The organism is Amycolatopsis sp. NPDC023774 (assembly GCF_040639695.1).
GTDB lineage: Bacteria > Actinomycetota > Actinomycetes > Mycobacteriales > Pseudonocardiaceae > Amycolatopsis.
This window is the reverse complement of the sequence record NZ_JBFAAJ010000014.1, coordinates 1-55,316: the sequence shown is the minus strand read 5'-3', so window position 1 is coordinate 55,316 and position 55,316 is coordinate 1. Positions and strand designations below refer to the sequence as shown.

58 protein-coding genes and 1 pseudogene are annotated in these 55,316 nt (G+C 71.7%); 40 read left to right on the top strand and 19 right to left on the bottom strand.

Translation table 11 applies throughout. The annotated features are described in order from the left end of the window. Nucleotides 1-19 precede the first annotated feature (19 nt). Nucleotides 20-1,063 (top strand): oxidoreductase, encoded by a 1,044-nt coding sequence (locus AB0F91_RS26445; protein ID WP_360601526.1) that lies wholly within the window; start codon nt 20-22, stop codon nt 1,061-1,063. Here the strand turns inward: AB0F91_RS26445 and AB0F91_RS26440 are convergent. Beyond that, the gene (locus tag AB0F91_RS26440; protein ID WP_360601524.1) at nt 1,060-1,758 is read right to left on the bottom strand and encodes an SDR family oxidoreductase; all 699 of its coding nucleotides are present in this window, start codon (nt 1,756-1,758) and stop codon (nt 1,060-1,062) included. The two genes, AB0F91_RS26445 and AB0F91_RS26440, sit on opposite strands and share 4 nt — an antisense overlap. Before the next feature lie 75 nt (nt 1,759-1,833). Here AB0F91_RS26440 and AB0F91_RS26435 point away from each other — a divergent pair, with 75 nt between their 5' ends. The 11 genes from AB0F91_RS26435 (at nt 1,834) to AB0F91_RS26385 (ending at nt 13,218) form a co-directional block, all read left to right on the top strand. Continuing rightward, the gene (locus tag AB0F91_RS26435; RefSeq protein WP_360601522.1) at nt 1,834-2,826 is read left to right on the top strand and encodes a WYL domain-containing protein; all 993 of its coding nucleotides are present in this window, start codon (nt 1,834-1,836) and stop codon (nt 2,824-2,826) included. Beyond that, nucleotides 2,823-3,803: a WYL domain-containing protein gene (locus AB0F91_RS26430; protein WP_360601520.1), complete on the top strand. Its 981-nt coding sequence runs from the start codon at nt 2,823-2,825 to the stop codon at nt 3,801-3,803. Before AB0F91_RS26435 ends, AB0F91_RS26430 begins: the two co-directional genes overlap by 4 nt. A gap of 10 nt (nt 3,804-3,813) precedes the next feature. Further along, the gene (locus AB0F91_RS26425) at nt 3,814-4,041 is read left to right on the top strand and encodes a bacteriophage holin (RefSeq protein WP_360601518.1); all 228 of its coding nucleotides are present in this window, start codon (nt 3,814-3,816) and stop codon (nt 4,039-4,041) included. Between the two features lie 21 nt (nt 4,042-4,062). Beyond that, the gene (gene tatA / locus AB0F91_RS26420) at nt 4,063-4,365 is read left to right on the top strand and encodes a Sec-independent protein translocase subunit TatA (RefSeq protein ID WP_360601516.1); all 303 of its coding nucleotides are present in this window, start codon (nt 4,063-4,065) and stop codon (nt 4,363-4,365) included. A gap of 89 nt (nt 4,366-4,454) precedes the next feature. Then, nucleotides 4,455-5,420, top strand: a complete 966-nt coding sequence (gene tatC, locus AB0F91_RS26415) for a twin-arginine translocase subunit TatC (RefSeq protein WP_360601514.1) — start codon at nt 4,455-4,457, stop codon at nt 5,418-5,420. 8 nt (nt 5,421-5,428) lie between these two features. After that, nucleotides 5,429-6,337 (top strand): YegS/Rv2252/BmrU family lipid kinase, encoded by a 909-nt coding sequence (locus tag AB0F91_RS26410; protein WP_360601512.1) that lies wholly within the window; start codon nt 5,429-5,431, stop codon nt 6,335-6,337. A gap of 67 nt (nt 6,338-6,404) precedes the next feature. Continuing rightward, a complete protein-coding gene (locus AB0F91_RS26405; protein ID WP_360601508.1) occupies nt 6,405-9,170 on the top strand; it encodes a DEAD/DEAH box helicase in 2,766 nt (921 codons plus the stop codon). 187 nt (nt 9,171-9,357) lie between these two features. Continuing rightward, complete coding sequence (locus AB0F91_RS26400) at nt 9,358-10,215, top strand: DUF4333 domain-containing protein (protein ID WP_360601506.1); 858 nt, start codon at nt 9,358-9,360, stop codon at nt 10,213-10,215. An 80-nt stretch (nt 10,216-10,295) separates the two neighbouring features. Further along, nucleotides 10,296-11,498 carry a GNAT family N-acetyltransferase gene (locus AB0F91_RS26395; protein WP_360601504.1) on the top strand — a complete coding sequence of 401 codons (1,203 nt, stop codon included), beginning with the start codon at nt 10,296-10,298 and terminating at the stop codon, nt 11,496-11,498. Between the two features lie 46 nt (nt 11,499-11,544). Beyond that, the gene (locus AB0F91_RS26390; RefSeq protein WP_360601502.1) at nt 11,545-11,946 is read left to right on the top strand and encodes a DUF4333 domain-containing protein; all 402 of its coding nucleotides are present in this window, start codon (nt 11,545-11,547) and stop codon (nt 11,944-11,946) included. A 54-nt stretch (nt 11,947-12,000) separates the two neighbouring features. Further along, entirely contained in the window at nt 12,001-13,218 is a 1,218-nt protein-coding gene (locus AB0F91_RS26385) for a GNAT family N-acetyltransferase (protein ID WP_360601500.1), read from the top strand. Nucleotides 13,219-13,225: 7 nt separating this feature from the next. On the opposite strand, the gene AB0F91_RS26380 is transcribed toward AB0F91_RS26385, so the two are convergent. Next, the gene (locus AB0F91_RS26380) at nt 13,226-14,176 is read right to left on the bottom strand and encodes a 5'-3' exonuclease (RefSeq protein WP_360601498.1); all 951 of its coding nucleotides are present in this window, start codon (nt 14,174-14,176) and stop codon (nt 13,226-13,228) included. 108 nt (nt 14,177-14,284) lie between these two features. Here AB0F91_RS26380 and AB0F91_RS26375 point away from each other — a divergent pair, with 108 nt between their 5' ends. Genes AB0F91_RS26375 through AB0F91_RS26360 form a run of 4 tightly spaced genes read left to right on the top strand, consistent with a single transcriptional unit; the run spans nt 14,285 to nt 17,411 of the window. Then, a complete protein-coding gene (locus AB0F91_RS26375; protein ID WP_360601496.1) occupies nt 14,285-15,172 on the top strand; it encodes an NAD(P)H-binding protein in 888 nt (295 codons plus the stop codon). After that, nucleotides 15,172-15,783, top strand: coding sequence for a CPBP family intramembrane glutamic endopeptidase (locus AB0F91_RS26370; RefSeq protein ID WP_360601494.1), 612 nt, complete (start codon nt 15,172-15,174; stop codon nt 15,781-15,783). Before AB0F91_RS26375 ends, AB0F91_RS26370 begins: the two co-directional genes overlap by 1 nt. A 36-nt stretch (nt 15,784-15,819) precedes the next feature. After that, nucleotides 15,820-16,962, top strand: a complete 1,143-nt coding sequence (locus tag AB0F91_RS26365; RefSeq protein ID WP_360601492.1) for a Xaa-Pro peptidase family protein — start codon at nt 15,820-15,822, stop codon at nt 16,960-16,962. Further along, nucleotides 16,959-17,411, top strand: coding sequence for an Lrp/AsnC family transcriptional regulator (locus tag AB0F91_RS26360; RefSeq protein WP_009078207.1), 453 nt, complete (start codon nt 16,959-16,961; stop codon nt 17,409-17,411). Before AB0F91_RS26365 ends, AB0F91_RS26360 begins: the two co-directional genes overlap by 4 nt. Before the next feature lie 344 nt (nt 17,412-17,755). Here AB0F91_RS26360 and AB0F91_RS26355 read toward each other — a convergent pair whose 3' ends face one another. Further along, nucleotides 17,756-17,968, bottom strand: a complete 213-nt coding sequence (locus tag AB0F91_RS26355; RefSeq protein WP_360601490.1) for a hypothetical protein — start codon at nt 17,966-17,968, stop codon at nt 17,756-17,758. 1,079 nt (nt 17,969-19,047) lie between these two features. Here AB0F91_RS26355 and AB0F91_RS26350 point away from each other — a divergent pair. From AB0F91_RS26350 to AB0F91_RS26335, 4 genes are read left to right on the top strand one after another with little or no spacing between them, the layout of a single operon-like run. Continuing rightward, nucleotides 19,048-19,416 carry a hypothetical protein gene (locus tag AB0F91_RS26350; RefSeq protein WP_360601488.1) on the top strand — a complete coding sequence of 123 codons (369 nt, stop codon included), beginning with the start codon at nt 19,048-19,050 and terminating at the stop codon, nt 19,414-19,416. Further along, nucleotides 19,400-20,020, top strand: a complete 621-nt coding sequence (locus AB0F91_RS26345) for a hypothetical protein (RefSeq protein ID WP_360601486.1) — start codon at nt 19,400-19,402, stop codon at nt 20,018-20,020. Before AB0F91_RS26350 ends, AB0F91_RS26345 begins: the two co-directional genes overlap by 17 nt. A 5-nt stretch (nt 20,021-20,025) precedes the next feature. Next, nucleotides 20,026-20,253: a hypothetical protein gene (locus tag AB0F91_RS26340; RefSeq protein WP_360601484.1), complete on the top strand. Its 228-nt coding sequence runs from the start codon at nt 20,026-20,028 to the stop codon at nt 20,251-20,253. Further along, nucleotides 20,240-20,539 carry a hypothetical protein gene (locus AB0F91_RS26335; protein WP_360601482.1) on the top strand — a complete coding sequence of 100 codons (300 nt, stop codon included), beginning with the start codon at nt 20,240-20,242 and terminating at the stop codon, nt 20,537-20,539. The genes AB0F91_RS26340 and AB0F91_RS26335 overlap by 14 nt, the downstream gene beginning before the upstream one ends. Before the next feature lie 12 nt (nt 20,540-20,551). Here the strand turns inward: AB0F91_RS26335 and AB0F91_RS26330 are convergent, their stop codons facing one another. Continuing rightward, nucleotides 20,552-21,631, bottom strand: a complete 1,080-nt coding sequence (locus AB0F91_RS26330; RefSeq protein WP_360601480.1) for a GDSL-type esterase/lipase family protein — start codon at nt 21,629-21,631, stop codon at nt 20,552-20,554. Nucleotides 21,632-21,929: 298 nt separating this feature from the next. Here AB0F91_RS26330 and AB0F91_RS26325 point away from each other — a divergent pair, with 298 nt between their 5' ends. Both AB0F91_RS26325 and AB0F91_RS26320 read left to right on the top strand, forming a co-directional pair. Then, nucleotides 21,930-22,490 (top strand): hypothetical protein, encoded by a 561-nt coding sequence (locus AB0F91_RS26325; protein WP_360601478.1) that lies wholly within the window; start codon nt 21,930-21,932, stop codon nt 22,488-22,490. Next, nucleotides 22,487-22,687: a hypothetical protein gene (locus AB0F91_RS26320; protein ID WP_360601476.1), complete on the top strand. Its 201-nt coding sequence runs from the start codon at nt 22,487-22,489 to the stop codon at nt 22,685-22,687. Before AB0F91_RS26325 ends, AB0F91_RS26320 begins: the two co-directional genes overlap by 4 nt. Nucleotides 22,688-22,771: 84 nt before the next feature. On the opposite strand, the gene AB0F91_RS26315 is transcribed toward AB0F91_RS26320, so the two are convergent. The 3 genes and pseudogenes from AB0F91_RS26315 to AB0F91_RS26305 form a co-directional block, all read right to left on the bottom strand. Continuing rightward, nucleotides 22,772-23,995, bottom strand: a complete 1,224-nt coding sequence (locus tag AB0F91_RS26315) for a sigma-70 family RNA polymerase sigma factor (RefSeq protein ID WP_360601474.1) — start codon at nt 23,993-23,995, stop codon at nt 22,772-22,774. A 2-nt stretch (nt 23,996-23,997) separates the two neighbouring features. Beyond that, nucleotides 23,998-24,345, bottom strand: a complete 348-nt coding sequence (locus AB0F91_RS26310; protein WP_360601472.1) for a YciI family protein — start codon at nt 24,343-24,345, stop codon at nt 23,998-24,000. 119 nt (nt 24,346-24,464) lie between these two features. After that, nucleotides 24,465-24,775, bottom strand: a pseudogene (locus tag AB0F91_RS26305) (hypothetical protein); the annotation flags it as partial. A 354-nt stretch (nt 24,776-25,129) separates the two neighbouring features. Here AB0F91_RS26305 and AB0F91_RS26300 point away from each other — a divergent pair. From AB0F91_RS26300 to AB0F91_RS26285, 4 genes are all read left to right on the top strand, one after another. Beyond that, nucleotides 25,130-25,810, top strand: coding sequence for a hypothetical protein (locus AB0F91_RS26300; protein ID WP_360601470.1), 681 nt, complete (start codon nt 25,130-25,132; stop codon nt 25,808-25,810). A 109-nt stretch (nt 25,811-25,919) separates the two neighbouring features. After that, on the top strand, nt 25,920-26,540 hold the full coding sequence (locus AB0F91_RS26295; protein WP_360601468.1) for a hypothetical protein: 621 nt from the start codon (nt 25,920-25,922) through the stop codon (nt 26,538-26,540). Nucleotides 26,541-26,720: 180 nt separating this feature from the next. Further along, on the top strand, nt 26,721-27,137 hold the full coding sequence (locus AB0F91_RS26290) for a serine hydrolase (protein ID WP_360601466.1): 417 nt from the start codon (nt 26,721-26,723) through the stop codon (nt 27,135-27,137). Nucleotides 27,138-28,123: 986 nt separating this feature from the next. Further along, nucleotides 28,124-28,936: a DUF4041 domain-containing protein gene (locus AB0F91_RS26285; RefSeq protein WP_360601464.1), complete on the top strand. Its 813-nt coding sequence runs from the start codon at nt 28,124-28,126 to the stop codon at nt 28,934-28,936. A 163-nt stretch (nt 28,937-29,099) separates the two neighbouring features. Here the strand turns inward: AB0F91_RS26285 and helR are convergent, their stop codons facing one another. The 3 genes from helR to AB0F91_RS26270 form a co-directional block, all read right to left on the bottom strand. Then, entirely contained in the window at nt 29,100-31,304 is a 2,205-nt protein-coding gene (gene helR, locus AB0F91_RS26280) for an RNA polymerase recycling motor ATPase HelR (protein WP_360601462.1), read from the bottom strand. A gap of 699 nt (nt 31,305-32,003) precedes the next feature. Further along, a complete protein-coding gene (locus tag AB0F91_RS26275; protein ID WP_360601460.1) occupies nt 32,004-33,392 on the bottom strand; it encodes a lysine 2,3-aminomutase in 1,389 nt (462 codons plus the stop codon). 135 nt (nt 33,393-33,527) lie between these two features. Then, a complete protein-coding gene (locus tag AB0F91_RS26270; protein ID WP_360601458.1) occupies nt 33,528-34,946 on the bottom strand; it encodes an FAD-binding oxidoreductase in 1,419 nt (472 codons plus the stop codon). A 213-nt stretch (nt 34,947-35,159) separates the two neighbouring features. Here AB0F91_RS26270 and AB0F91_RS26265 point away from each other — a divergent pair, with 213 nt between their 5' ends. The 4 genes from AB0F91_RS26265 to AB0F91_RS26250 all read left to right on the top strand — a co-directional run bounded on the left by AB0F91_RS26265 (nt 35,160) and on the right by AB0F91_RS26250 (nt 39,602). Next, on the top strand, nt 35,160-36,776 hold the full coding sequence (locus AB0F91_RS26265) for an amidohydrolase (protein ID WP_360601456.1): 1,617 nt from the start codon (nt 35,160-35,162) through the stop codon (nt 36,774-36,776). Between the two features lie 10 nt (nt 36,777-36,786). After that, nucleotides 36,787-38,412, top strand: a complete 1,626-nt coding sequence (gene lnt, locus AB0F91_RS26260; RefSeq protein ID WP_360601454.1) for an apolipoprotein N-acyltransferase — start codon at nt 36,787-36,789, stop codon at nt 38,410-38,412. Between the two features lie 23 nt (nt 38,413-38,435). Continuing rightward, nucleotides 38,436-39,203, top strand: a complete 768-nt coding sequence (locus AB0F91_RS26255) for a polyprenol monophosphomannose synthase (RefSeq protein ID WP_360601452.1) — start codon at nt 38,436-38,438, stop codon at nt 39,201-39,203. 66 nt (nt 39,204-39,269) lie between these two features. Further along, nucleotides 39,270-39,602, top strand: a complete 333-nt coding sequence (locus AB0F91_RS26250; protein ID WP_360601450.1) for a hypothetical protein — start codon at nt 39,270-39,272, stop codon at nt 39,600-39,602. An 89-nt stretch (nt 39,603-39,691) separates the two neighbouring features. Here the strand turns inward: AB0F91_RS26250 and AB0F91_RS26245 are convergent, their stop codons facing one another. The 3 genes from AB0F91_RS26245 to AB0F91_RS26235 form a co-directional block, all read right to left on the bottom strand. Continuing rightward, complete coding sequence (locus tag AB0F91_RS26245; protein ID WP_091613651.1) at nt 39,692-40,039, bottom strand: RNA polymerase-binding protein RbpA; 348 nt, start codon at nt 40,037-40,039, stop codon at nt 39,692-39,694. Nucleotides 40,040-40,264: 225 nt separating this feature from the next. After that, the gene (locus AB0F91_RS26240) at nt 40,265-41,011 is read right to left on the bottom strand and encodes a thymidine kinase (protein WP_360601448.1); all 747 of its coding nucleotides are present in this window, start codon (nt 41,009-41,011) and stop codon (nt 40,265-40,267) included. Nucleotides 41,012-41,045: 34 nt separating this feature from the next. Further along, complete coding sequence (locus AB0F91_RS26235; RefSeq protein ID WP_360601446.1) at nt 41,046-42,446, bottom strand: MFS transporter; 1,401 nt, start codon at nt 42,444-42,446, stop codon at nt 41,046-41,048. A gap of 247 nt (nt 42,447-42,693) precedes the next feature. Here AB0F91_RS26235 and AB0F91_RS26230 point away from each other — a divergent pair, with 247 nt between their 5' ends. After that, entirely contained in the window at nt 42,694-43,395 is a 702-nt protein-coding gene (locus AB0F91_RS26230; protein WP_360601444.1) for a transglycosylase family protein, read from the top strand. 16 nt (nt 43,396-43,411) lie between these two features. Here the strand turns inward: AB0F91_RS26230 and AB0F91_RS26225 are convergent, their stop codons facing one another. Beyond that, nucleotides 43,412-44,197, bottom strand: coding sequence for a glycerophosphodiester phosphodiesterase (locus AB0F91_RS26225; RefSeq protein ID WP_360601442.1), 786 nt, complete (start codon nt 44,195-44,197; stop codon nt 43,412-43,414). Nucleotides 44,198-44,287: 90 nt separating this feature from the next. Between AB0F91_RS26225 and AB0F91_RS26220 the strand changes: the two genes are divergently transcribed. Together AB0F91_RS26220 and AB0F91_RS26215 are read left to right on the top strand one after the other, a co-directional pair. After that, on the top strand, nt 44,288-44,644 hold the full coding sequence (locus tag AB0F91_RS26220) for a hypothetical protein (RefSeq protein ID WP_360601763.1): 357 nt from the start codon (nt 44,288-44,290) through the stop codon (nt 44,642-44,644). A 147-nt stretch (nt 44,645-44,791) separates the two neighbouring features. After that, nucleotides 44,792-46,384, top strand: a complete 1,593-nt coding sequence (locus AB0F91_RS26215) for an AMP-binding protein (protein ID WP_360601440.1) — start codon at nt 44,792-44,794, stop codon at nt 46,382-46,384. A 4-nt stretch (nt 46,385-46,388) separates the two neighbouring features. On the opposite strand, the gene AB0F91_RS26210 is transcribed toward AB0F91_RS26215, so the two are convergent. Continuing rightward, nucleotides 46,389-47,384, bottom strand: coding sequence for a tyrosine-type recombinase/integrase (locus AB0F91_RS26210; RefSeq protein WP_360601438.1), 996 nt, complete (start codon nt 47,382-47,384; stop codon nt 46,389-46,391). 748 nt (nt 47,385-48,132) lie between these two features. On the opposite strand from AB0F91_RS26210, the gene AB0F91_RS26205 reads away from it, so the two are divergent. Continuing rightward, entirely contained in the window at nt 48,133-48,546 is a 414-nt protein-coding gene (locus tag AB0F91_RS26205; protein WP_360601436.1) for a hypothetical protein, read from the top strand. On the opposite strand, the gene AB0F91_RS26200 is transcribed toward AB0F91_RS26205, so the two are convergent. Then, the gene (locus tag AB0F91_RS26200) at nt 48,519-48,908 is read right to left on the bottom strand and encodes a VOC family protein (RefSeq protein ID WP_360601434.1); all 390 of its coding nucleotides are present in this window, start codon (nt 48,906-48,908) and stop codon (nt 48,519-48,521) included. The two genes, AB0F91_RS26205 and AB0F91_RS26200, sit on opposite strands and share 28 nt — an antisense overlap. A gap of 527 nt (nt 48,909-49,435) precedes the next feature. On the opposite strand from AB0F91_RS26200, the gene AB0F91_RS26195 reads away from it, so the two are divergent. The 4 genes from AB0F91_RS26195 (at nt 49,436) to AB0F91_RS26180 (ending at nt 52,898) form a co-directional block, all read left to right on the top strand. After that, on the top strand, nt 49,436-49,669 hold the full coding sequence (locus tag AB0F91_RS26195) for a WYL domain-containing protein (protein ID WP_360601432.1): 234 nt from the start codon (nt 49,436-49,438) through the stop codon (nt 49,667-49,669). A gap of 310 nt (nt 49,670-49,979) precedes the next feature. Beyond that, nucleotides 49,980-50,585, top strand: a complete 606-nt coding sequence (locus AB0F91_RS26190; protein ID WP_360601430.1) for a TetR/AcrR family transcriptional regulator — start codon at nt 49,980-49,982, stop codon at nt 50,583-50,585. Beyond that, a complete protein-coding gene (locus AB0F91_RS26185) occupies nt 50,569-52,185 on the top strand; it encodes an acyl-CoA dehydrogenase family protein (RefSeq protein ID WP_360601428.1) in 1,617 nt (538 codons plus the stop codon). Before AB0F91_RS26190 ends, AB0F91_RS26185 begins: the two co-directional genes overlap by 17 nt. Nucleotides 52,186-52,250: 65 nt before the next feature. After that, the gene (locus AB0F91_RS26180) at nt 52,251-52,898 is read left to right on the top strand and encodes a class I SAM-dependent methyltransferase (protein ID WP_360601426.1); all 648 of its coding nucleotides are present in this window, start codon (nt 52,251-52,253) and stop codon (nt 52,896-52,898) included. A gap of 1 nt (nt 52,899) precedes the next feature. Here AB0F91_RS26180 and AB0F91_RS26175 read toward each other — a convergent pair whose 3' ends face one another. Further along, complete coding sequence (locus tag AB0F91_RS26175) at nt 52,900-53,082, bottom strand: hypothetical protein (protein ID WP_360601424.1); 183 nt, start codon at nt 53,080-53,082, stop codon at nt 52,900-52,902. Next, complete coding sequence (locus AB0F91_RS26170; RefSeq protein WP_360601422.1) at nt 53,083-53,643, bottom strand: NAD(P)-binding domain-containing protein; 561 nt, start codon at nt 53,641-53,643, stop codon at nt 53,083-53,085. A 68-nt stretch (nt 53,644-53,711) separates the two neighbouring features. Here AB0F91_RS26170 and AB0F91_RS26165 point away from each other — a divergent pair, with 68 nt between their 5' ends. Together AB0F91_RS26165 and AB0F91_RS26160 are read left to right on the top strand one after the other, a co-directional pair. Then, the gene (locus tag AB0F91_RS26165) at nt 53,712-54,290 is read left to right on the top strand and encodes a DUF4865 family protein (protein WP_360601420.1); all 579 of its coding nucleotides are present in this window, start codon (nt 53,712-53,714) and stop codon (nt 54,288-54,290) included. Between the two features lie 40 nt (nt 54,291-54,330). Continuing rightward, nucleotides 54,331-55,113: an SDR family oxidoreductase gene (locus tag AB0F91_RS26160; protein ID WP_360601418.1), complete on the top strand. Its 783-nt coding sequence runs from the start codon at nt 54,331-54,333 to the stop codon at nt 55,111-55,113. Here the strand turns inward: AB0F91_RS26160 and AB0F91_RS26155 are convergent. Further along, nucleotides 55,104-55,316, bottom strand: a 213-nt coding sequence (locus AB0F91_RS26155) for a recombinase family protein (protein ID WP_360601416.1), incomplete at its 5' end; no start/stop codon positions are given. The two genes, AB0F91_RS26160 and AB0F91_RS26155, sit on opposite strands and share 10 nt — an antisense overlap.

Below are 55,316 nucleotides of genomic sequence, written 5' to 3'. Positions count from 1 at the left end.
GTACGGCAAGATCGGCCGCATGCGGGTGGTGCGTGCGTTGGTGGTTCTGCTGGGCGCGGTGCTGCCGCTGGTCACCGGCGGTGTGGCGGGCGCGGCTCAGCGGCTCCCGTCGTGGCAGCTGACCCCCACCGGGGTGACGGCGCAGTTCCGGGGCCTTTCGGCCGTCAGCGGGCGTGTGGCGTGGGTCAGCGGCACGCAGGGGACCGTGCTGCGCGCCACCGACGGCGGCCGCACCTGGAGCCCAGCCGGGCCGCCCGGCACGGAGGCGCTGGAGTTCCGCGACATCGAGGCCTTCGACGCCGACCACGCCGTGGTGCTCTCCATCGGCCCCGGCGAGGACTCGCGCGTCTACCGCACCGACGACGCCGGCCGGCACTGGCGCCTGACGTTCGCCAACCCCGATCCGGGCGCGTTCTACGACTGCCTCGCCTTCTTCGACCCCTGGCGCGGTCTCGCGATGAGCGACCCCGTCGCCGGGAAGTTCCGCGTGCAGGCCACCGCGGACGGCGGCCGCACCTGGCGCCAGATCCCCGACAGCGCGTTCCCGCCCGCCCTGCCCGGCGAGGCGGGCTTCGCGGCGAGCGGCCAGTGCGTGGCCACCTCCGGGCCGTTCGACGCGTGGCTCGCGACGGGCGGCGGCGCCCGCGCCCGCGTGCTGCACACCGGCGACGCCGGGCACCACTGGACCGTCGCCGGCACCCCGCTGCCCAGCAGCGCGTCCGCCGGAGTGTTCGCGCTCGCGTTCCGCACGCCGTGGCAAGGCGTCGCGATCGGCGGGGACTTCGCGAACCCCACCGCGCCCGGGCCGGCTGTCGCGCTCAGCGGCGACCGCGGCGGCACCTGGCGCACCCCGGAGCAGTATCCCGCGGGCTACCGCTCCGGACTGGCGTGGCTCGGCGGCTCGGTGCTCGCCGTCGGCCCCGGCGGCAGCGACCTCAGCCCCGACGGCGGTCACCACTGGACCCGGTTCGACACCGGCAGCTTCGACACCGTCGACTGCACCACCCTCGGCGCCTGCTGGGCCGCCGGCACCGGCGGCCGCGTCGCCCGGCTGGCGCGTTAGAGAACCTGCCCGGTCGGGCGGACCATGATCTCGTTGACGTCGACCGTCGGCGGCTGCTCCAGCGCGTAGAGCACCGCGCGGGCGACGTCGTCGGCCTCGAGCTTCGGCTTGCGCCGCTGCTCATCGGTCAGGATGTCGGTGTCGGTGATGCCGGGCTGTACCAGCGTCACCCGCACTCCCGTGCCCACGGCCTCCTCCCGGATCCCCGCCGCCAGCCCGCTCACCGCCCACTTCGTCGCCGAATACAGGCTCCCCTTGCGCGGGTAGCGCCCGGCGACCGAACCCGTCAGCACGAGATGACCGCTCGTGTCCGCCAACGCCGGCAGCACGGCACGCGCCGTGAGCGCGGCGCCGTAGACGTTCGTCAGCACCAGTTCCCGCCACTGTTCGGGCTCCGCGCCGCCGTCGCCGAAGAACGACACGCCCATGCCGATCCCGGCATTCCCGAAAGCCGCGTCCAGCCGCCCGAACCGCGCCAGCGTCGCCTCGACCGCGCCCGACACACGCGGCCAGTCGGTGACGTCGGCGCCCAGCGCCAGCGCGTTTTCCTCGCCGAACTCGGCCACGAGCGGGGCCACGGCCTCGGCTTTCCGGGCCACCAGCGCCACCCGGAACCCCGCCGTGACAGCGTGCCTTGCCGTCGCCGCCCCGATCCCTCGCGACGCTCCGGTCACCAGCAGTACACGTTCAGCCATGGTTCCAGGCTAGGGCCGCGACGCGTTCGGGGAACCTCACGATCGGGGAGGACGAGGAGAGCTAGGGTTGTACAGGTGTCCACCGCACGCGCCGAACGGCTGGTCAACCTCGTGCTCGCCCTGCTGTCCACCCGGCAGTACCTCACCGCCGAGCGGATCCGCGGAATCGTGCCCGGGTACGCCGACGCGGCCAGCGACGAGGCCTTCTTCCGCACGTTCGAACGCGACAAAACGGAGCTGCGGGAGCTCGGCATCCCCCTGGAGACCGGCCGCAACTCCGCCTTCGATCCCGTCGAGGGCTACCGCATCGCCCGCCGCGACTACGAGCTCGGCGAGATCGACCTGGCGCCCGACGAAGCGGCCGCCGTCGGCCTCGCCGTGCGCCTGTGGGACTCGCCGGAGCTGACCGGGCAGGCCCAGGGCGCGCTCGTGAAGCTGCGCGCCGCCGGCGTTGAGGTCGACGACCAGGCACCCACCGTGATCGAACCCCGCGTGCGCGCCGAACCGGCGTTCGGGCCGCTGCTCGCCGCCGTGCAGAACGGCCAGGCCGTGCGCTTCGAGTACCGCCGCAGCGGCTCGCCGGAACGCCGCATGCGCGAACTCGAGCCGTGGGGCGTCGTGTCCTGGCGCGCTCGCTGGTACGTCGTCGGGCACGACCGTGACCGCGGCGCCACCCGCTGCTTCCGGCTTTCCCGCGTCACGGGCAAAGTGACCCCGATCGGCGAACCGGGCGCGGTGACCCGGCCCGAGGGCGTGAACCTGCTCCAGCTCGTGTCGGTCACCGGCGGCGGCGAGGAACCCAGCCCCGTCACCACCGCCCGCCTGTGGGTCGCGGACGGGCGCGCCGCGGGCGTGCGCCGCCGCGGCCAGGTCGTCGGCCGCGACACGATCGACGGCACCGACGGCGACCTCATCGAGATCGGCCTGTACTTCCCCGAGTCGGCCGCCGACTGGATCGCCGCCCAGGGACCCGACGTGCTCGTGCTCGAACCCGACGTGCTCGCCAAATCGGTGCAGCACCGTCTCGAAGCCGTCCTCGCCCGCGCCGAGCAGGGGAGCGGCCGATGAGCGGCTCCGCCGAACGCATGCCGCGCCTGCTCGCGCTCGTGCCCTACCTGCTCGCGCGCCCGGGCGTGCGTGTCGACGAGGCCGCCCACGACTTCGACGTCACGCCACGCCAGCTGCGCAAAGACCTCGAACTGCTGTGGATGTGCGGCCTGCCCGGCTACGGCCCGGGCGACCTCATCGACCTGTCCTTCGAAGGCGACACCATCGTCGTCACCCACGACGCCGGCATGAGCCGCCCCCTGCGCCTCACCGGCGGTGAGGCCACCGCCCTGCTCGTGGCCCTGCGCGCGCTCGCCGACACCCCCGGCGTGGTCGACGGCGACGCCGTGCGCCGCGCAGGCGCCAAGATCGAGGATGCCGCGGGCCAGGCCCAGCCGGCCGGCGTCGTGGTCGGCGGCGGCGTGCGCGAGGGCAAGCGTGCCGCGAAGACGCGTGAGCAGGTCGCGGCCGCGCTGCAGGCCGGCCGGGCCCTGCGGATGCGTTACTACACCGCGTCCAAGGACCAGATGACCGAGCGCACCGTGGACCCGATGCGGCTGCTCATCGTGCAGGCCGTCGGCTACCTCGAAGCTTGGTGCCGCCGCGTCGAGGACGTGCGCCTGTTCCGGCTCGACCGCATCGACGAGCTGACTGTGCTCGACGAACCCGCCGCGCCCCCGGCGCACGCGCGGCCCACCGACCTGTCCGACGGGGTGTTCTCCGCGCGGCCCGACCAGTGCGAGGCCGAGCTCGTGCTCGACCCCGACGCGCGCTGGGTCGCGGAGTACTACCCGTGCGAAGAGCTCGCGGAGCTCGACGGCGGGCGGCTGCGCATCCGGATGCGCTACGCGGACGAGTCCTGGATGGTCCGGTTGGTCCTCGGACTGGCCGGAGACGCGCTGGTGGAGAGCCCCGTCACATTGGCTGACGCGGTTCGACGGCGAGCGGCCGACGCGGTGGCCCGATCCCGTCACCTACCGTCAACCTACGGCCGTTAAGGTAACCCACGTGTCGTACCTGCCCGCTTACGTAGTGCTCGCGGCCGGCCTGCTCGTCCTGATCGTCTTGTCAGTACGGACGATCAGAGTCTTGCGCCAGTTCCGCCGCACCCTGAGCATGGTGGCTACGAACACCCAGGACCGGACCGGACTCCTCCGCGCCCGGTCCGCAGCACTTCGCGTGGCCGTGGCGCAGCGCCGCGACGCACCGGAACCCAGTAACATCGGCAACGACTAAAGAAACAAGGAGGCCACCGCCATGAACGCGCTGCAGCCGTGGCACATCATCATCCTGGTGCTCGTCGTGGTTCTGCTGTTCGGGGCCAAGAGGCTTCCGGACGCCGCCCGCTCCATCGGCAAGTCCATGAAGATTTTCAAGGCCGAGACCAAGGACCTCACCGGCGAGCACAAGGACGAGACCGAGCAGGTCGAGACCCGGCAGTTGCCGCAGGCGACCACCACCCCGGCCCAGGACCAGCAGGTCGCCGACCTCCAGCGCCAGCTCGACGAGCTGAAGAAGCAGCAGGCCGCCACCGAGCAGCCGCAGAAGAACGCCAGCTGAGGCCCGACCACACCACCCGGTCCCCGGTCCACGGAGCGCGCTGAACTCCCAGCGCGCTCCGGTGGGCTACGACGAGAACGGAACGACCAGTGGCGGAAGCCGCCAACGGCACAGGCGCGGGCCGCACCACCCGAGGCCGCCGCAGCCGCCGGAAAAACCCCGACGGCACGATGACGCTCATCGAGCACGTCTACGAGTTCCGGCGCCGGCTCGGGTTCGCCCTTCTGTTCATCGTCATCGGCGGCATCTTCGGCTGGATCTGGTTCGAACAACACCTCGGCCCGATCCCGTCGCTCGGCAACATCATGAACGGCCCGTACTGCGCCATCCCCGCCTCCCAGCGGTTCGGCGGCGACCAGGGCACGTGCCGGCTGCTGGCGACACAGCCGTTCGAGGTGTTCATGGTTCGGCTCAAGGTCGGCGTGGCCGCCGGTGCCGTGGTCCTCTCGCCGTTCTGGCTCTACCAGTTCTGGGCGTTCATCGCCCCGGGCCTGTACTCCAAGGAACGCAAGTACGCGCTCACCTTCGTCGGGTTCGCCTCGGTGCTGTTCGCGGCGGGCGCGGTACTGGCCTACCTGCTCGTGCCCCACGCGCTGGCCCTGCTCGCCGGCCTCGGCCAGGACCAGTTCATCACCGCCCTCACCGCGGACAAGTACATCTCGTTCATCCTGTCGCTGCTGGTCATCTTCGGCGTCAGTTTCGAGCTCCCGCTCATCGTGGTGATGCTCAACCTCGTCGGCGTCGTCAAGTACCAGCAGCTCAAGCGCTGGCGCCGCGGCATCCTGTTCGCCCTGTTCGTGTTCGCCGCCTTCGCCACCCCCGGCTCCGACCCGTTCTCCATGCTCGGCCTCGCCGCCGCGCTCACCGTGCTGTTCGAGATCGCCATCCAGATCGCGCGCTTCCACGACCGCAAACGCGACAAGGTCCGCCAGGACGAGGGCTGGGACAAACTGGCCGACGACGAAGCCGCGCCGTTCGACTACACGCCGAGCACCGTCGAGGAAGACGAGCCCGCGACCTCGCCGCGCAGCCGCTCGACCGACGACATCACCTGAGTCACCGGATGGGGCTCAACGCGGCGCTCGCCGTCCACCCGGGCTCCGGCCACGGAGCCGCCGCCCGCATCGCGGACAGGGTGGCCGCCCGGCTGCGCCCGGCCGTGGACCGGCTCGACGTCCTCGTCGCCACCGGCGTCGACGAGTCCCGCGCCCTCATGCGCTCCGCCCACGCCGAGAGCCTCGACGTGCTCATCGTCCTCGGCGGCGACGGCGCCGCGCACCAAGGCGTGCAATTTTGCGCCGAGCACGACGTCGCCCTCGGCCTCGTCCCCTCCGGCACCGGCAACGACTTCGCCCGCGCCCTCGGCAGCCCACCCGACGCCCTCACCGCCGCCGACACCCTCGCCGAAGCCCTGCGAGCCGGCACCCGCCGCCGGCTCGACCTCGGCCGTGTCGACGGGGGCGCGGTGGGTGGCTCGTGGTTCGCCACCGTCCTGTGCTCCGGCTTCGACGCCGCCGTCAACGCCCGCGCCAACAGACTCCGCCGGCCCGCCGGACCCCGCCGCTACGACGTCGCGATCCTCGCCGAGCTCACCGCCTTCCGCCCCCGCCCCGTCATCCTCCACACCGACGACGGCACCCTCGAGCTCGACGCCACCCTCGTCGCCGTCGGCAACACCCCGTACTACGGCGGTGGCGTCCCCATCTGCCCCCAGGCCACCCCCGACGACGGGCTGTTCGACGTCACCGTGATCGGCGCCGCAGGCCGCCTGCAGCTGCTGCGCCTGCTGCCCGGCCTGCGCACCGGCGCCCACGTCGACCACCCCGCCGTCCGCACCCTGCGCACCCGGAAACTGACTGTCGAAACCAGTGCCGACCCCGGCTGGCCCGCCTACGCCGACGGCGAATCCCAGGGCAGGACCCCCGTCACCGCCACCTGCGTGCCCGCCGCGCTCACCGTCGTCGCCCCGTAACCGCCCGGCCACACACCGGTCGGCACGCCGCGTGCGGACTGTCGGTGCCGTGTGGAACCCTGACGGGGTGGCCACTAGCCCTTCACCTTCCCCGGCCGAGGCCTATGCGGTCTCACGCCGCCGCAGCAAGTACCCCCAGCTGACGCGTTTCGCCGGCGAAGTGTCGTTCGAGTTCGACGACTTCCAGGTCCGCGGCTGCGAGGCTCTCGAAGACGGCCACGGCGTGCTCGTGTGCGCGCCCACCGGCGCCGGCAAGACCGTGGTCGGCGAGTTCGCCGTGCACCTGGCGCTCGCCGAAGGTCGCAAATGCTTCTACACCACGCCCATCAAGGCGCTGTCCAACCAGAAGTACGCCGACCTCGTCGCCCGCTACGGCAGCGACGCCGTCGGCCTGCTCACCGGGGACACCTCCATCAACGGCAACGCGCAGGTGGTCGTGATGACCACCGAGGTGCTGCGCAACATGCTCTACGCCGGCAGCTCCGCGATCCCCGAGCTCGGCTACGTCGTGATGGACGAGGTCCACTATCTCGCCGACCGCTTCCGTGGCGCCGTGTGGGAGGAAGTGATCCTCCACCTGCCCGAACACGTCCGTGTCGTCGGGCTCTCGGCCACCGTGAGCAACGCCGAGGAGTTCGGCGAATGGCTCGTCGAGGTCCGCGGCGACACCACCGTCGTCGTCGACGAGCACCGGCCCGTGCCGCTGTGGCAGCACATGCTCGTCGGCAACCGCCTGATGGACCTGTTCGCCGGCCAGGACGAAGCCGACCCGAACGCCGAGCTGAGCATCAACCCCGGCCTGTTGCGCCGCGCCGAAGAACTCGGCCGCTTCGCGCCCGCCTCGATGCGCGGCTACCGTGGCGGCCGCCGCGGCGCGCCCCGCCCACAGCGGTTCCGCCCGCCCTCGCGCGTCGACGTCGTCGAGCGCCTCGACGCGGCGGGGCTGCTGCCCGCGATCGTGTTCATCTTCTCCCGCGCCGGCTGCGACGCCGCCGTCGCGCAGTGTGTGCGCTCCGGCCTGCGGCTCAACGGACCCGAGCAGGTCGAGGAGATCCGCCGCATCGTCGCCGAGCGCACCGCCGACCTGCCCGAGGGCGACCTGGGCGTCCTCGGCTACTGGGAGTGGCGCGAAGCGCTGGAACGCGGCTTCGCCGGCCACCACGCGGGCCTGCTGCCCGCGTTCAAGGAGACCGTCGAAGAGCTGTTCCTCCGCGGCCTGGTCAAGGTCGTGTTCGCCACCGAGACCCTCGCGCTGGGCATCAACATGCCCGCCCGCACCGTGGTGCTGGAACGGCTGGTCAAGTACAACGGCGAAGCTCACGTCGACCTCACCCCCGGCGAGTACACGCAGCTCACCGGCCGCGCCGGGCGCCGCGGCATCGACGTCGAGGGCCACGCCGTGGTCGCGTGGCAGCCCGGCGTCGACCCGAAACAGGTCGCCGGCCTCGCCTCCACCCGCACGTATCCGCTGCGCTCGTCGTTCCGGCCCGGCTACAACATGGCCGTGAACCTCGTCGCCCAGGTCGGCGCCGACTCCGCCCGTGAGCTGCTGGAACAGTCGTTCGCCCAGTTCCAGGCCGACCGGTCCGTGGTCGGCACCTCCCGGCGCATCGACCGCAACAAGGAAGCCCTCTCCGGCTACGCCCGCGCGGTCACCGGCGAGTTCGACGAGATGCTCGAATACGTCGAGCTGCGCGCCAAGATCTCCGCCCGCGAGAAGACGCTCTCCCGGCAGAACACCGCCACCCGCCGCGCCGGCACCGCCGAATCGCTGGAGAAGCTGCGCAAGGGCGACGTCATCGCCGTGCCCGCCGGGCGCCGCGCGGGCCTGGCCGTGGTCGTCGACCCGGGCCTGGACCCGATCCGCGAGCCGCGGCCCGTGGTCGTCACCGAAGACCGCTGGTCCGGGCCCCTGTCGGTCGCCGACTTCCCGGCCCCGGTCGAGCCGCTCGGCCGCATCCGTCTGCCCAAGCACCTCGAGCTTCGCTCACCCAAGACCCGCCGCGACATCGCCTCGGCGCTGCGCGACTCCGGCATCGCCCTGCCCGGACGCCAGCGGCGCCGCACAAGCCAGGGCGACGACGCGGAGCTCAACGCCTTGCGGCGCGCCCTGCGCGCCCACCCCTGCCACGGCCTGGCCGAACGCGAGGCCAACTTGCGGTGGGTCGAGCGCTACCAGCGGCTGCAGGCCGAGACCGAGCAGCTCGAACGCAAGGTCGCCGCCACCACTCACTCGCTGGCCCGCGCGTTCGACCGGATCCTCGCGCTGCTCGGCGAACGCGGCTACCTCGGCCCCGGCACCGGCGAGGACCGCGTCACCGAACACGGCCACCGCCTCGCCCGCCTCTACAGCGAGTCCGACCTGCTCGCGGCCGAATGCATCCGCCACGGCGTGTGGGAAGGCCTCGGCGCCGCCGAGCTCGCCGCCGTCGTCTCCACGCTCGTGTTCGAGGCCCGCCGCGACACGGCGGGGGAGCCACGCCTGCCCGGTGGCTCCGTGCCCAAGGCCTGGGAAGAGACCACCAAGCTGTGGGTCGACCTCACCGAGGACGAACGCCGCCACCACCTCGACCGCACCCGCGAACCCGACGCGGGTTTCGCGTGGCCGGTCTACCGGTGGGCCCGCGGCGAATCGCTCGAGAAGGTCCTCACCGCCGCCGAGACCAACGGCCAGGAGCTGTCCGCCGGCGACTTCGTCCGCTGGTCACGCCAGGTGATCGACCTGCTCGACCAGATCCGCGACGTCCTCGGCAAAGCCGACCCGGTCGGCGCCGCCGCCGCGGAAGCCGTGCGAGCGCTGCGCCGCGGCGTCGTCGCGGCCGGTGGCGCGTGACTGTTTTGCCTGAAGCGTGTGCCTCGGCCGCAGGGCGTTCGCGGGCAGGTCGAGGTCACCGCTCGGACAGGGTGCGCGTGGACGCGTGTGCTCGGCCCCGACCTGTGGTTGGATCGCGCTCGACACCGTGGGCAGCGGCTCCTCGCGAGGAGGTCACTGCCGCAGGCAATCAAGGCGGAGGCGAACGATGAGCACGCCGTATGGCGGCAACGACCCGCAGCAGCAGCCCCAGTACGGGCAGCAGCCGCAATACGGGCAACAGCCGGGCGGCGCCTACCCGCCGAGCGGGCCGCAGGAGCAGCAACAGCAGCCCTACAACCCGCAGCAGTACGGCCAGCAGCCCCAACAACCCCAGCAGCCCTACGACTCGCAGCCGACGCAGTGGGTCCAGCCCCAGCAGCCGCCCCAGTACGGCCAGCAGCCCGGCGGCTACCCCCAGCAGCAGCCTCCGCAGTCGCCACAGCAGCCGCAGTGGGGCCAGCAGCCGCCCCCGCAGCAGTATGGCCAGCCCTACGACCCGAACCGGCAGCAACCGCCCCAGCAGTACGGGCAGCAGCCCGGCGGCTACCCGCAGAGCGGCCCGCAGCAGCAGCCGCTGTACGGCCAGCCGCAGACGGGCCCGCAGGCTCAGCAGCCCTACGGCCAGCCCGCCGGCAACCAGTACGACTACGGCCAGGCCACCGCCGTCACCCAGACCGTCGGTGACACCGGTGAAGGACCGAAGTCCAAGCGCGGCCTGTTCATCGGCATCGGCGCGCTGATCGTCGTGGTGGCCGTGGTCGCGATCCTCGGGTTCGTCGCCCCCGGCTTCTTCAAGACCGAGGTCTTCAACAACACCCAGATGCAGACCGACGTCGCGAAGCTGCTCACCGACACCTACAAGATCGAAGGTGTCACCGGCGTCACCTGCCCGGCCGAGCAGAAGGTCGAGGACGGCGCCAAGTTCGAGTGCACCGCGACCATCAACGGCAAGCCGCAGCAGGTCCCGATCACGGTCAAGGGCAGCGACGGCAACTACGAGGTCTCGCCGCCCGCGGCCCAGTGATCAGCGCAGTGATCGAGCCTGAAAAGTGAAGCCGGGAAAATCGGTGGCCCGCACCCCGCGGGCCACAGGATGATCGCGGCATGAGCGACCACACCGTACGACTCCTGTCCTCCGCCGACGAGCAGCGCGCGGCCTGGAACCTGTTCCGGGGCGCGCTGCACGTCAAGGCCGGCAGCGACGAGGAGTGGGATCGGATCAGCAAGGCGCTGCTGGAGTCGCGCGTGTTCGCCGCGTTCGACCCCGAGCTGATCGGTACCGTGCGCGCCGCCGACCACGAGGTCGTCCTCCCCGGCGGCGCGCGGGTGCCGCTCGCCGCGGTGACCGGGGTCGGCGTCCGCGCCGGCCGCACCCGCCGCGGGGTGCTCAGCGCCCTGCAGGCCGCGCAGCTGCAGGACTTCGCCGAACGCGACGTGGTGCTGGCATCGCTGCACGCCACCGAAGGCGCGATCTACGGCCGGTACGGCTACGGGGTCGCCACCCTCAGCCGCAACCTCGTCGTCGACCGCCGGCACGCGCAGCTGCGCCCGGAAGTGCCCGTCGGCGGCGAAGTCAGCGTGTTCGGCCTCGAGCAGGCTCTGCTGCACTGGCCCGACCTCTACGCCGCCACCGGCACCGCGCGGCCCGGCATGATCACGCGGCCCGCGCACTACTGGCCCATGAACGAGAACCAGGCCCGCCGCTCCGACAGCCCCGTCGAGACCGCGGTGCACCGCGGTCCGGACGGCGTCGACGGCTACCTCGTTTACCACGTCGAACGCGGCGAGGGCGACCGGCAGAAACTCACGGTCTTCGAGTTCCATTACACGAACCCCGCCGCGTTCGCGGGCCTGTGGCGGTTCCTGCTGTCGGTGGATCTCGTCGACGACATCTCCGTGATCGTCCGGCCCGTCGACGAACCCGTCGAGCTGCTCTTCACCGACCCACGCGCGGTGAAGGTCACGGGTGTCGAGGACGAGACGTGGCTGCGCGTGATCGACGCGCCCGCCGCACTCGCCGCCCGCACCTACGGCCCGGGCGAATCGGTGGTCCTCGAAGTGACCGACTCGCTGCTGCCGGCCAACGACGGCTGCTACCGCATCAGCCCCGACGGCGCCGAACGCACCGACGCTGCACCCGCCCTGCGGCTCGACGCCGCCTCGCTCGCGATGCTCTACTTCGGAGCGTGGCGCGCCTCGGCCCTGGCCGACACCGGCCGCGTCGAGGTCCTCGACGACACCGCGGCGTCTCACGTGGACACATTGTTCGGCACGCGCCGCGCGTCGTGGTGCGGTACTTTCTTCTGATCTTGACCAAGGGCCCTGAACCGGGCATCGGGGGACAGGAGCGGGAATGCGTGCCGTGCTGGTGCTGGGTCTGTGCGGCCTCGGAATGCTGCTCGCCACCGGCTGTTCGACCAAACCCGACCCGGCGGCGCCCGTCAAGACCGTCACGGTGACGCCGTCCACCACCGCGCCTTCGGATACGCCGGCGGGCAGTTCGGGCGCGGCGCCGGCGCCGGTCACCGGGCCTGGACGTGTGTTCGACGCGAAAGCCATGGACGCCGCTGTCACCAAGATCCTCGCCGACACCTACCGGATCGACGGCGTCGGCGAGGTCAGCTGCCCGGACCGCCAGGCCGTGACCGACGGCTCTACGTTCCAGTGCGTGGTGGACATCGCGGGCGAAGAGAAGCACGTGCCCATCACGGTCACCGGCACCGCGGGCGACTACCGCGTCGACGCCCCGAAGTAGCGCGCCGGAGGAAAACGCGTGGCACCCGGACCGCGGGCTTGGTTGGATCGCGGCATGACCGACTTCGTGGTACGCCCGATCACCGACGACGAGCGCCGGCCCACCTTCGACCTGCTGGGGCAAGCACTGCACAGCCCCCTGGCCTCGGACGAGACGTGGGCGCAGGTCGGCGATTGCTGGGCCGCGCCCGGTAAGTTCGCCGCGTTCGCCGACGACCGTCCGATCGGGATCACCAGCGGTTTCGCCACCACGATCGCCGTCCCCGGCGGTGCGGTCCTGCCCGCCACGGCGGTCGACGGCGTCGGCGTGCGCGCCGACTGGACCCGCCGCGGCGTCGTCACCACGCTGATGAGCGCACAGCTGAACGACCTCGCCGAACGCGGCACCACGCTGGCGTGCCTGCACGCGAGCGAAGCCGTGATCTACGGCCGCTTCGGCTACGGCATCGCCACCTCCGGCGCCACTGTCCGCGTCGACCACCCCGCGCGGCTGCGCGTGGGCGCCGAAGCCGGTGGCGCCGTCCGGCTGCTCGACACCGACGAGGCCCGCGCACAGCTTCCCGCGCTGTACCAACGGATCGGGCTGCACCGACCGGGCATGATCGCCCGCCCCGACGTCTGGTGGCCCATCGCCCTCAACCGCCGGCTGAGCCGTGAAGGCGGATTCCGGGCGGCCGTCCACACCGGACCGGACGGTGAGGATGACGCGTTCGTGATGTTCAAGGGCGTGGACCAGACCACCATCGCGGATCCTGAACGCGGTGCGCTGCTGGAGGTCCGCGACCTGCACGGCGCGAATCCCGAGGCCATCGCCGCGCTGTGGCGGTTTCTGCTCTCGATCGACCTCGTCGCCACCGTGAGCTCCCGCTTCCGCCCGGTCGACGAACCCCTCTCGGTGCTGCTCACCGACCCGCACCGCGCCCGCACCACCGAGGTGGAAGACGACCTGTGGCTGCGGCTGGTCGACGTCGCCGGTGCACTCGCCGCCCGCACCTACGGCACGGGCGAACCCGTCGTGTTCGAAGTGGACGATCGGCTCCTGCCGGCCAACCGCGGCCGCTACCGCGTCGGTCCCGACGGAACCGAGCGCACCGACGCAGCCGCGGACCTGTACCTCGACGCCGACACCCTCGCCATGCTCTACCTCGGCGAGTGGCGCGCCTCGACGCTCGCGCAGGCCGGCCGGATCACCGCGGTCAACCCGGCGGCGCTCGGCCGCGCCGACACCTTGTTCGCCACGGACACGCGGCCGTGGTGCGGCACGTACTTCTGAGCCGCGCTCACGCCTTCGGCAGCGCCGCCAACAGTCGTTCGACCGAACGGCCCAGGTTCCACTGCTCGGCCAGCTTCGCGACCCGGTCCGGGTCCGCGGGGCTCGTCGGCACGGCGTCGGGCCCGGACTGCACCACCGGCGCGTCCACGGCGACCCGCACCACGGTGGGGGCCACGGCGAGGTAGTCGGCCGCATCTTTGAGGCGCAGCCGCGTCTTCAGCGGCAGCCGCGAGTCACCTGACTGCGCGGCCGCGATCAGCTCTTCCAGCGACCCGAACTGCGTGATGAGCTTCGCCGCGGTCTTCTCCCCGATCCCGGCCACACCCGGCAGCCCGTCGGACGGGTCGCCGCGCAACGCGGACATGTCGGCGTAGGCGGGGCCCGCGTGATCGGCCGGCACGCCGTAGCGCCCGGCGATCTCGGCCTGCCCCAGCACCTCGGCCTTCGCCCAGCCCTTGCCCACGTACACCACCGACGCCGGCGTCGGCGTCGCGCGCACGAGCTGGAACAGGTCGCGGTCACCGGTGATGACCTCGACCGGCGCGTCCTGCTCGCGGGTGGCCAGCGCGCCGATCACGTCGTCGGCCTCGAAGCCCGCCGCCTCGGCCGTGGCGAACCCGAACGCGGCCAGCACGTCGAGGATCACCGGCACCTGCGGCGTGAGCGTGTCGGGCACCTCCTCCACGTCGGCCTCACCCTCGCCGTGCCCCGGCACGGCCACCCGGTGCGCTTTGTAACTGGGCAGCAGGTCGGTGCGGAACTTCGGCCGCCAGTCCGCGTCCAGGCACGCCACCAGCCGCGACGGGCGCCGGTCGGTGAGAATGCGCGCCAGCGTGTCGGTGAACCCGCGCACGGCGTTGACCGGCGTCCCGTCGGGCGCGGTCATCGAGTCGGGCAGCGCGTAGTACGAGCGGAAGTACAGGCTCGCGGAGTCGAGGAGGGCGAGTGGTCCGGTCACGCGCCCAGCCTGCCACGTCTGCCCGCGCGGCACCCCGCCTGACGCGCCGTCCGGTTTCCACCGCCGCGTCCCGGGTACCCCTCCCGGAACGGGAGAAGGGGAGTGGGCGTGCGCGTACTGGTCACCGGGGCGTCGGGGTTCGTCGGGAGCCGCCTCGCCGAGGCGCTGGTCGAAGCGGGCTACGACGTGCGCGCGATGACTCGCAACCCGGCCACCTACAGCGGCGCGGGGACCGCGGTGCACGGCGACGTCGAGGACACCCGCTCCCTGGAAAAGGCCCTCGCTGGCGTCGACGCCGCCTACTACCTCGTGCACGCCCTGGACGCGCGCGACTTCGAACGCCGGGACGCCGCCGCGGCCCGCGCTTTCGCCGTCGCCGCGCGCACCGCCGGAACCGGCCGCATCGTCTACCTCGGCGGCCTCGGCGACGACTCCGACGACCTGTCCGCCCACCTGCGCAGCCGCCGCCACGTCGAGCACCTGCTCGCCGGCACCGGCGTGCCCGTGACCGTGCTGCGCGCCGGCATCGTGATCGGCCACGGCGGCATCTCGTGGGAGATCACCCGCCAGCTCGTGGAGCACCTGCCCGCGATGATCACGCCACGCTGGGCCGCCACCCGAGCCCAGCCGATCGCGATCGCCGACGTCGTGCGCTACCTCGTCGGCGTGCTCGACGCGCCGGCCGCGAAAGGCCGCACGTTCGAGATCGGCGGCAGCGAACAGCTGGCCTACCTGGACATGCTGAGGCGGCTGGCCCGGATCGAGGGCCGCAGCCCGCTGATCGTGCCCGTGCCGCTGCTTTCGCCGCGGCTGTCGTCGTACTGGCTCGCACTGGTGACCGATGTCGACGTGGCCACCGGCCGCACGCTCATCGACTCCATGGCCAACGAGGTGGTCGTGCGCGACCCCGCGATCCGCGACGTCGTACCGTTCGAGCCCATGGACTACGACTCTGCGGCTCTGGCGGCACTGGCCGAACGCGCGCGGGCGGCGTGATGCGGCGCTCGCTGCTCGGGCTGGTCACCGCGGCCGGCACCGGACTGCTCGGGTGGTCCCTTTCGACGCCTCCCGGTTCGGCCCGCTTCCACGGGCGCACCGGCGCCGTCGCCGCCGCGTGGGTCGCGGGCGGTCTGGCGGCAGGACCACCGCCGCGGGGCACCTCGCGCCATCCCGTCGCCGGACCGGTGGCGGTCGCCGTCGGCGCGTTCGGCGCGTTCTACGGCTGTGCGCTGGTGGCCCGCCGCATCCCGCCGTTGTCGCGGGCGATCGCGGGCGTGCTCGCCTACGCCGACCGCGGTTCAGGGCCGGCCGTCTACGCGACGACGCTGATCACCGGCGCCGCCGAGGAGGTCTTCTTCCGCGGCGCCCTCCAAGGCTCCGTGAGGCGCGCGCCGGTGGCGACCTCGACGGCGGTGTACGCACTGTCCACCGTGGCCACTCGCAACCCGGCACTGGTGCTGGCGTCGATCGTGATGGGGACGCTGTTCGGGCTGCAACGGCGCGCCTCCGGCGGCATTCAGGCGCCGCTGGTGACCCATGTGGTCTGGTCCGCGTTGATGCTCACGGCGTTGCCGCCACTGTTCGAAACTCCGGCTCCGCCCGGGTGAGGGGCCGCCGCGCGCGCCGGTACTAGGCTCAGCCGCATGTCGCGCCGATCCCTCCACACGCCCGCCCCGGACGCCGCCGCGCTCCGCGCCCGCCTCGACCGCGCAGCGAAGGCGGCCGCCGCCGCGGACACCGACGCCCTGCTCATCGCCCCCGGCTCCGACCTGCGCTACCTGCTCGGCCAGGCGGGCGGCTCGTTCGAGCGCCTCACCACCCTCGTGGTGCCTGCCGACGGCGTGCCCGCGCTCGTCGTGCCCAAGCTCGAGGCCCCCGGCTACGCCGACGTGCCCACCGCCGAGCTCGGCGTCGAGGTCCTCACCTGGGTCGACGGCGACGACGCCTACCGGCTCGTGGCCGACCGGCTCGGCAAGGCCCTCCGCGTCGCCGTCAGCGACTTCACCCCGGCCCTGCACGTGCTCGCCCTGCGCGCCGCCCTCGGCGACGCCGAGCAGACCCTGGCCGGTCCCGTCGTGCGCGAGCTGCGGATGCGCAAGGACGCCGCCGAGATCGCCGCGCTGCGCGCCGCGGGTGCCGCGATCGACCGCGTGCACGCCCGCGTGGGCGAGTGGCTGCGCGCCGGCCGCACCGAGGCCGAGGTGGGCGCCGACATCGCCGCCGCCATCGTCGAGGAGGGCCACACCGTGGCCGACTTCGTGATCGTCGGCTCCGGCCCCAACGGCGCCAGCCCCCACCACGACGTCTCCGATCGCGTGATCGAGCGCGGCGACGTGGTCGTGGTCGACATCGGCGGCCCGCTGCCCGAGGGCTACAACTCCGATTCCACCCGCACCTACGCCGTCGGCGAACCACGCGACGCCGACGTCGCCTCGACCTACGCCGTGCTGCAGCGGGCCCAGCAGGCCGCGGTCGACGCCGTGCGTCCCGGCGCCACGGCCGAGTCCATCGACGCCGCCGCGCGCGACGTGATCGACGCCGCCGGCTTCGGCGAGTTCTTCATCCACCGCACCGGCCACGGCATCGGCCTCGACGTGCACGAGGAGCCCTACATCATCGCCGGCAACACCCTGCCGCTGGAGCCGGGCATGGCGTTCAGCGTCGAGCCGGGCATCTACCAGCCGGGCCGCTGGGGCGCTCGCATCGAAGACATCGTCGTGGTCACCGAGACCGGCGTCGAGGCCGTGAACACGCGGCCGCACGACCTCGTCGTGCTCGAAGCATGAGCGGCCCGCTCGAGCCACTCGACCAGGCCATCGTGCAGGAGCTCGCCGCCGACGGCCGGCGCAGCTTCACCGACCTCGCCGAACGCGTCGGGCTGTCGGTGTCGGCCGTGCACCAGCGCGTGCGGAGGCTGGAACAGCGCGGCGTGATCCTCGGCTACACCGCTCGCCTCGACGGCGAGCAGATCGGCCTTCCTCTCACCGCGCTGATCTCACTGACCCCCAACGACCCGGCCGCCCCCGACGACTACCCGCAGCGCATCCAGCACATCACGGAGATCGAGTCCTGCTACTCGGTCGCGGGGGACGAGTCGTACATCCTGCTGGTCCGGGTCGCCTCGCCGCTCGGGCTGGAGGACCTGCTGCGGCGGATCCGGGAAGCGGCCAAGGTGTCGACCCGGACGACGGTGGTGCTGTCGACGCCGTTCGAAGGGCGTTCGCCGACGTTGTGAGAGCCGGTGGTGGTGCTTCCCCGTGCGGGAGCACCACCACCGGCCGCTACACCCCGGTCGAGCGCACCGTCGCCGGCGGCCGTTCGGGGTGCAGGTCCTCGAGGCGGTCGAGGATCCGGCCGGCCTCGCCCCCAGGATCGCCTCGGGATTGCAGCCGAACCCGAGGTAGTGCCGGCCGCGGGTCCGACCACGGAGATCTCCACCTCGCCGTCGTCGCCGATCGTCCGGCCCGCCCGCCGAGCAAGCCGAACCCCACTGCCCGGCAACCCCGGCCGGTCGACGTCCGCGCGCGTCAGCTCCTCCGAAGTACTGCCCGGGATCGAACCGCACCACCTCCGGCGGCGTCAGGCCGTCCCACCGCCGGACCTCAGCCCGCCCACACCACCGCGTCGTGCGGCGCGCCCCAGCCCGCGTTCTCCCCGCTCGACCCGCGCGGAGATCACCACCGGATCCTCGGCCCGCGAACCCCGGCACAACGGCGCCCGCGGCCGCTCGTCGAACAGCTCCAACCCCACCTCGGGCGGGCGCAGCGGGCTGCGCCCACCCGAGTAGCACATCCGGATCCCTTTCCCCGGCGGCGCACCGTGTGCGCTTCAAGGTCGGGCCCGAGGATCCGCCGTTCACCAGCGGCGTCCGGACCCCGTCGACCTCGCCGACCCGGACCTCCAACCGCCGCCGGGGGTGTCCCGTGTCCGTCATCCGCGCCGACCTGGCAGGCCGCGAACCCGCTCACCGACCGGCGAGTACGGCCACACCGGTTCGGGCGACTTCCGGCGCCGGCCCGGGATGCATCGCGGCACCCGGAGCCCAGGAGACTCAGTCGGCCGGTCGTCCTGGGCCCGCTCGGGTAGATCGTGGCGATGTCGGCGGCGGTCTCGTGGTAGACCACCGTGGCGCGCTGCTCCGTATCTCGGAACTGCAGGATGTCCTGCTTGTTGCCGGGCCCTGGCGCGGGCCGCGGAAATCCGTGGCCCACCGTGCGGTCGGCGCACCGCATGAACCTTTCGGGATCCGCGTAAGGGTCGTGCTGCTACTCGCCCGGACGCGGGCCCACGAGCATGTGCTGAGCGAACTGCACCGCCACTGCCGCTTCTCGCCGGAGCTGACGTTGATCCAGGCCATGAGCAGGATGCCGTCATCCACCTGCCGGCTCGCGCACTGGCCCGTCCGCTGCGTCAGCTTCACCGGATCGAAGTCGAGGCACCGGGACCGGATCCGCGGGCGTGCTCTTGAACTCCCTGCGACCGCGAAAGCCCTCTGCGGGCGAGCCGAAGATCATCTTCGGAGGCCAGGAACAGCCCGCCCTGAACCACCGCCGTGGGTGGCCTCGGCCGCGGGCTGAGGATTCGTGCGTGCGTCACGTTGCGGTGGTTCACCGCCGCTGTTCCGGACGGCCGGAAATCCGGTGGCGGTCACTCGTGCACGCGTGCCATGCTGCGGCCCCGCGAATCGGCTCTCGGAAAGGGTTCTCGTGACACTCGGCATGGTGCTCGGCGACCGCTCCTCGCGCACTTCGGCGCCGAAGCGATAGCCGGACCTTTCTCCGCTTCTGGAACCCCCGGTGGTCCAAGGGTTCCGCGCTCGTGTCTCGAAGTGCTCGCCGTGTACCCGCACGCCCGATCACGAGGAGCCCGAGATGCCTCCGTTCCCGACCCCGTCGTGCCACGCTGCCGTCGACGACGACTGCACCGCCGCCACCGCCTGCCGGCTCGCCCGCTCCGGCACGGCCCTGCTGTGGCGCGGCACCCTCCCCCAAGCCCGCCGCCTGCTGGCGGCCATGGGCCGTCGGCTGGACCGGCGAGCCCCACACCCCGTCGACGACCCGGCCGAGGCCTTCCGCGCCCACCGCCGGGCGAGCCGGACCCGTGCCCGGGTTCTGTGGCAGGTGCTCGTCGCCGTGGACGCCGAGTACCGCCTCGACCTGCGGCGCGCGCAGGACGTGCGGCAGGCCGTGCCACCAGGCGTACGGGTCTGCGAGCGGCGCTGGCGTGCTCGCCCTGCGTGAGCTGCTCGGCGTGCTGGGTGCGCACCAGTGGCGCGAGCGCGGTGTCCTCGTCCCGGCTCTCGGCGCCCGCGTCCATCCCCACTATGGGGTGTTCTCGCCGACCCGGAGCGAGTACGTCGACCTCGTGGCCCGGGCGCCCCTGCCCGCCCTGACGCGCACCGCGTTCGACCTCGGCACGGGCACCCGGCTGGGCCTCACCGCCCGGATCGACGTGCCCGAACCCTGCCTGTACCCCGACGGACGAGCCGATCTCGTGGTCTGCAACCCACCGCGGCTGCCCGCGCATCCGGTGTCCGACCTGGCGCAAGGCGTCTACGATCCCGACAGCCGCATGCTGCGGGGGTTTTTCGCCGGCCTGACCGCCCACCTCGAACCCGGCGGGGAAGGCTGGCTCGTTTCTTCGGCCCTGGCCGAGCGCCTCGGACTCCGAAACCGCGCCGAACTCCTGGACCTCTTCGGCGCCGCGGGCCTGCGTGTGGCCGGCCGCATCGACACGACACCGCGGCACCCGAAGGCGGCTGCCACCGAGGACTCCCTCCACGCCGCCCGTGCCGGGGAGGTGACGTCACTGTGGCGCCTCCGGGCCCGGCCACTGGTACGATAAAAGGTATGGCAACACGTAAGGTCACCCTCTCTCTCGACAGCGGTGCGCTCGAGTTCGCCGAACGAGCTGCGAAAGCGCACGGGATCTCGGTTTCGTCCTGGTTGTCCAAGGCGGCCCGGCGGGAGGCGGTGCGCACGGGCTACACCCCGCAGCAGGCGCCGACCGCGCCGGCGGCCGAGGCGGACGAGGTGGAACGGACGGCGGCGGAAAAGGACATGCGTGCGCAGGGGTGAGGTCTGGACGTACCACCCTCCGACCGAACCGGCCAGGGAACGCACCGTGGTGCTCCTGTCCTCGGACGGGGTGAACGAGTCCGAGCGGCCCTGGCTGCTCGGCACCGAACTGCTCGACCGCGACCCGCAGGACATCCTGGGCGTCGCGATCGACGCGCGGTACTGGGTGTCCACGCTCAACCTGACCCGGCTGTACCGGCCGTGGTTCGACGAGCGCATCGCCGAGATCGACCAGGAAGTGCAGGAACAGATCGACGTCGCGCTGCGGGCCGCGCTCGACCTCTAGGGCCGCTGCCGCTCAGCGGCCCTCGACCTCGGGCACGGCGTGGAGCTTGCCATCGGGCCCGGACAGGCACGCGGCGTTACCGTCGCGTCCGGCGAGGAACTCCGACAGGCAGTCGGCGATCGCGGCGTGGCCCGCGGCGTTGGGGTGGAACGACTCCTGCAGCGCGTGCTGCGCCCGGTCCGCCTGACCCAGGTCGTTGAGGTGCAGCGTCAGGCGGGTGAACCACTCCGAAGCCGGGTTCGCCCCGCCGCTGCACGCCTCGTGGTGCTCACCCGCGCGCGCCAGGTCCAGGAACCGCGCGCCGGACTGCACGGCGGCCTGCTTCAGGCCCGCCGAAAGCGTGGTGATGCCCGTGGTCGAGATCCACTGCAGGTCGTCGGTACGAAACGGGCAGCCGTCGAGGTTCTGCAACCCGGGCGGAACATCCGTGGCGACGGGCGTGGCGTAGGACTGCAGCACGAGCTGGTAATCGGCCGGGACGTAACCCGCCTGCGCCAGCACCTTCTTCACGTCGCCGACGGCGTTGACCACCTTCGGCACCATCGCGTCCACTTTGGACTTCCACGTCTGCCGCAGCGCCACGTTGCACGACGGCGCGCCCGCGGAGAACCACGCCTTGAAGCACTCGGTCACCTGTGCGGAGAACTTCGGGTCGTCGTTGGCGCCGACCGCGATCACCACGGCGGCCACCCGGTGGTTCTTCACCACCGCGGCCAGCTGCTGCGCCTGCGACTGCTCACCCCACTGCTTCACACCACCCAGCGACACCTGCTCCGCCGGCGCACCCGAACACGCCAGGTTCACCCGCGCCGGGACGTCCGGAATCCGGACCTTCTGCACGAACGCGTTGGCCGAGCGGTGGCACCAGTCGCCGTTGCGGCCGTCGGTGTCGGGGGTGTAAGCGCCGGCGCCTTCGCCGGACACGGTGCTGTCGCCGATCGCGACCACCGTCAGCGGGCCCGTGCCGGGCGGCCCTTTGCGCGGCAGCGGCAGGCCGGGTTTGAGCCCGGGGCCGGAGAACGCGAAGAAGCCCGCGAGCACAGCCACGCAGGCGAGGACCAGTGCTCCCCACCACCACCGGAATCGTCGCATCGCCGCCCGAGTCTAGCGAGCGCGCCCGGCTTTGGGGTTTTCCCCGGTCCCGCACTGGGACATTGGTCACCGCCCGGACGGGAGCGGATGCCGTGAACGGGCACGAGATGGACGGACAGCGGCCGCACGACGCCTTGACCCATGACGCGGACAACACGCCCGGTATGCGGCCGACTCCTACTTTCGGTAGTCGCGCGGGCACCTGCGCGCCTTCACCGGCGACATCGGGCGCTTCGCGAGCACCCACGGGCTGCTGCGCAAACCCGACGCGATCGCCGCCTGCCGCATCCTGTCCACAATGGACCGGCCAGCGGAGAACGGCTTCCGCGTGGTCGGCGCCCGCCGCGTGCGGCTCACCCCGGTGACCCTGCGGGCGCTGTGGTACTTCCGGTGGAACACGGCCACCCCGCAGCTGCGCCGCGTCGCCGACCACTGCGCCCACTCGCTGCAACTGGTCGTCGTCCCCGCCGGGAACCAGGGCCCGCTCGCGAAGCTGCCGGTGCCGGTCTGCCTCACGGAGCTCGTCGGCCCCGGCGACCCCGCCGCCCGCGAACCGGGCCGCCTGCCCTCCGAACTGGGCCGCTGCGGGCTGCTCAACCTCGTCCACCCCGCCGACGGGATGCGCGACCTCGGCATCTCCTGCACCCCCGATGCCCGCGCCGAGCTCGTCGAACAAGTCTCGCCGGCGCTGACCGCCAGGCCTTCGTGCGCGACCTCGCCCGCGAACGTCTACGCCGACAGTCCCGCCCACGACTCTCCGTCCCGGCCGCGACAACCCGCCTGCGCCGCGAAGCCGAACGGTAGCTCGCCGGCCCCGGCCTCACACCGGCCGCGCATGCGGCCCTCGCCCTGGCTTTGACGACCACCGCACCCGAGGCCATCCGCACCATCGTCGAGGCCGCCTGGACCCACCAGCTCGCTGTGCCGGCGTGGGACCTCACGGTCACCGCGGCCGACCTGTACCCGATGACACTGCCGGGCCGCCTGACCGCTCGTGGTCCCGATGACGGCGGCGGCCTGGCCTCGAGCCGTCCTGCACGCGGTCGCCACGCGTAGCGCTCGGCGCGCCGGGCCGGCCGCCCTGGGGAGCGGCGGCCCGGAGCCGGTCACTCGTCCTCGCCGGCGATCGCCGTAGTCCGCCTAGTGGTCGGCGAGGGCGGCACGCTTGCGTTCGAGCAGGGCCCGTTCGGCAGCGTTCTCCGCGAGCTCCACCGCTCGGCCGTACGCGACCGCTGCCTTGCCGTGCCGGCCCGCGCGTGCCAGCAGGTCGGCACGTACGGCGTGCAGCAGGTGGTAGCCGTCCAGATCCAGCGCGTCCACCAGGGCCAACGCCGCCTCCGCACCGTCGACCTCCGCCACGGCGACTGCGCGGTGCAGCGCCACCACCGGTGTCGGCGTCAAAAGCAGCAAGTGGTCGTACAGCTGAACGATCTGCCGCCAATCCGTGTCGCCGGCGGTGGCCGCGTCACTGTGGACGGCGTTGATCGCGGCCTGCAGCTGGTACGGCCCAGGCCGGTCGCGGCGCAAGCAGCGGCGCACGAGGTCCTGCCCCTCGGAGACCAGGGCACGATCCCAACAACCCCGGTCCTGGTCGGGCAGCAGCACGACCGCGCCGCCGGGGCCCGTGCGAGCGGGACGGCGTGACTCGACCAGCAGCATCAGCGCCAACAGCCCCAGCACCTCAGGTTCGTCCGGCATCAGCGAAGCCAGCACCCGCCCGAGCCGGATCGCCTCCGCCGCCAGGCCGGGGCGGCCCAGCGAGGCACCGGACGTCGCCGTGTGGCCCTCGGTGAAGATCAGGTACACCACGGCCAGCACGGCGCCGAGGCGGTGGGGCAGGTCGGCGTCGGCGGGGACGCGGTAGGGGACGCCGGCGTCGCGGATCTTGGCCTTGGCGCGGGAGATGCGCTGCGCCATCGTGGGCTCGGGCACGAGGAACGCGCGGGCGATCTCGCCGGTCGTCAGGCCGCCGAGCAGCCGCAGGGTGAGCGCGACCCGGGCGTGCTGGGCGAGTGCCGGGTGGCAGCAGGTGAAGATGAGGCGGAGCCGTTCGTCACGCACCGCGCCCTCCTCGACCGGTTCCGTGCCGGCGTGCAGGAGAGCGGCCTGCGCGTGCCGGTCGGCGCGCGAGGCCTCGCGGCGCAGGCGATCCAGGGCGCGGCGACGAGCCGTGGTCACGAGCCAGCCCGCGGGGCTCGGCGGCAGTCCGTCGGCCGGCCAGCGGCTCGCCGCCACCGCGAAGGCTTCCTGCACCGCTTCCTCGGCGATGTCGACGTCCCCGAACACCTTCACGAGCACCGCCACGGTCCGCCCGTACTCCGCGCGGAACACCCGGTCCAGCGCATCGGCGTCCGCAGTGGACATGCTCAGGCCTCACCCTGGAACGGCCGGACCTCCACCGGCAGCGTGGTGATCTCGGCGATCCGCCCGGCCCAGCGCAGCGCGGCGTCGAGGTCCGGTGCCCGCACGATCGTGAACCCGCCCAGGTGCTCCTTGCCCTCGGTGAACGGGCCGTCGGTCATGAGCAGGTCACCGTCCACGGCCCGCACGACCGTCGCCGAACCGGGCGCGTGCAGGCCGCCGGAGAACACCCACGCGCCGGCGGCCTTCATTTCGCCGTTGAGCGTGTCCAGCCGGTCCACGATCGTGTCGAGCTGTGCGGCCGACGGCGTGGGTCCGTCGGGCTGGTAGACACTGAGCAGGTACTGCTTCATGGCTCGATCCTTCCCTCTCGTCACCCGTTACACGAACGGCCGAAGGGCACTTCGACACACCAAAAGGGCTCTTCGCCGGAGCGACGCCGGCGAAGAGCCCTCGTACTCGCCGCGCGCCGCTACGGGTAGCTGACCACGTTCACCGGCACCGTGCCCGACGGCGTCGCCGCGCCGGCGTCGTTGACGACGTGCGTGATGCTGCCGCGCGTGTTCAGCGACACCGTGAGCAGGCTGTGCAGCCGCACGCCGGGCGTGTTCGGCACCTCGAACGCGTGGTAGCTCGACACGGCGGGGTTGGTGTCGAAGAAGCACTAGCTGCCCCCAGGCCCCACGCCTCGTGCGAGGTCACGTTCGCCCCGACCTTGTAGGCCGCGTATCCGGCGACGCCCGAGGGCGCGTTCCACGACGCCTGGTCCGGCACGTCGGGCAGCCCGCCTGCGTGCCACCGCCCCGGGTGTACGTGAAGTGCGGGGTGTCGAACTGTGGCCCCTTCTTCTCGTAGGTGAACCAGTAGTCGAGCACGCTTCCGCTGTCGAGCTCGCCGACCGTGGTGCGCCAGCTGCCGCCGCCTCGGTCATGCGCACGTTCTGCTGCCCGACGCCGGGCACGCCCGTGTAGTGCACGTCGACGTAGCGCGCCGAGCTGGCGGGGTGAAGGTGAGCTGCACCTGCTGTGCCCCGGCCGCCACCGCGACCTGGGTGTAGTCGCCGGCGGCCGAGGCCAGGGGAGCGGCGACCAGCCCGGCCCCGGCCAGGAGCGCGGCCGTGGCGAGCGCCCTCCGCCGTTGGGTGCCGCTGAATCAGCGGCCGGCACGCGAACGGCCGCACCGTGGCGATCGTCGACGCCATGGACGCGCCAACGCCGAAAGCGACCTCGCGGCCTACCGCGCCACGCGCACAAGGTCGACCGGCACGGCGCGGCGAGCCCGCCGCCGGCGCCGGACTCCGGCTGGGCGGAGGAGATCCGCCTCGACCTCGACGCCGTGTCCGCGACCTGCCCCGACTGCCGCATCCTGTCAGTGGAGGCCGCTTCGCCGGACACGACCGCTGATGACGGCCGTCGAAACAGCCGCTGCGACCCCGGGAGTCGTGGCGAGCTCCGCAGCTACGGCGACGAGGACCCCACGATCACCGCCGCCGACACCCACCTCGACCACCCCGGCATCAATCGCCATCACCGCGTCGTCCGGGGAAGCTGTGGTGGCCTGGCGTTGTGCGACCTGTTGCTGACGCCCGGGCTCGCGCAAGGCGCTGACGGCTGGGTGCAGGTCGGCGGCACGAGCCTGTCGTCGCCGGTCGTCGCGCTGGCCGGGAACTCCGCCACGGCCGTACGCGCACCCCGATGGCCTGTTCGACGTGACCCCCGGCAGCAACGGCTCCTGTGGTGGTTCATACCTGTGCACCGCCGGCGCGGGCTACGACGGCCGACCGGTCTCGGCACACCAAACAGCACCGCTGCGTTCTGAACCGATCGCGCCGTGAAATTCGCCCCGTTGTGACCCGCCGCGCCCAGGGGGGAGGGTGAGGGGACCGGTGGCGTCACCGGGCGCCGCCTCGACCGGCGGGAGGTGGATCGTGTTCGCTCGCACTACGACGATCCAGCTGAAGCCGGCGTCGCTGGACGACGCGGTCGCGCACGTGCGCGACGTCGTCATGCCCGCGGCGCTGGCCACCGAGGGGAACGTGGGACTGTCGATGCTCGTCGGCCGGGAGGACAGCCGCGCGATCGTGACCACGGCGTGGCGCTCGGCCGAGTTCATGCGCGAGAGCGCGCAGGCCATGACCGTGCTGCGGCAGCAGGTCGCGGAGATGTTCGGCGGACCGCCGCAGGTGGAGGAGTGGGAGATCGCGCTGCTGCACCGTGATCACCATTCCGGTGCCGGCGCGGCGGTGCGGGGAACGTGGCTGAAGGTGGCGCCCGAGCAGGTGGACGCCGTCGTCGACGTTTTCAAGATGACCACGCTGCCGGCGCTCGCCGAGTTCGACGGGTTCTGCAGCGCGAGCCTGCTGGTCGACCGCACGAGCGGCCGGTGCGTGGCCTCGATCGGCTACGACAGCGCCGAGGCGCTGGGCCGCACCGCCGAGAAAGCCGACTCGTTGCGCGCGGCCACCCTGCGGGAAGCGGGCGCCGAACGGCTCGACGTCCGCGAGTTCGACCTCGCCATCGCGCACCTGAACGTGCCCGAGATGGCGTGAGCGGTGTCCGGGCCGCCGATGCGCGGGGAAGCGCACCGCCGGCCCGGCCCGTGATTCACCGCCGGGGCGTGAACGCGCGGAATGCGCACCGGCGGAAGGGGCAACGTTTCCCCGTCGTGCCGATTGCCGGGTGACGGAGAAACGTCAGGGCTGCGCATTTCCTGCGGCTACCGTGGTGCGATGGTGATGTCGCGGCGCGCGATTCGCGCCCAAGCCACCCTCGCCGCCCCGGGCCGTCTCGTGTGGACGGCCGCTCCCGCCACGGCCACTGGGCGCCCCCGCGTGGAAGACTCACTGCGCGCCGCGACCCGGCGGCTGGACGAAAGCGCGCACGGGCCGCCGGCAGTCGTCGTCGCGATCGGCCGCGGATCGGGTACTCGCCTCTACACGGCGGGAGTTCCCCGGCTCGGTGCCCGCCGCTCCCTGCGCGCCGACGACCGCATGCGGATGGCGAGCGTGGCCAAGGCGTTGGGCGGCGCGACGGCGCTCGCCCTCGTCAGCAGCGGCCGGCCGTCACGTTGCGCGAGCTGCTCGGGCACACGAGCGGCATCCCCGAGTTCAGCGGCACCACCGGGTCCCGCGACGCGCTGGTCGTGAACCTGCAGGATCCGACACCGCCGCGGGGACTGCTGTCGTACGCCACCGATCCCGATTTGCTGTACCGGCCGACCTGGTGCGCTTCATCCGTGGCTACGTCGGTCGCACCTTGATCAACGACAAACCCGCGACGCACAGTTCCGGTTCCGGCCGGGCGGGTCCGAACCACCCGGCCCGGGCACGAACGCGACCGGCCTGGCCCTCTTCCGCTACGGCCGCGTCTACGGCCACACCGGCAACACCCTCGGCTACACCCAGCTCACCGACGCCACCCCGGACGGCCGCGGAGGCGTCGCGGTCTGCACCACGGCGCAGACCACCCCGAGGACCGGGCCGCCGCTGTTCGGGCGGCTGAGGGAGGTGTTCGAGCTGGCGGTCGGGGTGCTGCTGACGGATCGATGACGGCCGTGCGCACGCCACTCGGGTGTCCGCGTTGTCGCTGCCACGTGCCGTGCTTGTCGCACACCGGCCAGGTGACGGTCGGGAAGGCTCGACCGAAGCCGTAACGAACCGGAGTCCGTGCACGACTCCGCCTGTCGCAGGGTGATCTCCGGGGAGGCGTCGGTGTTCGGTGGGCGGAAGCGGCAGGAAGAACTCGAAGCGGCGCAACGCGAGATCCTGTATCTGCGTGGCGAGCTCCAGCGGCTGGGTGCGCTCGGGCCGGTCGCCATCCAGCAGGAAATCGCCGCTCTGACGCAGCGGTTTCACGCGGACCAGGCCCGTTACCAGCAGCGAACTTCGGACATGAACGCCGAGTTCGCCCAGCTGCAGGCGCAGCTCACGACCCTTCGGGCGGAGGTGGTCGAGACCGACGACGCCCGCCTGATGCAGGCACGTGCTCTCCGACGCCGAGGCCTACAAAGCCGAGCTCGAACGGCTGAAAGCCGCCATCCCGGACGAAGTCCGCCGTCGAGGCATCGAACAGCTTCCACTACAACAACTCCCTGTCCCAGGGGCGCAAGTTCGTCGGAGATCTGTCGAAGCTCATGCTCCGCGCGTACAACGCGGAAGCCGAGAACTGCGTGCGCGTGCTCAAAGCCGGCAACCTCACGTCCGCGGTCAAGCGGTTGGAGACCGCTGTCCGGACGATCGAGAAGCTCGGGGCGATGGCGTCGATCCGGGTCAACCCCGTCTACCACGCGATGAAGATCCGGGAACTCGAGCTCACCGCCGACTACTTGGCGAAGAAGCAGCAGGAGAAGGAAGAGGAACGCGAGCGTCGTGCGGCCCTGCGGGAAGAGCAGAAAGCGTTGCAGGAATACCGTCGCGAGCAGGAACGGCTGCTCAAGGAGCAGGGGCACTATCGCAACGCCATCGCGGCCCTGCGAGCAAGGGGAGACCTGCAGGGCGTGGCCGATCTCGAGCGCAAGCTTGCCGAAATCGAGGCCGCGCTGAGTGGAATCGAAGAACGGCAGGCCAACATCCGCGCGGGGTACGTCTACGTGATCAGCAACATCGGCTCGTTCGGACCTGATGTCGTCAAGATCGGGATGACCCGCCGACTGGAGCCGATGGACCGGGTGCGGGAACTCGGCGACGCGTCGGTGCCGTTCCGGTTCGACGTGCATGCGCTGTTCTTCTCGCACGACGCGGTGAGGATCGAGCAGCAACTGCACGCAAAACTCGAGGACCGGCGACTGAACCGGGTCAACCGGAGGAGGGAGTACTTCCGGTGCACCCCGGCGGAGGTCAAGGCGCTCCTGCATGATCTCGCCGGGAACCTCCTCGACTACCGGGACGAACCCGAGGCGTTCGAGTACCGCCAGAGCCTGGGTGAGATCGCTTCACCCGCCGCGTGAGGCGATGTCGGCGACCACCGCGGCGGGGCGCCGAACCAGCGGTGCCCCGCCCAAGGCGAGCACGAAGTCGGCGAGGGCGAACGAAAGGGCCGGTGGGCCACACCATCACCTGGTGTGGCCCACCAGCCCTTCGGCAGTGGTTCTGCGGCGATCCGCGTTACCACTAACGCCCGGCTCTGGCCGGCGCCGCCGTTTCGGTGAGCCCCGTCAGCGCCGCCGGCAGCGGGCCGCGGTGCAGGACGCCGAGGCGCTGGGTCGCGCGGGTGAGCGCCACGTACAGCTCGGCAGCGCCGCGGGGGCCGTCGGCGAGGATGCGGTCCGGGTCGACGACCAGGACGGAGTCGAACTCCAGCCCCTTCGTCTCGGCGGCCGGCACAGCGCCGGGCACGTCCGCGGGACCGATGACGACGCTGGTGCCTTCGCGGCCGGCTTCCGCGCGCACGAACTCTTCGACCGCGGCGGGCAGGCCGGCGTCGGTGACGTGCCGCGACCACGGCTGGACCCCGTTGGCGCGGACCGACTCCGGCGGCCGCATCCCCGGGGCGAACCCGGCGAGCACCGCCGCCGCGACGCTCATGATCTCCGCCGGCGTGCGGTAGTTGACCGTGAGGGCGCGGTACACCCAGCGGTCGCTCACGTAGCGGTCCAGCACCGAGGCCCACGACGTCGCCCCGGCTGCGGACCGGCGTTGCGCGAGGTCGCCGACGACGGTGAAGGAGCGGCCCGGGCAGCGGCGCATCAGGACACGCCAGTCCATTTCGGACAGTTCCTGGGCCTCGTCGACCACCACGTGCCGGTAGGTCCAGTCGCGGTCGGAGGTGGCGCGTTCCACGAGGTCGCGGGTGTCGTGTTCCACGAACCGTTCGGCGAGATCCTCGGCGTAGAGGAGGTCTTTGGCGAGCAGGCCGACGTCATCGTTGAGGTCCTCGCGTTCGATGAGCGAGTCGAGCACGTTGGCGGCGTAGGCGGCCTGGGTCTTGCGGTCCCGCTGGGCGGCCCGTTCCGCCCGGGCGTCGGCGGCCTTGTCGCGGCCCAGCAGGTCGACGAGCTCGTCGAGCAGCGGCACGTCCGACACCGTCCACGCTTCGCCGTCTTCGCGCAGCAGCACCGCGTCGGCGCCGGCCGCGCGCAGCCGTTCGGGAGACTCGTAGAGCGACGCGAGCAGGCCCTGCGGCGTGAGGATGGGCCACAGCTCGTCGACGGCGGAGACGAACCGCGGGTTGCCGGCGAGGTCCTTGAGGAGGGTGCGCTTGAGGTCGTCGCGTTCCTCGCGGTCGTCGCGGCCCAGCCAGCCGCGGCCGATGCGGTTGATCGCGCGCTCGGTGAGCACGTAGGTGACGATCTCGGTGAACACGTCGCGCGCCTCGTTGTGCGGCAGCCCGCTCGCGCGCGCCTCCTCGATGGCCCACTGCACGGTCTCCGCGTCGATCCGCACGGTGACGTCGCCGACCGTGATCGGCACCGGCGCTTCCGGTGTCCGCTGTCGGTCGGCGATCGCGGCCGCGAGGACGTCGAGGATCTTCAGCTCGCCCTTGAGCCGCGCCGCCTCCGGTGCGTCCTCGGCGGTTACGTGCAAGCCGGGCACGAGACCGCCGGTGGTCGTGAACACCACGTCCGTCTCGCCCAGCGACGGCAGCACGCGCCCGATGTGGTTCAAAAACGCCGGGTTCGGCCCGACGACCAGCGCGCCGTGGCGCTCCATCCGCTCCCGCTGCGTGTAGAGCAGGTAGGCGACGCGGTGCAGCGCCACCACCGTCTTCCCGGTACCCGGGCCGCCTTCGATCACCAGCACGCCGGGGTGGTCGAGCCGGATGATCTCGTCCTGTTCGGCCTGGATCGTCGCCACGATGTCGCGCATGCCCTCACCGCGCGGCGCGTTCACGGCCGCCAGCAGAGCCGCGTCGGCGTCACTGTGCTCGCCGGTGGTGGGCCGGCCGAGCACCTCGTCGGTGAACTCGGTGACCCGCCGCCCGCGCGTGTGGAACTGGCGGCGCCGGCGCACATTCTCCGGGTTCGCCCCGGTCGCGGTGTAGAACGGGCGCGCCGCGGGCGCCCGCCAGTCCAGCAGCACGGGCCGGTACTCGTCCTCCTCGTCGAACAACCCGATGCGGCCGACGTAGGACACGTCGCCGTCGAGGGTGTCCAGGCGGCCGAAGCACAGGCCGTTGTCCACCACGTCCAGCCGCCGCGCCTCCCTGCCCAACGCGCGCACGCGCACGTCGCGCTCCATGGGCGTCCCGCCGTTTTCCCCCAGCGCCGCCTCGTACTCGCCCTTCACCCGCGCGCGTTCCCCGTCGAGCCGCGTGTAGAGCCCGGCGACGTAGGCGCGCTCGGACCGCAATTCCCGTTCGTACCCCTCAGCTGACACAGATCCCCTTCACCGCTCTCGCCGCCCTCGCGTTTTCGCAGGTCGCGGCTTCAGGGTGGTGATTGTGCGGCATCACCCGGGTCTTGCCACAAGCCCCAGGGTGCGTTATACGTTGATGGTGGCGGGGGAGGGTGTTCCCTCGACCGCGGCCCCGGTCACCACAACGACGGCGGAGGCCGCACCCGTGGGCTCGGGCACCCCGACCGTGATCACCGAGCAGGGCTTGGACCAGATCGGCATCCTCGGCGCGACCGATGCCTCGGTCGGGGCGGGGAAGACTCGCTTCGGGGACCTGACCACCGCGTGGGGCCTGCCCGACGAGGCCCAGCTGCGGCACCTCGACAGCCGGCAGTACCTGCTCACCACCGACTCCTACGGCCTGGCCGCGGTCGTGCCCTACCCACCAGGGCACCGGCTCCTACTGGGCCACGAACGTCGGCGCGGCCAACAAATTCACCGCTTCGCAGGGCAACCGCTCATGACCTACGCCCAGTCGGCCTCCCGGCGCCCACGGCGTCTACTACGACCCGACCGCGCGCCAGCTCTGGGCGGTCGGCAATGGCGCGACCGCGTTGACCGACGTCGGCACGGTCCAGTTCGACGTCGGCGTGGTCGTCGTGGCCTCGGGGCAGCTGAGTCCGGTTCGGTGGTGGGCGTCGCGCCGAACCCGGCGCGACGCCCACCACCGCCTCGAGCGCCTCAGCCGTTCTGCTCGGCCCACCACTTCCGCCCGCTCTCCGGCAGCGTCGAGATCGGGTCGTAGTACGGATACTTCCGCTGCAACGCCTCCGGGTCCGCGTGCTCGATCCCGGTGCGGTAGTTCTTCGTCCAGTAGGAGATGCCGCGGTCGCGGTCGTAGTCGGCGAGCTGGTGGACCCAGCGCTTGCCGACGTAGGGGACGTCGCAGACGATGCGGGGGGTGGCGTAGCCCGGGAGGTAGCCCATGATGGCGTGCTGGAGGTCCTGGGCTTCCCACACGGCCACGCGCCAGTGCTCCGCGTTGGGGATCATGTCGCACATGTAGAAGTAGTACGGAAGGATGTTCGCTTCGCCCTGCAGAGCGAAGCACAGGTCCAGGAGTGCGCCTGGGGTGGCGTTGACGCCGCGCATCAGCACGCCCTGGTTGCGCACGTCGCGCACGCCCACCTCGAGCGCGGTGCGCGCGGCTTCGGCGACCAGGGGCGTGACGGACTGCGCGTGGTTCACGTGCGTGTGGATGGCGAGGTTGATCCCGCGTCGCTGGGCGGTGACGGCGACGCGTTCGAGCCCCTCGATCACCTTCGGCTGGAGCCAGTGCTGCGGCAGCGCGGCCAGCGCCTTGGTGGCGAGGCGGATGTCGCGGACGGTCTCGATGTCCATCAGGCGCATGAGGAACGCCTCGAGCTGCGGCCACGGCACGTTGGCCACGTCGCCGCCGGACACCACGACGTCGCGCACGCCCGGGGTGCGTTTGAGGTAGCCGATCATCGCGTCCTGGCGATCGACCGGCTTGAGCGCGAGCTTGTGCTTCTCGACCTGCTCGGTCGAGTTCCCGACCAGGTCCATGCGCGTGCAGTGCCCGCAGTACTGGGGGCACGTCGAGATCATCTCCGCCAGCACCTTCGTCGGGTACCGGTGCGTGAGGCCCTCGACGACCCACATCTCGGCCTCGTGTAGCGAGTCGCGCTCAGAGTGCGGGTGGCTGGGCCACACGAGGTCGCGGTCGCTGCGCACGGGCAGCATGTAGCGGCGGATCGGGTCGGCGTAGAACGCCTCGGTGACCTTCGCCGGGTCGCTGCCGGCGGAGGGGGCCATCGTGTTGAGCATCTGCGGGGGCAGCAGCATCGACATCGTGGCCATATCACGCTGGTCCGCGAGCAGGTCCTCGTAGAACCGCTCATCCAGCAGATCACCCATCAGCGCGCGCAGCTGCTTGACGTTGCGGACGCAGTGCACCCGCTGCCATTGCGCGTCGCGCCACTCGGCGTCGGTCACGTCGTGCCAGCCGGGAAAGCGGCGCCAGTCCGGTTCCACCACCTCGGTGCGGGTGTACTCGTACGGCTGGTCGTGGGCGGCGGGAGGCGGCACAGGTTCCTGGATCGCAGTCATCTGTACTCCAGTCATTCGTGCTTCAAGTCGTCGGTATTGCGTTAAAATATCCTGCCATAACGTTCTCACGACGTAAATCTTCTTGCACGATGACTGCGCGTGCCGCAGCGGTCGAGGCCGCTGCGGCACGCTTTCTCACGCGGCCGGACGGATGTTGTGGTTCACGCGGAAGAGGTTGCAGGGGTCGTAGACCTGCTTCACCGCGGCGAGCCGGTCATAGCGCTCCGGACCGTAGATCGCTCGCATGGCGCCGGCCGACGAGCTCTCGTCGGCCGAGTGGAAGTTCGGAGACTGCCGCTCGGCCGACCACGGCTCCAGCGCGTCGACAACGTTGTCGAGGGCCGCGCGCAGCTCCTCGCCGCGCTCGGCGCCGCCGACACCGAGCGCGAACACCAGGAACGGCACCCCGCGCGCGGGCACCGCATTCGGCGCCGTGGGCTCGCGGTCGAGCGCGCCCCCGAGCGCGCGCAGCTCCACACCCAGCAGCGGGCAGTCCGAGTCCGGGCCGGTGAGCTCGACCAGCGCGTCGATCGTCTCGGCGGTGACCTCGCGCAGGCTGGTGGCGCGGTCGTAGTACGGGAGAGGGCCGGCCGGGTCGAGGTGGATCTCGCCGATCGCGCTGAACGGCCGGTCCTCCACCAGGTCCAGCAGTACCGGGGCGACGTCGCGCAGCGGCGCGAGGAGCCGTTCGGCGTCGCCGGGCGAGCCGAGGTGGGCGAAGCGCAGGTGCACCACGAACGCGCCGCGCAGCACGTCGGGCAGCTCGGGCGCCGGCGGCAGCCGCTGCACCATCACCGACGTCGTGGCCTCCTCCGGCAGCAGTGGCACCCACAGGCGCCACGCGTGCAGCACCGCAGCCAGGTCCTCGCCCGCGTAGTAGAGGCCGCCGCCGTAGAAACGTGTGACGGGGAACAGATCGAACTCGAGCGCCGTAACCACGCCGAAGTTGCCCTTGCCGCCGCGCAGCGCCCAGAACAGGTCGCGCTCGGTCTCGGCCGTCACCGTCCGGTGCGTGCCGTCGGCGGTCACGACCTCGATGAGTCGCACGTGGTCGGCGGCGTAGCCGTGGGTCCGCCCGATCACGGGGCTGAGGCCGCCGCCGAGCGTGTAACCGACCACGCCGACGCCCGGCGCCGACCCGGCGAGCGGCGCGAGCCCGTGCTCGGCCGCCGCGTCGAGGACCTGCTGCCAGCGGGCACCGGCCGCCACGCGGGCGGTGCGCCGCCGCGGGTCGACGGTCACGCCGGTCATGCGGCTGGTGGTGATCAGCACCGCGCCGTGCGCCGGAGCCGCGACCTGGTGAGCCGTGGCCTTGATCGCTACGGGCAGTGAACGGCGGCGCGCGAACCGGACAGCGTTCTGCACGTCGGCGGCGGACGCCGCGGCGACGACAAGCGCGGGTTCGAGCGGGTTGTTGAAGTTGAAGGCGGCGCACTCGGCGGCGTACCCGCGCTCGCCCGGCAGCAGCACCTCGCCTTCGGTCACAGCGACGAGGTCGGTGATGTCTTCGGCCTGGATGAGCCCGGTCACCGGGCTCGCGACGATCTGGTGCATCGAAGTCCTCTGTCTCCCGCCCGGCCGGTCACCCGCACCGCACGTCCCCTTCGGCGGCCACCTGGCGGCGGCGCTCCCTCACCGACCAAGCACGTGCCGAGCGGCCTGACCCGTTCAGGTGACCTGGCTCACAGGAGTGAATCTGTGGTCACGCGGAGTGAGGAAGGCTGCCCCGGGCGGTCGGCGCGCGGGCCGCGGGGGAGACTCGACACCGTGACGAACGACAGCACGACACTCCTGCTCGGCGGCAGGGTCTACACCCCGTCATCCCCCGACGCGACGGCGCTGGCCGTCTCCGGCGGCACCGTGGTCTGGGTCGGCCAGGACGCCCCCGCCCGCGCGCTGCACCCGGACGCCACGGTGGTCGACCTCGACGGCGCGTTCGTCGCCCCCGCGTTCGTCGACGCCCACGTGCACGCCACCGCCACCGGCCTGCACCTGACCGGCCTCGACCTCACCCGCGTGCGCGGTGCCGGCGCGCTGCTGGCGGCCGTCCGCGCCGCCGTCGCCGCCGCACCGGGGCAGGTGCTGCTCGCGCACGGATGGGACGAGTCGGCCTGGACCGACCCGCGCCTGCCCAGCCGCGCCGAGCTCGACGCCGCCGCCGGCACGACACCGGTCTACCTCAGCCGCGTCGACGTGCACTCGGCGCTCGTGTCCACCGCCTTGATCGACCTCGCGCCCGAGGCCCGCGTCGGCGAAGGCTTCTCCGCCGACGGACCGCTCACCCGCGACGCCCACCACAAGGTCCGCGCGGCCGCGCGCGCCGCCGTCACGCCGCAGCAGCGCACCGCCGCGCAGCGCGCGTTCCTCGCCGAGGCCGCCGCGCGCGGGATCGTCGGCGTCCACGAATGCGGCGGCCCGGACATCACCGGCCAGGACGACTTCACGGGCCTGCTCACTCTCGCCGCCGAACCGGGCCTGCCCGAGGTCGTCGGCTACTGGGGCGAGCTCGGCGGCCTCGACACCGCCCGCGCCCTCGGCGCGCACGGCGTGGCGGGCGACCTGTTCGTCGACGGCGCGCTCGGCTCCCGCACCGCCGCGCTGAGCAGCCCCTACGCCGACGAGCCGGGCACCTCCGGCGCCCTCTACACCGACGCCGCCGGCATCGCCGAGCACCTCGCCGCGTGCACCGAGGCCGGGTTGCAGGCCGGGTTCCACGTGATCGGCGACGCGGCCGTCACCGAGGTCGTGGAAGGCTTCCGGCTGGCCGAGAAGGAGGTGGGGCAGCGGGCGCTCGCCGCGCGCCACCACCGGCTCGAGCACCTGGAGATGGTCACCGCCGACCAGGCCCGCGCCCTCGCCGGCTGGGGTGTGGTCGCCTCGGCGCAGCCGCTGTTCGACGACGCCTGGGGCGGAGCGGCCGGCATGTACGCCGAGCGGCTCGGGGCCGACCGCGCCGCCGGGCTCAACCCGTTCGCCACGCTCGCCGCCGAGGGATTAGTGCTCGCCTTCGGCTCCGACTCCCCGGTGACGGCCCTCGACCCGTGGGCCGCCGTCCGCGCGGCCGTGCACCACCACACCCCGGCCGCCCGCCTCTCCGCGCGCGCCGCGTTCACCGCCCACACCCGTGCGGGCCACCGCGCCGCCGGCGTCAACGACGGCGTGACCGGCAGCCTCGTGCCCGGCGCGCCCGCGCACTACGCGATCTGGGACGCGACTGATCTCGTCGTCGCCACGGCCGACACCCGCGTGCAGCGCTGGTCCACCGATCCGCGCTCCGGGGTGCCGCCGCTGCCGCGCCTCGACCCGGGCGCGCCGCTGCCGAAGTGCCTGCGGACGGTGCGCGGGGGCACGGTCATCTACGACCAGTTCACCTCCGCCTCCTAGAGTTCGGGGTGTGGCAGTGACTGTCGTGGACCCCGAACCGGGCGCTCCGCACGAAACGACCTCCAAACGGCGGAAACGACCGCGGTTCTCACGCGCGTGGCTGGTGCGGCTCGGCGCCGCCGGTGCCACGGGCTACTTGTACTACCTCAGCTTCGCGCCGAGACCGCTGTGGTGGCTCGCGCCGATCGCGTTCGCCGGGTTCGCGCTCGTCCTTCGTGGACGGTCGCTGCGCGGCGCGTTCGGCTACGGCTTCGTCTACGGCGTCGTGTTCTTCCTGGCGTTGCTGGTGTGGCTGCAGGACTTCCTCGGCCGGGAGTTCGGGCCGTGGCCGTGGCTGGGGCTGTCGTGCGCGCTGTCGCTCTACTTCGGACTCGCCGGGGTGCTGATCCGGCTCGTGTCCCGGCTGCCGCTGGCGCCGCTGTGGGGGGCGCTGGTGTTCGTCGCGCTGGAGACGCCGCGCGCGTGGTTCCCGCTCGGCGGCTTCCCGTGGGGCCGCGTCGCGTTCAGCCAGCCTGAAGGCGCGTACCTGTCGCTGGCCTCGGTCGGCGGTGCACCGCTCGTCGGACTCGCCGTGGTGCTCAGCGGCTTCGGCCTCGCCGCGCTGGCCGCGCGCCTGTGGGCAGCGCGGAAGCTGCGCGACCGCAAACTCATCGCCCCACTCGTGTTGACACTGCTGCCGGTCGTCGCCGGGCTCGCCGTGTGGCCCACGATCGGCACCGACGCGCAGGACGGCTCGCTCACCGTCGCCGCCGTCCAGGGCAATGCACCCGACATCGGCATCGCGCTCGAAGGCGAGCGCGACGTGCTGCGCCAGAACCACCTCGCCGAGAGCGCGAAGCTGCTCGGGCAGATTCAGGCGGGCAAGGTCGCCAAACCCGACCTGCTCGTGTGGCCCGAGACCGCCACCGCCCTCGACGGCGACGACCCGGCCGTCGACCAGATGGTGAACTCCTACGGTGTGCCCGCCATCATCGGCGCGCTCTACCGCCTGCCTGACGGCACCGCCCAGAACTCCGTGATCGTCTGGGACCCGAAGACCGGGCAGGGCCAGCGCTATGCCAAGCAGCAGCTGGTGCCCTTCGGCGAGTACGTGCCCGCCCGCGACATCGCACGGCTGGTCACCCCGTTCGTCGACGACACCGCCGACATGCGCCCCGGTGACGGCGCCAACGCCGCGCTGTCGGTCGCGGGCACCAAGGTCGGCGTGTTCATCTGCTACGAGACCGCGTTCGACTACCCCGCACGCGAGGCGACCGACGACGGCGGCGAGCTGCTCGTCGTGCCGACCAACAACGCGTGGTACGGGCCGGGGGAGATGAGCTACCAGCAGCTGGCGATGTCGCGGCTGCGCGCGGTCGAACACGGGCGCGCCGTGGTCGTCTCGGCCACGTCCGGCGTGAGCGCCCTGGTGGCCCCCGACGGGACGATCACCAGCTCAACCGGCCTTTTCACCGCAGACGCCCTGGTCGGCCGCGTGCCGCTGCGGACGCAGACTACGCTGTCGGATCGACTCGGTGCGTGGACGGAGTACGGACTGCTGGCACTGGCGATCGCCGGTGTCGCCGGCGGGTTCGTACTCCGTTTTCGCACTCGGCGCGCGAGCGCCGGCACGACAGCAGGGGAAGCGGCGGGCTGATCCGCCGGATTCGGAGGAGACGGATGGCGCAGGCGCCGCGGGGGGCCGAAGGAATCGAGCCGGTGCTGGTGGTGATCCCGACCTATAACGAGCGGGAGAACCTGGGCCCGGTTCTGGACCGGCTCCACAAGGCACTCCCGGACGTCCACGTGCTCGTCGTCGACGACGGCAGCCCGGACGGCACCGGTGAGCTCGCCGACGAGCGGGCGGCCGCCGACGAGCGCGTCCACGTGCTCCACCGCACGGAGAAGGCCGGGCTGGGCAAGGCCTACATCGCCGGGTTCCGCTGGGGGCTGGCGCAGGGCTACGCCACGTTCGTCGAGATGGACGCCGACGGCTCGCACGCCCCGGAGGACCTGCCGCGGATCCTGGACGCCGTCGCGGACACCGACCTGTCCATCGGCTCGCGCTACGTGCCCGGCGGCAGCACGGTCAACTGGCCGCTGAGCCGGCAGCTGCTCTCGCGCGGCGCGAACCTGTACTCGCGGATCGCGCTGGGCCTCAAGGTCTCCGACATGACGGCCGGCTTCCGCGCCTACCGCCGGCCCGTGCTGGAGAAGCTCGAGCTCGACGAGATCGCCTCCCACGGCTACTGCTTCCAGATCGACCTCACCCGCCGCACCGCAGACGCGGGCTTCGACATCGTCGAGGTCCCCATCACCTTCACCGACCGCGAGATCGGCCAGTCGAAGATGAGCGGCGACATCATGCGCGAAGCCTTTTTCCGTGTGGCGGAATGGGGCGTGAAGCGGCGCCTGGAACAGGTCAAGCGCCTGCTCGGCCGGCACTGACGTACCAGGGAACCACGAGAGTCCGCCGTTCCGGTCCGCGTGGCGGCGGATTTCTCATGCCACGAAGTGCGCGTGCTGGAACTGGAGATCCATCAGGTCGACGTGGTGGACGAGAACGAGGTGGCCGTCACCCTGCGCTGTCTCCTCGGGCCGGCCCGTCTCGGCGCTCGCTTCGACCGGATCCGTCCCGAGCCGGAGGGCGCAGGCTTCGACCTCGTTCGCGAATCCGGGGCGGCCCTCGACCTCGAGCTCACACGGATTCTCTTCCGGGGTCGTGACCTCGACGCACTCGATCCGGGCCTCACCGCGCTCGTCGCCCTCCGAGGCACGGGAACCCATCTGCTCCGGCCGGCCACGCAGACCAGCTGGCGGATCCTCCAGGGAAGCAACCCGCCGTAACCGCCCCGGACATGCGATCGGCCCCCGTGGAGGGAGATCACGGGGGCCGATCGATCGGGGATGGGTGGGAGCCAGCTACTGGCCGAGGCTCACGCGGACCGGCTGGTCCGGCGTCCCTTGAGCTCGGCGAGACGTTCGTTCAGCAGGTCCTCGAGCTCGGGAATGGAGCGGCGCTCCAGAAGCATGTCCCAGTGGGTCCTGGGGGGCTTGGTCTTCTTCTGCTCGGGCTGCCCGCCGTCGACGATCTCGCTCTCGCTGCCGTGCAGGCGGCATTCCCAGACGGTCGGGATCTCGGCGTCGTCGGAGAACGGCACCTCGAACTCGTGGTTCTTGGGGCACGCGTAGCGCACGGTGCGGCGTGGGGCGAGGTCGTGATTGCGGTCGGTCTCGTAGCTGACCGCTCCCAGCCGGCTTCCACGGAGAACACGGTCGGCCATGATGGGGTCCTTTCAGTCAGCTCCGGGTGGAGCCAGGGTGTTGCTCACCCTATGCAACGAACGCGGCGTCCGGGGGATTCCCCGGTAACCATGTCGTTGCTCACGATGAGCTGGGTCACCCTTCGGCATCAGCTTCCTCTACTGGGACAGGTTTCGCGCTCCGGCGTGACGCAGACACCGCCTTCCAAGTGCGGATATCCCCCAGTTGGGCTACTGCCGCTCCGTTCACGACAACCGTAACTGACCGTGGTGGGCCGTCGCGGGCCCCAAGTCACCCAACCGGAAGTGCCGGCGGCACAATACCTGATAACGGACCGTAGCTGATTCAGCATCGGAACGTGCCGAAGCTGAAGGTTCAACTACAGACTGTTCAGTGTCTGCTACTACAACGGTGTCACCCTCACGGAGTATTTCGTCGTCCCGTACGCGCGCGTTGAACCGGCCCGGCAGCCCGCACCAGCACAGCACCTCGACCTGCACCGGCTGCAGCTCGTCGGCCAGCTCGAACAGCCGGCCCGCGCCCGGGAACAGGCGGCTGCGGAAGTCGGTGGCGATCCCGAAGCAGTACACGTCGATACCGGCCTCGTCGGCCAGCTCCGCCAGCTGGTCGACCTGCGCGGGGGAGAGGAACTGCGCCTCGTCGACGATGATGTAGTCCACGTGCTGCCCAGTGGCCCAGCGCTCACGCACCAGGTCCCGCACGTCCGTGCGCGTGCCGACCTCCGTGGCGCGGCGCGTGATCCCGATCCGGCTGCTGATCTGTGGTGCCCCGGACCGGTCGTGGCGCACCAGCACCAGCCCGCGCCGGCCCTGCCGCGCGTGGTTGTGGTCGATCTGCAGGGCCAGCGTCGACTTCCCGCAGTCCATCGGGCCGTAGCAGAACTTCAGGCGGCCGCCCCGGGCGCGCGCGGCAGGGACCGGGGACAGCGCGTCGGTGGGATCGTCGGGCACGGCTTCTTCGAGGGCAGTCACGACGATCGACCCTATCCGGCCCCGGCCCGTCCGCTCACAGCACGGCGGGCGGACGGTTCCCGGCCGCCACGATCGCGCGCCGCACCGGCACCAGCGCCACGAACACGAACCCGAGGACGAAGAAGATCACCAGCGCGACGATCGCCAGCCGGAACGACCCCGTCGCCTGCCCGACGCCCGCGAACACCAGCGGACCCAGCCACGACGTGCCCTTCTCGCCCACGACGTAGAGCGAGTAGTACTGCGCGTCCTTCCCGGCCGGGATCATCTGGCTGAACAGCGACCGCGACAACGCGTTCGTCCCGCCCAGCACCAGCCCGATCCCCACCGCCACCGCGTAGAACTGCAGCGGCTGCTCCGGCTGGATGAAGTACGCACCCGCCAGCACCACCACCCACAGCACCAGGCTCCCCAGGATCGTCCGCTTCGCGCCCAGCCGACGCGCCACGAGCCCGTGCAGCACCCCGCCCACGTAGGCGAGGAACTGGATCACCAGTACCGTGATGATCAGCACCTCGTCGGAGAAGCGCAGCTCGTCCTTCCCGTACTGCGCCGACACCGCCACGACCGTCGAGATCCCGTCGGCGAAGAGCAGGTAGCTGCCCAGGAACGCCAGCGTCAGCGGAAACGCCTTCGCCTGCACCGCCGTCCGCCGCAGCTCCCGGAACCCGGCCCGCAGCACCGACACCCCGCGCTCGGCCGCCACCGGCGTGTGGACGCGGGGGAGCGCGCGCAGCACCGGGATGGTGAACACCGCCCACCACAGGCCCGAGGTCAGGAAGCAGATCCGCACCGCCGTGCCCGTGTCCACGCCCAGCGCGTCGCGGCTGAGGTAGAACGCCAGCTGCAACGCGAGCGCGAGCCCGCCGCCCAGGTAACCGAACGCCCAGCCTTTCGCGGACACGTCGTCACGCTCGTCGGGCTCGGCGATGTCGACCAGGAACGAGTAGTAGACGACCAGCGAACCGCCGTAACCGATGTTCGCGACGATGAACAGCGCCGCGCCCCATTGCCAGTCGGAGCCGGCCATGAAGAACATCAGCGCCGACGCCACCGCGCCCAGCCAGGCGAACCAGCCCAGGATCCGCCGCTTGTTCCGGCTGCGGTCGGCCACCGCGCCCGCGATCGGCAGCACCAGCACCTGCACCACCGTCGCCACCGAAAGCAGGTAACCCCACGTCGAACCGGCCGGGAAATGCAGCCCGAACAACGACACATCGCAGTTGTGGAGCTTGTCGTCCACACCGGACGCGTCCAAGCACGCCTTGTCCCCGTTAAGGGTGATGTTCTGCTTCGCTTCCGCCGCCGCGACAGTGCTCATGTAGAGCGCGCCGAACACGGTCGTAACCGATGAATAGAACGGCGAATTGGCCCAGTCGTAGAAGTACCAGCCCCACCGTTCCCGCTTCTTGTCACGGGTCTCGGCCAGCGTCATCCACGGCTCCTCAGCGGTCGCGAATCTCCAGGTCAGGCGGCACACTACTGGGGCGGCCGCGCGCGACACCGCCGAACGGGTAAACCGTGTCCGGTTCGTCGCCCGCCGATCGTCCGCACTGAGCCGAAAGGATCTCGAAATGGTGCGCGAGGCGTGTCGATCACGCGTTTCTTTGCCGTTTTGTGTGAGGCTGGTGAGTGTGGTGTGACTCTTGTGGTCAAAGGGTCACGTGCTTACTGTGCACCCCATGAACAACCGCGTTCGCACTGCTCACCGCGGTGCCGTGAGGATCCTGCTCCTCGCGGCCGCCGTCCTGGGGCTGCAGCTCGCCGTCGCCGGCGCCGCGTCCGCGGACCCCTCGGCCGGCTCCTGGGCCAAGCTGCGCATGTGCGAGGCCAGCGGCCGCTACACGATCAACACCGGCAACGGCTACTACGGCGCCTACCAGTTCGACCTGCCCACCTGGCGCAGCATCGGCGGCCAAGGCCGCCCCGACCAGGCCAGCCCGCGCGAACAGGACTACCGCGCGCTCTACCTCTACCGCATGCGCGGCTGGCAGCCCTGGCAGTGCGCCGGGATGCTCAAGCTCACCGGCGACGCCGACGCGCGCAGCAAGCGCATCCCGTCCTACGACGAATCCGCCTACATGGGCGGCACCGGCCTGCCCGCCCCGCCGCCCCCGAAACCCCAGCCCGCACCACCCGCGCCGCCCGGCGCCATGCCCGCCTGGCCGGGTGTCGTCTACGCCTACGGCGACTGCGCGCCTGCGCTCAAGACGTTCCAGCTACGCATGAACGCCTTCGGCTACGGCTTCACCGGCACCGGCTGCTACTACGACAAAACCAAAACCGCCGTGCTCGACCTGCAGCGCGCCAACGCCATCAAGGACTCCGGCCGCCTCGGCCCGTTGACGTGGAAGGCCGCCTGGCAGGGCAAACGCCCCAGGTGACCCGACACGCCGGGACTCAGCCGGCCTGCGGCCACACACCCCGCTCGACGAGCACATCGCGCAGCAGGTCCGGCCGATCCGTTACGATGCCGTGCACACCCAGGTCCAGCAGCGCCCGCATCTGCACCGGGTCGTCGATCGTCCACGTGTGGACCTCGAACCCCGCCCGCCCCGCCACCTTCAAGAACGAACGGTCCACCACCGTCAGCCGCCCCTGCTTCACCGGCACCTGAGCCAGGAACCCGCCCGCGAACCGGCTCAACGGCAGCAGCGGCACCCACCCGTTGGTCCACAGCATCAACACCGACCGCGGCCCCATCGCCGTGAGCAGCTTGGGCCCCGCCAGCCGCCGCAGCCGCGCCAGCCGCGAGTCCGAAAAGGACGCCGCCGCCACCCGGTCGAACGCACCCGTGCGCTCCAGCACCCGCACGAACGGTTCCACCGCGCCGTTCGCCTTCACATCCACGTTGAACCGCGCCTGGGGCAGCTCCTCCAGCACATCCTCCAGCCGCGCCAGCTGCGCCCGCCCGCCGATCTTGACGCCCTTCACCTGATCCCAAGTCTGCGCCGCGATCGACCCGCCACCATCGGTTGTCCGGTCCAGCGTGTCGTCGTGGTGCACCACCACCACACCATCCGACGTCGCGTGCACATCCGTCTCGACGTACCGGTAACCCTCCTCGACCGCACGCTTGAACGCCGGCAACGAGTTCTCCATCCCCGCCAGCTCGTCGAGGTGCCACCCGCGGTGGGCAAACGCACGGGGAAGCGGATCGGACAGGTACGGAAACGGTGGGCGCATCCCCACAGTGTCCTCCACCGGCATGGCCTCGGCATGAGAACACGATGGCCAGCTAGGGTCTGGCGGGTGAGGGAACTGGCCGAGCACCCGATGACCGGCGACGAACTGGTCGTACCGCGCCGCAGCACCGCACCCAAGCACTGCGGCTGGTGCGGCCGCCGCCTGCCCGAAGGCGGCAACGTCGGCCGCCGCCGCCGCTACTGCGGGCAGTCCTGCCGCCAGCGCGCCTACGAACGCCGCACCGCCCTGCAGCGCAGCGGCCTGCCCGAAGACGCCGTCGTGCTCTCCGACACCGAGATCGCCGCTCTGCAGGACCGCCTCTTCCAACTGCGCTGCGCCGCCGAAGACATCGCCACCGCCACCCACGACGGCGCCGACGCCGACGAGCTCCGCCGCCTCGCCGAAGAAATCGTGCACGCAGCGAAAGACCTCGAGCAGCTCCGCTGAGAACTCACGCGGCTCCACCGAGATTTCACGTGGCTCCGCCGTGAATTCAAGCGGCTCCACCGGCCCGCCGAGCGGACTAGAGTCCGGAATGTCCCCGGGGGACTGCCGGCAGCGAAGCCGTGCGCCGGCCAAGCGAGGGAGACGCCCGTGACGAAGGCCGCGTTCACACCCGCCACCGAACTCGACGCCGTCCGCGAGCTCACCGTCGGCGGCCTGCTCCGCGAAGCCGCCGCCCAAGCTCCGGACGCACCCGCCCTCGTCGAAGGCCTGCCCGACCCCGACGCGCGCCGCCGCTGGACCTACAGCGAGCTCCTCGCCGAAGCCGAAGCCGCCGCCCGCGCCCTGCTCGGTCGCTTCGAACCCGGCGAACGCGTAGCCACCTGGGCCAACAACATCCCCGAATGGGTCCTGCTCCAAATGGCCACCGCCCTCGCCGGCCTGACGCTCGTGACCGTCAACCCCGCACTGCGCGAAGCCGAACTCCGCTACGTCCTCGGCCAGTCCGGCGCCTCCGGCGTGTTCCTCGTCAGCGAATACCGCGGCACCCCCATGGCCGCCATCCTCGACCACGTCCGCCCCGACCTGCCCGATCTGCGCGAAACCATCCGGTTCGAAGACTGGCGCGCCTTCCGCGCCTCCGGGCTGCCCACCCAGGCCCTGCCCACCGTCGAACCCGGCGACCCCGCCCAGCTCCAGTACACCTCCGGCACCACCGGCGCCCCGAAAGGCGCCGTCCTCCACCACCGCGGCATCACCAACAACGCCCTGCTCTCCTATGCCCGCACGCTCGACATGCGACCCGGCGAGAACTTCGTCAACCCCATGCCCCTGTTCCACACCGCAGGCTGCGTGCTCGCCACCCTCGCCCCCATCGCCACCCTCGGCACCCAGGTCCTCATGCCCTGGTTCGACCCCGCGCTGCAGCTCGCCCTGATCGAACAGGAGAGGGGAGTGGTCTTCGGCGGCGTACCCACCATGCTCCTCGCCCTGCTCGGCCACCCCGACTTCCCCAAGACCGACCTCAGCTCGGTCCGCTACGCCCTCAGCGGCGGCGCCACCGTGCCACCCGCCCTCGTCCGCCGCATCGAAGCCGCTCTCGGCGTCCCGATGTGCATCATCTACGCCCAGACCGAAGCCTCACCCGGCATCACCATGACCACCCCCGCCGACAGCGCCGACGACCGCGCCGAAACCCTCGGCCGCGCCCTGCCCGCCTGCTCCGTGAAGATCGTCGACCCCCTCACCGGCGAAATCGCCGCCACGGGGGAGACCGGCGAGCTCTGCACCCGCGGCTACCACGTGATGACCGGCTACCACGCCATGCCCGAACAAACCGCCGCCGCCATCGACCCCGAAGGCTGGCTCCACACCGGCGACCTCGCCCGCATGGACGAACGCGGCTACCTCACCATCGAAGGCCGCGTGAAAGAGATGATCATCCGCGGGGGCGAGAACATCTACCCCCGCGAGATCGAACACGTCCTGCTCGACCACCCCGCCGTCGCCGACGTCGCCGTGGTCGGCATTCCCGACCCCGAGTGGGGCGAACAAGTCGGCGCCTTCGTGCTCCTGCGCCCCGGTGCCCACGTCGGTGAGGAAGAACTGTTCGCCCACGTCCGCGAACACCTCGCACCGCACAAGACACCCGAGGTGTGGCAGTTCGTGACCGAGTTCCCCCTTACCGGCTCCGGCAAGATCCGCAAGCACGTCCTGCGCGAGCACTACCTCGCCGCCCACTGAGCGCTCAGCCCGCATCACCCGCGCCCAGCCCATCCAGCGCGCGGTACGTCCGGTTGCTCGCCGCCGCGGCCCGCTGCTCCCGGCCCGTCGCCTCGATGTAGTTCTGGCTCGTGGCCAGGCTCGCGTGCCCCAGCAACATCATGATCTCCGAAGCCGTCGCCCCGTCCTCCGCCAACCGCGTCGCGAAGGTGTGCCGCAACGCGTGCAGGTTCGCGCCCGCCGGCACCCGGTCGTGCAACCCCGCCCACCGATAACACGACTTCACCAGGTACTCCAGGGCCCCACGCCCGATCGGCTCGCCCGCCCGGTCGCGCAGCAACGGCTCCGACGCCGGGAACCGCGACTGCGGAAACCGCCGCCGGCACGACTTCCCGTAGTCCTCGATCAGCTTCGCCAGCACCGGCTGCACCGGGATCGACCGGTCGCGGCTGCCCTTGCCCGAGACGTGCAACCGCAGCTCACCGTCCCGGCCCACCACCGAACGTGGCGTCAGCGCCCGCATCTCCGCCGCCCGCAATCCCGCCACCAGCCCGAGTGCCAGCACCAGCACGTCGCGCTCCGGCCACGGATCCCGCGCGCGCCGCGCACCGCCAGCCGCCGCGGACAGCAACCGTTCCGGAGTTTCCTCACCCCGCAACGGTTTCGGCACCAGCGGGGGAGTCTTGGGCCGGGCGACCGCGCCCATGGGATTGCCCGCCAGCAGCCCGTCGGACACGCAGAACGTGAGGAACTGGTTCCACGTCGACCATGCCCTCAGCACCGAGCTCTTCGCGTGCCCATCGGCGAAAGCGCCGAACGCCGCCCTCAGCGCCGGCGCCGTCAGATGCTCGACGTCCAGTTCCTCGGGTGCTCGCCCGAGCTCCTGGAGCAGGAGAGTGGTGATCCCGGCCAGATCACGACGGTAGGCGGCGGTGGTGTGCGGCGAGTCCTTGCGCGGCCGCCGTGCCGCGAAGAACGCTTGCTGTGCCTCGGAAACCAGCATATGGATCTTGTACAGCACGGCACCGACAGTTCTGGCGTCCGGATGCTTGTCCGGTATGCTGCATAATGGCGATTATGCATGAAACCTGGCGGTGGTGAGGGTGAATCCCCTTGGGGGACAACGGTTCCCCCAGTCTCGCGTCCTTGGCTCGCCTGGCCGGTTCGGTGAGTTCCTTGCCGTTGCGCAGTTTTGCCGAGGGATCGTTCATCTGTTCGAGTGGCCGCCTGAGGTTGGGTCGGGCGGCGCGGCGAGGGCTGATTGACTGTCGGCGCGTCGGGTGCGCGTGTTGGTTTCGTGCTTTCGATGTCCGCCCAGTCCCGTGCAATTCGTCACGGTGACGAATTGCACGGGGGGTTCGGGCGGTCCTGATGCCTGAACTCGGGGATGTCCGCGGAAGTCTCCGGACGGACTGCGGAAGGCTCACTCGGGACCCGTCGCGTGGCGGGCGATCGGTCGGGTGCGGATCGCGGCGCACCGGCGGGCTAACCGAGCACACTCTCGTCTGCAGGTGCTCACACCACTCGGATCAGCCTCCTGAGGCTCCTCCCTGCTTCCTTCAGCACGTCGGCCATGCGCCGATAATGTACATTATGTCAAGTAAGGCTGATCAGGGCTGCACTCAGCCTCTCCTCACGACCGGCCGCGCTACCTGACCGTCTCGGCCGGCTTTTGACCGCCGTTCGATTCCCGCGCCATTCACGCGCGCGCACGTATGCCGCGTGGACCTACGTCCGGCAGGGACCGGTTCGAACCGTGACCCGGCGCAATGCTCGAAGGCACACCATCCCCCTTCAGCCCCGCCTTCGTTCGCGGTTTCGAAGAGGTCACCAAAAAAGGCGAGGACTGGAAATTCCGGCCGGTAGCGGAACGGGCTCGGATCGTCGCTCGTGCGACGCGGATCCTGCGCGAGAAGTCGAAATGGGCAAGATCACCCGTTTCGGTTATCTGGAAGTGGATTTGGTCCGCCGACATTCTGGATTACTGCGCGCAGAACGGTGAACGGTTCCTGTCAGCCGGTGGACTCCCCGCCGAGCCCGGTGCCACCGTCGTCGCCGAGTCGATCGGGTTCGGGCGCGAGCTGATCCGGGTCGTCGAGCCGCGTGAGCCACTCCCCTGTGCCCCGGATCGCGCGCGTGGTCCGAGGCGCTGGGCTCAGCCGGTGGCGAGCATCTCCAGGTAGTGCGGGTTGGACATGATGCCGAGGACGTTGCCGAACGGGTCGACGACGGAGGCGGTGACGAAGCCGTGGCCGCGTTCGCGTATGCCGTCGTGTTCCTTCGCGCCGAGGGCCAGGAGACGGTCGAGTGAGCCGGTGAGGTCGTCGACGTGCCAGTACAGGACCGCGCCGGCGGGGCCGCCGGGGGCCGGGGGCAGGTACTTGCGGTCGACGATGCCGAGCTCGGCTTGGTGGTCGCCGAGGCGGAACTCGATGTAGCCGGGGCGGGAGAAGTAGGGCTCGATGCCGAGGACGTCGGTGTACCAGGCCTGGGCGGCCCGGAGGTCGTCGGCGGAGAAGGTCAGGGTGGCCATTCCTCGCAGCATGAGCTGGTCCTTTCGCTGTGGTGTCCGATTTGTCGTGGTACTCAGCCAAGCATGGAAAAGTGCTCATCCGCCGAGCACTTTTTTCGGAGGATCGGGCCGTGCGAGAGGACCGGCTGGTGGCGGCTCTCCTGGTGTTGCAGGCGCGGGGCCCCGGGTGACGGCGGCCTGGCTGGCGGAGGAGCTGGAAGTGTCGGTGTCGACGGCGCGGCGGGACGGGACCTGGAGGCGCTGTCGGCAGCCGGCCAGCCGGTGTATCCGCAGGCCGGGCGGGGTGGCGGGTGGCAGCTGGTCGGTGGGGCGCGGACGGATCTGAGCGGGTTGATGGCGGCGGAGGCGCGGGCATTGTTCGTGCTGGCGGGGCCGGCGGGTCGGCTGTCCCCTGACGTCCGGTCGGCGTTGCGGAAGCTGGGGCGGGCGTTGCCGGAGACGTTCCGGGGCCGACGCGGAGGCGGCGGCGGGCGCGGTGGTGCTGGATCCGGCGGCGTGGGGTCGTGAGCTGCGGGAAGAGCCGGAGTTCGTGGAGCTGCTTGCAGCAGGCGGTGGTGCGCGGGCGCAAGGTCGCGCTGGGGTATACGAGCTGGGGTGGCGAGGCTGCGGGGCGGCTGGTGGATCCGTGGGGGCTTGTGTACAAGGACGGTGTCTGGTATCTCGTCGCGGGGACCGTGCAGGGCCGGCGGACGTTCCGGGTGGACCGGATCTCGGCGGTGACCGTGACGGACGAGCTCGCCGAGCAGCCGGAGGAAGACCTCGGCCGGGAGTAGGAGCAGGTCGCCGCCGAGGTGGAAACCCGGCGGGGTCGCGCGACGGCGTCGGTGCTGGTCGAGAAGCCGCTCCTCCCCTGGGCTCGCCGGCAGTTCGGCCGCCAGTGCATGGTGCTCGGTGAGGAAGGCGGCCGGTTGCGGGTGGAGCTGGCAGCGCCGACGGCCGAGCTGCTCGCCCGGCAGGTTGCCGGCTGTCTGCCCGGGCCGAGGTGCTGGAGCCGAGGTGCGGGCCAACCTGGCGCGTCTGGGTCGTGAGCTGGGTGAACGGTACGGTTGACCGAAGTAATGAATCAGTGGTTCACTTCTTGACGTGCCCTACCGAAGGACCCCCAAGGTGCAGGAGCGCCTCGACGCGCTGCGCGACTCGATCGTCGCCGCGGCGGTCGAGCAGCTGGCCGAGCACGGCTACGCGGGCTGTTCCGTCGCGGCTGTCGCGGAGCGGGCCGGGGTCGCCGTGGGCACGGTGTACCGCCACTTCCCCACCAAGGCCGAACTGGTCGTGCGGGTGTTCCGCCAGGTCGTGACACGGGAGGTCGAGGCGGTGCGGGAGGCGTCGGCGGGGCCGGGTGAGCCGGCCGCACGGGTGGCGGCGGTGTTCGAGACGTTCGCGGCACGCGCGTTGAAGGCGCCGCGGCTGGCGTACGCGCTGCTCGCCGAGCCGGTGGACGCGCTCATCGACGCGGAGCGCCTGGAGTTCCGGCGGGCGTTCCGGGACGTGGTGGCCGAACACGTGGCCGCCGGGGTGCGCTCGGGTGCGTTGCCCGCGCAGGATTCCGTGCTGACCGCGGCGGCACTGGTGGGTGCTGCCGCGGAGGTGTTGATCGGGCCGCTGCGAGGCGGCGCGGTGAGTGATGTCGTCGAGTTGCGGACGTTCGTCGTCCGGTCTTTGGGAGGTTCCGATGTCCGCCACGCATGAGGTCACCAACCAGGTGCCGCCGTTGGTCTACGACGTCGCGGAGGATCCTGCGCTGCTCGAGGCGCTCGAGCGCGCGGACGCGGGCTGGGCGGCCGAGGAGGTCCACGAGCTGGGCCGGCTCGCCGGGAGCGAGCAGGCGCAGGAGTGGGGCCGGATCGTCAACGAGAACGAGCCGGTGCTGCGTACGCACGACCGGTACGGGAACCGGATCGACGAGGTCGAGTACCACCCGTACTGGCACGAGCTGATGAGCGTCGCCGTGTCGCACGGGCTGCAGGGCGCGCCGTGGCGTGACGAGCGGGCCGGGGCGCACGCGGCGCGGGCGGCGAAGCTGTACGTGTGGGGTCAGGTGGAGGCGGGCCACACGTGCCCGATTTCAATGACCTACGCGGCGGTCCCGGCGCTGCGGGCCAACCCCGAGCTGGCGGCGTTGTACGAGCCGCTGCTGGCGGCGACGGAGTACGAATTCGGGCTGCGGGAGCCGAGCACCAAGCGCGGGCTGATCGCGGGCATGTCGATGACGGAGAAGCAGGGCGGCTCCGACGTGCGAGCCAACACCACGGCCGCGCGCCCGGTCGCCGACGGTTCTTATCGGCTGGTGGGTCACAAGTGGTTCACCTCCGCGCCGATGTCGGACCTGTTCCTGACGCTGGCGCAGGCGCCCGGTGGTCTGTCGTGTTTCCTGCTCCCCCGCGTGCTGCCCGACGGCAGCCGCAACCCGATCCGCCTGCAGCGGCTGAAGGACAAGCTGGGTAACCGGTCGAACGCGTCGTCGGAGATCGAGTACGAGGACGCCGTGGGCTGGCTCGTGGGCGAGGAGGGCCGTGGGGTCCGCACGATCATCGAGATGGTGAACAACACGCGGCTCGACTGCGCGCTCGGCAGTGCGTCGGGGATGCGGCTGGGTGCGGTGCGGGCGGTGCACCACGCGACGCACCGGCACGCGTTCGGCAAGGCGCTGGTGGATCAGCCGTTGATGGCGAACGTGCTGGCCGATCTGGTGGTGGAGTCCGACGCGGCCGCGACGGTGGCGATGCGGCTCGCGGCGGCGGGCGATCGGCCGGATGACGCGCAGGAGCAGGCGTTCCGGCGGCTCGGGCTGGCGGTCACGAAGTACTGGGTGTGCAAGCGGGCGCCGACGCACGCGGCCGAGGCGCTGGAGTGCTTCGGCGGCAACGGGTACGTCGAGGAGTCGGGGATGCCGCGGCTCTACCGCGAGGCTCCGCTGATGTCCATCTGGGAGGGTTCGGGCAACGTGGCGGCGCTCGACGCGTTGCGTGCGATGGGTCGTCAGCCGGAGTCGGTGGCGGCGTTCTTCACGGAGGTCGAGCAGTCCGCCGGTGCCGACGCGCGGCTGGACGACGCGGTGGACCGGTTGAAGAAGGAACTGTCCGATCTGGACGACGTGGAGTTCCGCGCGCGGCGTGTGGTGGAGTCGATGGCGTTGGTGCTGCAGGGTTCCCTGCTCGTGCGCCACGGTGATCAGGCGGTGGCCGACGCGTTCTGCGCGTCGCGTTTCGCCGGTGACTGGGGCATCGCGTTCGGCACGCTGCCGGCGGGCACGGACACCTCGGCCATCATCGACCGCGCCCGGGTGTAGTCGGCGCCGGGTTTGGTGGGCAAAGGGCGGACGCGGGGGCGTTCGGCGCGGTAGCGTCCGCGGTCATGACCGCCTCCGAAATCGACTTCGTGTCCGCCACTCGCACCGCCTACGACACCGTCGCGGTGTCCTATGCCGACCTGTTGAAGGACGACCTCGCCGCGAGCCCGTGGGACCGCGCGATGCTGGACACCTTCACCGAGCTCGTCGGCGCCGGCGCTCGCGTCGGGGATCTCGGGTGCGGTCCGGGCCGGATCACGGGCTACCTGGCGGGTCGGGGGCTGGCCGTGTTCGGGATCGACCTGTCCCCTGGCATGGTGGAGGTCGCGCGCGAGGCACACCCGGGGCTGGAGTTCGAGGTCGGGTCGATGGCCGCGTTGCCGCTGGAGGACGCGTCGCTGGCGGGCGCGCTCGCGTGGTACTCGCTGATCCACACCCCGCCGGAGCGGCTGCCGGTGCTGGTTGCGGAGCTCGCGCGCGTGCTCGAGCCGGGTCGGCGGTTGCTGACCGCGTTCCAGGTCGGGACCGAGCGCCGGCACCTGACCCACAGCTATGGCCACGACATTTCGCTCTACGCCTACCGGCTCGACCCGGACTTCGTCGCCGGGCTGCTCACCGTCGCCGGGTTCACGGTGGAAGCCCGACTGGTCCGCGCGAGGGGGCCGCGGGAGAAGACGCCGCAGGCTTATCTGCTGGCGCGCAAGGAAAGCTGAGCTATTCGCGCAGCCGGGCCAGGACCGCGTCGAGGGCGTGGCGCACCGAGCCGGGAACGCCGCCGTGGCGCAGCGCGGTCATCAGCTGCTCGTTGATTCCGCCCAGTGTGGTGTGTTTCGCGGTCAGTTCGGTGAGCAACGCGGTGCCCGGCGACTGGCCCAGTTGCGCGAACAAGTGCGTCACTTAGGCGTCGGCGGCGCCGGGTTCGACGCCGTGGCCCGCAAGCCAGCCCGCGATCGTGGTCAGGTAGTCCAGGTGCGCGGCGAAAGTGGCGGCGCCGAAGGCGTCGAGCGTGGGTTCGTCGGGCGGGACGACCACTCCGCCGAGCGGCTCGAACAGGTCGCGGGCGATGGGGTGGTCGGGGAACAGCGCGGTGAGGCTCTGCCGGCGGGCGGCCTGCGGCAGCGGGATGGTCCGCACGACGTGCGCGGCCGGTGCGGTCCACTCGCGCAATGTCGACAGCGCCACCCCGGCCACGGCGCTGAGCACCACGTGGTCCGGGCGGAAGTCCAGCTCTGCCACCACTTCCCGGGCCATGGCGGGCCGGAGTGCGAGCACGACCACTGGTGCCGCGTCGAGGACGTCCTGGTTGCTCGCGCAGACAGCGACGTTCGGGAACCGCGCCGCCAGCTCCTGCCCGACCTGCCGGCCGCGCGGCGACAGGAAGACCGCAGGTGCCTCGACGCATTTCTTCGACGCTGAGTCCTTCGACGATCGCCGCCGTGATCTCCCCGGCTCCCACAAACCCGTACGCCCCCATGCCCCGCCCTCCTAGTGTGGACCTCGACGATCGGAGGTCGCCTGTGCACGCCATGCACTACGAGATCACCTTGCCCGCCGACTACGACATGCAGATCATCCACCGCAGGGTGCGCGAGCGCGGGCCGTCGTTGCTGGACGAGTTCCCCGGGCTGGGGCTCAAGGCGTACGGGGTGCGCGAACGCGGCGTCGACGGCTCGGCGCTCAACCAGTACTCCCCCTTCTACCTGTGGCACGATCCGGCCGGGATGCACGCGTTCCTGTGGGAAGGCGGGTTCCGCGGCATCGTCGACGACTTCGGACGCCCGCCCGTGCCGCACTGGACCGTGCTCGCGTTCGAGGAGGGGCCGGCGTTCGGCACCACACCCCGCGCGGCGGGCAAACGCGCGGAGATCCTGCCGCGCGAGGTGCTCCCGGGTGACGCGATCACGCCGGCGGTGGCGGATCTGACCGAGCACGCGCGGCGAGCCGGCGTCCATTCGGTCGCGCTCGTGATCGACCCGCGCGGCTGGGAGCTGGTGCGCTACACGCTGTGGGCCGGGGACGCACCGGACGAGGACCCCGTGCGGTACCGGATCGGGCACGTGTCCACGCCGGAGCCGGCGAAACTGCGCCGTGGCAGGCAGTGGTGAAGTCGGTACGGTGATCGTCGGAGCAACCTCAGGGAGCAGCATGACTCGTCTGCACGATCGCCGGATCCTCGTGACGGGTGCCGGTTCCGGCATCGGCCGCGCCACGACGCTGCGTCTGCTGTCGGAGGGGGCGCGGGTGGTGGCCACCGACGTGTCCGCGGAGACCGTCGCGGGCACCGCCGAGCTGGCCGGCGACCCGCGCCTCGAGACCTTCGTGATGGACGTCGCCGACGAGCAGTCGGTGGTGAAGGGCACCGCGGCCGCGGTCGAGCACCTCGGCGGGCTCGACGTGCTCGTCAACGCCGCCGGAATCCTGCAGGCCTCCCACACGCACGAGACGTCGCTGGAGTTCTGGAACCGGATCGTCGCGGTGAACCTCACCGGCACGTTCCTGGTTACCCGCGAAGCGCTGCCGGCGTTGATCGCCGCCGGGAAGAGCGTGGTGATCAACTTCAGTTCCACGTCCGCAGCGTTCGCGCACCCGTACATGGCGGCGTATGCGGCGAGCAAGGGCGGGATCCAGGCGTTCACGCACTCGCTGGCGCTGGAGTACAGCAAGCAAGGCGTGCGCGCGGTCAGCGTCGCGCCGGGCAGCGTGAAGAGCGGCATCACCGACAACGCGGGCACGTGGATGCCTCAGGATGTGGACTGGGCGCTGTTCGGCAAGCTCCTGCCGATCCTGCCGACTGATCTCGCGACGCCGGTCGGCAACCCGGTCGGGCGCCCGGAGTCGGTCGCGGGCGTCGTGGCGATGCTGGCCTCCGACGACGGCGAGTTCATCACCGGCACCGAGATCCGCATCGACGGCGGCACTCACGCCTGACGCGGCACCGGGCTGAACTCGGCCAGATCCGGCAGGGGCGCCACCACCCGCGCGTACGCGTCGCCGGCACGGAGCTTGTCCAGCATCAGATCCAGCTTCGGGCGCGAGGACAGCTTCCCGGACACCTTCTCGATGAACATGTTCTCTGCGGCCACCCCCGCCGCGGCGAGCGCGTCGATCTGGTGATCGGTGCTCTGGTCGCG

Bases quoted from the DNA above. Each gene is read 5' to 3' on its own strand.
- AB0F91_RS26445 (WP_360601526.1), top strand. From the start codon at position 20: ATGCGGGTGGTGCGTGCGTTGGTGGTTCTGCTGGGCGCGGTGCTGCCG.
- AB0F91_RS26440 (WP_360601524.1), bottom strand. From the start codon at position 1,758: ATGGCTGAACGTGTACTGCTGGTGACCGGAGCGTCGCGAGGGATCGGG.
- AB0F91_RS26430 (WP_360601520.1), top strand. From the start codon at position 2,823: ATGAGCGGCTCCGCCGAACGCATGCCGCGCCTGCTCGCGCTCGTGCCC.
- tatA (WP_360601516.1), top strand. From the start codon at position 4,063: ATGAACGCGCTGCAGCCGTGGCACATCATCATCCTGGTGCTCGTCGTG.
- AB0F91_RS26410 (WP_360601512.1), top strand. From the start codon at position 5,429: ATGGGGCTCAACGCGGCGCTCGCCGTCCACCCGGGCTCCGGCCACGGA.
- AB0F91_RS26400 (WP_360601506.1), top strand. From the start codon at position 9,358: ATGAGCACGCCGTATGGCGGCAACGACCCGCAGCAGCAGCCCCAGTAC.
- AB0F91_RS26395 (WP_360601504.1), top strand. From the start codon at position 10,296: ATGAGCGACCACACCGTACGACTCCTGTCCTCCGCCGACGAGCAGCGC.
- AB0F91_RS26390 (WP_360601502.1), top strand. From the start codon at position 11,545: ATGCGTGCCGTGCTGGTGCTGGGTCTGTGCGGCCTCGGAATGCTGCTC.
- AB0F91_RS26385 (WP_360601500.1), top strand. From the start codon at position 12,001: ATGACCGACTTCGTGGTACGCCCGATCACCGACGACGAGCGCCGGCCC.
- AB0F91_RS26370 (WP_360601494.1), top strand. From the start codon at position 15,172: ATGCGGCGCTCGCTGCTCGGGCTGGTCACCGCGGCCGGCACCGGACTG.
- AB0F91_RS26365 (WP_360601492.1), top strand. From the start codon at position 15,820: ATGTCGCGCCGATCCCTCCACACGCCCGCCCCGGACGCCGCCGCGCTC.
- AB0F91_RS26360 (WP_009078207.1), top strand. From the start codon at position 16,959: ATGAGCGGCCCGCTCGAGCCACTCGACCAGGCCATCGTGCAGGAGCTC.
- AB0F91_RS26355 (WP_360601490.1), bottom strand. From the start codon at position 17,968: ATGTGCTACTCGGGTGGGCGCAGCCCGCTGCGCCCGCCCGAGGTGGGG.
- AB0F91_RS26350 (WP_360601488.1), top strand. From the start codon at position 19,048: ATGCCTCCGTTCCCGACCCCGTCGTGCCACGCTGCCGTCGACGACGAC.
- AB0F91_RS26340 (WP_360601484.1), top strand. From the start codon at position 20,026: ATGGCAACACGTAAGGTCACCCTCTCTCTCGACAGCGGTGCGCTCGAG.
- AB0F91_RS26330 (WP_360601480.1), bottom strand. From the start codon at position 21,631: ATGCGACGATTCCGGTGGTGGTGGGGAGCACTGGTCCTCGCCTGCGTG.
- AB0F91_RS26325 (WP_360601478.1), top strand. From the start codon at position 21,930: ATGGACCGGCCAGCGGAGAACGGCTTCCGCGTGGTCGGCGCCCGCCGC.
- AB0F91_RS26315 (WP_360601474.1), bottom strand. From the start codon at position 23,995: ATGTCCACTGCGGACGCCGATGCGCTGGACCGGGTGTTCCGCGCGGAG.
- AB0F91_RS26310 (WP_360601472.1), bottom strand. From the start codon at position 24,345: ATGAAGCAGTACCTGCTCAGTGTCTACCAGCCCGACGGACCCACGCCG.
- AB0F91_RS26290 (WP_360601466.1), top strand. From the start codon at position 26,721: ATGGTGATGTCGCGGCGCGCGATTCGCGCCCAAGCCACCCTCGCCGCC.
- AB0F91_RS26285 (WP_360601464.1), top strand. From the start codon at position 28,124: ATGCTCCGCGCGTACAACGCGGAAGCCGAGAACTGCGTGCGCGTGCTC.
- AB0F91_RS26275 (WP_360601460.1), bottom strand. From the start codon at position 33,392: ATGACTGCGATCCAGGAACCTGTGCCGCCTCCCGCCGCCCACGACCAG.
- AB0F91_RS26270 (WP_360601458.1), bottom strand. From the start codon at position 34,946: ATGCACCAGATCGTCGCGAGCCCGGTGACCGGGCTCATCCAGGCCGAA.
- AB0F91_RS26255 (WP_360601452.1), top strand. From the start codon at position 38,436: ATGGCGCAGGCGCCGCGGGGGGCCGAAGGAATCGAGCCGGTGCTGGTG.
- AB0F91_RS26245 (WP_091613651.1), bottom strand. From the start codon at position 40,039: ATGGCCGACCGTGTTCTCCGTGGAAGCCGGCTGGGAGCGGTCAGCTAC.
- AB0F91_RS26235 (WP_360601446.1), bottom strand. From the start codon at position 42,446: ATGACGCTGGCCGAGACCCGTGACAAGAAGCGGGAACGGTGGGGCTGG.
- AB0F91_RS26230 (WP_360601444.1), top strand. From the start codon at position 42,694: ATGAACAACCGCGTTCGCACTGCTCACCGCGGTGCCGTGAGGATCCTG.
- AB0F91_RS26225 (WP_360601442.1), bottom strand. From the start codon at position 44,197: ATGCGCCCACCGTTTCCGTACCTGTCCGATCCGCTTCCCCGTGCGTTT.
- AB0F91_RS26220 (WP_360601763.1), top strand. From the start codon at position 44,288: ATGACCGGCGACGAACTGGTCGTACCGCGCCGCAGCACCGCACCCAAG.
- AB0F91_RS26205 (WP_360601436.1), top strand. From the start codon at position 48,133: ATGCTCGAAGGCACACCATCCCCCTTCAGCCCCGCCTTCGTTCGCGGT.
- AB0F91_RS26200 (WP_360601434.1), bottom strand. From the start codon at position 48,908: ATGCTGCGAGGAATGGCCACCCTGACCTTCTCCGCCGACGACCTCCGG.
- AB0F91_RS26185 (WP_360601428.1), top strand. From the start codon at position 50,569: ATGTCCGCCACGCATGAGGTCACCAACCAGGTGCCGCCGTTGGTCTAC.
- AB0F91_RS26180 (WP_360601426.1), top strand. From the start codon at position 52,251: ATGACCGCCTCCGAAATCGACTTCGTGTCCGCCACTCGCACCGCCTAC.
- AB0F91_RS26165 (WP_360601420.1), top strand. From the start codon at position 53,712: ATGCACTACGAGATCACCTTGCCCGCCGACTACGACATGCAGATCATC.
- AB0F91_RS26160 (WP_360601418.1), top strand. From the start codon at position 54,331: ATGACTCGTCTGCACGATCGCCGGATCCTCGTGACGGGTGCCGGTTCC.